The organism is Streptomyces sp. NRRL F-5650 (assembly GCF_000721365.1).
GTDB classification, from domain to species: Bacteria; Actinomycetota; Actinomycetes; order Streptomycetales; family Streptomycetaceae; genus Streptomyces; species Streptomyces ardesiacus.
Genome location: NZ_JOGV01000049.1, coordinates 1 through 55,267, shown reverse-complemented (window position 1 = coordinate 55,267; position 55,267 = coordinate 1). Strand labels below are relative to the sequence as shown.

41 protein-coding genes and 5 pseudogenes are annotated in these 55,267 nt (G+C 72.9%); 13 read left to right on the top strand and 33 right to left on the bottom strand.

The genetic code is table 11. The features are described from left to right. Positions 1-118: 118 nt before the first annotated feature. Complete coding sequence (gnd, locus tag IG88_RS0131935) at positions 119-1,000, top strand: phosphogluconate dehydrogenase (NAD(+)-dependent, decarboxylating) (RefSeq protein WP_031048860.1); 882 nt, start codon at positions 119-121, stop codon at positions 998-1,000. A gap of 206 nt (positions 1,001-1,206) precedes the next feature. Then, positions 1,207-2,439, top strand: coding sequence for a serine hydrolase domain-containing protein (locus IG88_RS0131930; protein ID WP_031048857.1), 1,233 nt, complete (start codon positions 1,207-1,209; stop codon positions 2,437-2,439). A 24-nt stretch (positions 2,440-2,463) separates the two neighbouring features. On the opposite strand, the gene ribA is transcribed toward IG88_RS0131930, so the two are convergent. Next, positions 2,464-3,126: a GTP cyclohydrolase II gene (gene ribA / locus IG88_RS0131925; RefSeq protein ID WP_031048855.1), complete on the bottom strand. Its 663-nt coding sequence runs from the start codon at positions 3,124-3,126 to the stop codon at positions 2,464-2,466. A gap of 102 nt (positions 3,127-3,228) precedes the next feature. Between ribA and IG88_RS41915 the strand changes: the two genes are divergently transcribed. Then, positions 3,229-3,981, top strand: coding sequence for a creatininase family protein (locus IG88_RS41915; protein WP_078861674.1), 753 nt, complete (start codon positions 3,229-3,231; stop codon positions 3,979-3,981). Positions 3,982-4,091: 110 nt separating this feature from the next. Here IG88_RS41915 and IG88_RS44610 read toward each other — a convergent pair. From IG88_RS44610 to IG88_RS0131890, 5 genes and pseudogenes are all read right to left on the bottom strand, one after another. Then, positions 4,092-4,940, bottom strand: a pseudogene (locus IG88_RS44610) (lysylphosphatidylglycerol synthase transmembrane domain-containing protein); the annotation flags it as partial. Next, positions 4,937-5,914, bottom strand: a complete 978-nt coding sequence (locus tag IG88_RS43575; RefSeq protein ID WP_420712111.1) for an SAM-dependent methyltransferase — start codon at positions 5,912-5,914, stop codon at positions 4,937-4,939. The pseudogene IG88_RS44610 and the gene IG88_RS43575, both read right to left, overlap by 4 nt. Positions 5,915-6,264: 350 nt before the next feature. Next, a pseudogene (locus tag IG88_RS39300) lies at positions 6,265-7,481 on the bottom strand (glycosyltransferase family 4 protein). Then, entirely contained in the window at positions 7,478-7,876 is a 399-nt protein-coding gene (locus IG88_RS0131895) for a 6-pyruvoyl trahydropterin synthase family protein (protein ID WP_031048846.1), read from the bottom strand. Before IG88_RS0131895 ends, IG88_RS39300 begins: the two are co-directional and overlap by 4 nt. Before the next feature lie 115 nt (positions 7,877-7,991). After that, on the bottom strand, positions 7,992-9,020 hold the full coding sequence (locus IG88_RS0131890; RefSeq protein ID WP_031048844.1) for a zinc-dependent alcohol dehydrogenase: 1,029 nt from the start codon (positions 9,018-9,020) through the stop codon (positions 7,992-7,994). A 109-nt stretch (positions 9,021-9,129) separates the two neighbouring features. Between IG88_RS0131890 and IG88_RS0131885 the strand changes: the two genes are divergently transcribed. Both IG88_RS0131885 and IG88_RS40430 read left to right on the top strand, forming a co-directional pair. Then, positions 9,130-9,879: a CDP-alcohol phosphatidyltransferase family protein gene (locus tag IG88_RS0131885; RefSeq protein WP_031048841.1), complete on the top strand. Its 750-nt coding sequence runs from the start codon at positions 9,130-9,132 to the stop codon at positions 9,877-9,879. A 123-nt stretch (positions 9,880-10,002) separates the two neighbouring features. After that, positions 10,003-11,175, top strand: coding sequence for a hypothetical protein (locus tag IG88_RS40430; protein WP_051852140.1), 1,173 nt, complete (start codon positions 10,003-10,005; stop codon positions 11,173-11,175). 45 nt (positions 11,176-11,220) lie between these two features. On the opposite strand, the gene IG88_RS0131875 is transcribed toward IG88_RS40430, so the two are convergent. The 4 genes from IG88_RS0131875 to IG88_RS0131860 all read right to left on the bottom strand — a co-directional run bounded on the left by IG88_RS0131875 (position 11,221) and on the right by IG88_RS0131860 (position 16,473). Next, a complete protein-coding gene (locus IG88_RS0131875; protein WP_031048837.1) occupies positions 11,221-12,471 on the bottom strand; it encodes an MDR family MFS transporter in 1,251 nt (416 codons plus the stop codon). Position 12,472: 1 nt separating this feature from the next. Then, positions 12,473-14,287: an ABC transporter permease subunit gene (locus IG88_RS0131870; RefSeq protein WP_031048835.1), complete on the bottom strand. Its 1,815-nt coding sequence runs from the start codon at positions 14,285-14,287 to the stop codon at positions 12,473-12,475. 2 nt (positions 14,288-14,289) lie between these two features. Beyond that, complete coding sequence (locus IG88_RS0131865) at positions 14,290-15,801, bottom strand: ABC transporter substrate-binding protein (protein WP_031048833.1); 1,512 nt, start codon at positions 15,799-15,801, stop codon at positions 14,290-14,292. 114 nt (positions 15,802-15,915) lie between these two features. Next, entirely contained in the window at positions 15,916-16,473 is a 558-nt protein-coding gene (locus IG88_RS0131860; protein WP_031048831.1) for a GNAT family N-acetyltransferase, read from the bottom strand. Between the two features lie 134 nt (positions 16,474-16,607). On the opposite strand from IG88_RS0131860, the gene IG88_RS0131855 reads away from it, so the two are divergent. Beyond that, positions 16,608-17,168 (top strand): pyridoxamine 5'-phosphate oxidase family protein, encoded by a 561-nt coding sequence (locus IG88_RS0131855; protein WP_031048830.1) that lies wholly within the window; start codon positions 16,608-16,610, stop codon positions 17,166-17,168. 44 nt (positions 17,169-17,212) lie between these two features. On the opposite strand, the gene IG88_RS0131850 is transcribed toward IG88_RS0131855, so the two are convergent. The 4 genes and pseudogenes from IG88_RS0131850 to sucC form a co-directional block, all read right to left on the bottom strand. Beyond that, on the bottom strand, positions 17,213-18,226 hold the full coding sequence (locus tag IG88_RS0131850; RefSeq protein WP_031048829.1) for an alpha/beta hydrolase: 1,014 nt from the start codon (positions 18,224-18,226) through the stop codon (positions 17,213-17,215). A gap of 200 nt (positions 18,227-18,426) precedes the next feature. Further along, positions 18,427-18,576 (bottom strand): SAM-dependent methyltransferase, encoded by a 150-nt coding sequence (locus tag IG88_RS41910; RefSeq protein WP_234332388.1) that lies wholly within the window; start codon positions 18,574-18,576, stop codon positions 18,427-18,429. 12 nt (positions 18,577-18,588) lie between these two features. Beyond that, a pseudogene (locus IG88_RS0131845) lies at positions 18,589-19,228 on the bottom strand (CoA-binding protein); the annotation flags it as partial. A gap of 14 nt (positions 19,229-19,242) precedes the next feature. Then, the gene (gene sucC / locus IG88_RS0131840) at positions 19,243-20,385 is read right to left on the bottom strand and encodes an ADP-forming succinate--CoA ligase subunit beta (protein WP_031048823.1); all 1,143 of its coding nucleotides are present in this window, start codon (positions 20,383-20,385) and stop codon (positions 19,243-19,245) included. A 142-nt stretch (positions 20,386-20,527) separates the two neighbouring features. On the opposite strand from sucC, the gene IG88_RS0131835 reads away from it, so the two are divergent. The 4 genes and pseudogenes from IG88_RS0131835 (at position 20,528) to IG88_RS39295 (ending at position 27,106) form a co-directional block, all read left to right on the top strand. Further along, complete coding sequence (locus IG88_RS0131835) at positions 20,528-22,210, top strand: thiamine pyrophosphate-binding protein (RefSeq protein ID WP_031048820.1); 1,683 nt, start codon at positions 20,528-20,530, stop codon at positions 22,208-22,210. A gap of 11 nt (positions 22,211-22,221) precedes the next feature. Then, positions 22,222-23,454 carry a formyl-CoA transferase gene (gene frc / locus IG88_RS0131830; protein WP_031048818.1) on the top strand — a complete coding sequence of 411 codons (1,233 nt, stop codon included), beginning with the start codon at positions 22,222-22,224 and terminating at the stop codon, positions 23,452-23,454. Between the two features lie 4 nt (positions 23,455-23,458). After that, the gene (locus IG88_RS0131825) at positions 23,459-25,603 is read left to right on the top strand and encodes an acetate--CoA ligase family protein (RefSeq protein ID WP_031048817.1); all 2,145 of its coding nucleotides are present in this window, start codon (positions 23,459-23,461) and stop codon (positions 25,601-25,603) included. Between the two features lie 122 nt (positions 25,604-25,725). Further along, a pseudogene (locus tag IG88_RS39295) lies at positions 25,726-27,106 on the top strand (OFA family MFS transporter). Between the two features lie 93 nt (positions 27,107-27,199). Here the strand turns inward: IG88_RS39295 and IG88_RS0131815 are convergent. From IG88_RS0131815 to IG88_RS0131725, 19 genes and pseudogenes are all read right to left on the bottom strand, one after another. Further along, positions 27,200-28,408 (bottom strand): sugar phosphate isomerase/epimerase family protein, encoded by a 1,209-nt coding sequence (locus tag IG88_RS0131815; RefSeq protein ID WP_031048814.1) that lies wholly within the window; start codon positions 28,406-28,408, stop codon positions 27,200-27,202. 113 nt (positions 28,409-28,521) lie between these two features. After that, positions 28,522-29,919: a nucleotide pyrophosphatase/phosphodiesterase family protein gene (locus tag IG88_RS0131810; protein ID WP_031048812.1), complete on the bottom strand. Its 1,398-nt coding sequence runs from the start codon at positions 29,917-29,919 to the stop codon at positions 28,522-28,524. Continuing rightward, entirely contained in the window at positions 29,916-31,091 is a 1,176-nt protein-coding gene (eboE, locus tag IG88_RS0131805; RefSeq protein WP_031048809.1) for a metabolite traffic protein EboE, read from the bottom strand. The genes IG88_RS0131810 and eboE overlap by 4 nt, the downstream gene beginning before the upstream one ends. Before the next feature lie 3 nt (positions 31,092-31,094). Next, a complete protein-coding gene (locus IG88_RS0131800) occupies positions 31,095-31,943 on the bottom strand; it encodes a TatD family hydrolase (RefSeq protein ID WP_031048808.1) in 849 nt (282 codons plus the stop codon). Next, a complete protein-coding gene (locus IG88_RS0131795; protein ID WP_031048798.1) occupies positions 31,943-32,686 on the bottom strand; it encodes an EboA domain-containing protein in 744 nt (247 codons plus the stop codon). The genes IG88_RS0131800 and IG88_RS0131795 overlap by 1 nt, the downstream gene beginning before the upstream one ends. Positions 32,687-32,699: 13 nt before the next feature. Further along, on the bottom strand, positions 32,700-33,833 hold the full coding sequence (locus IG88_RS0131790; RefSeq protein WP_031048796.1) for a sugar phosphate isomerase/epimerase family protein: 1,134 nt from the start codon (positions 33,831-33,833) through the stop codon (positions 32,700-32,702). Then, positions 33,830-34,957 carry an SCO3242 family prenyltransferase gene (locus IG88_RS0131785; protein ID WP_031048794.1) on the bottom strand — a complete coding sequence of 376 codons (1,128 nt, stop codon included), beginning with the start codon at positions 34,955-34,957 and terminating at the stop codon, positions 33,830-33,832. Before IG88_RS0131785 ends, IG88_RS0131790 begins: the two co-directional genes overlap by 4 nt. 235 nt (positions 34,958-35,192) lie before the next feature. After that, a pseudogene (locus IG88_RS0131780) lies at positions 35,193-36,351 on the bottom strand (inositol-3-phosphate synthase); the annotation flags it as partial. A 235-nt stretch (positions 36,352-36,586) separates the two neighbouring features. Next, entirely contained in the window at positions 36,587-40,303 is a 3,717-nt protein-coding gene (locus IG88_RS0131775) for a ThuA domain-containing protein (protein WP_031048790.1), read from the bottom strand. Positions 40,304-40,575: 272 nt separating this feature from the next. Continuing rightward, positions 40,576-41,574: a sugar phosphate isomerase/epimerase family protein gene (locus IG88_RS0131770; RefSeq protein ID WP_031048788.1), complete on the bottom strand. Its 999-nt coding sequence runs from the start codon at positions 41,572-41,574 to the stop codon at positions 40,576-40,578. A 16-nt stretch (positions 41,575-41,590) separates the two neighbouring features. Further along, positions 41,591-42,889: a Gfo/Idh/MocA family protein gene (locus IG88_RS0131765; RefSeq protein ID WP_031048779.1), complete on the bottom strand. Its 1,299-nt coding sequence runs from the start codon at positions 42,887-42,889 to the stop codon at positions 41,591-41,593. Between the two features lie 88 nt (positions 42,890-42,977). Further along, entirely contained in the window at positions 42,978-44,024 is a 1,047-nt protein-coding gene (locus tag IG88_RS0131760) for a substrate-binding domain-containing protein (RefSeq protein WP_031048777.1), read from the bottom strand. A 17-nt stretch (positions 44,025-44,041) separates the two neighbouring features. Beyond that, complete coding sequence (locus IG88_RS0131755; protein ID WP_031048776.1) at positions 44,042-45,061, bottom strand: ABC transporter permease; 1,020 nt, start codon at positions 45,059-45,061, stop codon at positions 44,042-44,044. Next, positions 45,058-46,575: a sugar ABC transporter ATP-binding protein gene (locus tag IG88_RS0131750; RefSeq protein WP_031048773.1), complete on the bottom strand. Its 1,518-nt coding sequence runs from the start codon at positions 46,573-46,575 to the stop codon at positions 45,058-45,060. Before IG88_RS0131750 ends, IG88_RS0131755 begins: the two co-directional genes overlap by 4 nt. Before the next feature lie 163 nt (positions 46,576-46,738). Continuing rightward, a complete protein-coding gene (locus tag IG88_RS0131745) occupies positions 46,739-47,920 on the bottom strand; it encodes an ROK family transcriptional regulator (protein ID WP_030401006.1) in 1,182 nt (393 codons plus the stop codon). A 252-nt stretch (positions 47,921-48,172) separates the two neighbouring features. Next, positions 48,173-48,850: a GntR family transcriptional regulator gene (locus IG88_RS0131740; protein WP_031048771.1), complete on the bottom strand. Its 678-nt coding sequence runs from the start codon at positions 48,848-48,850 to the stop codon at positions 48,173-48,175. Between the two features lie 176 nt (positions 48,851-49,026). Continuing rightward, positions 49,027-49,977 carry a beta-ketoacyl-ACP synthase III gene (locus IG88_RS0131735; RefSeq protein WP_031048768.1) on the bottom strand — a complete coding sequence of 317 codons (951 nt, stop codon included), beginning with the start codon at positions 49,975-49,977 and terminating at the stop codon, positions 49,027-49,029. Between the two features lie 160 nt (positions 49,978-50,137). Then, a complete protein-coding gene (locus tag IG88_RS43910; RefSeq protein WP_199807523.1) occupies positions 50,138-50,290 on the bottom strand; it encodes an MFS transporter small subunit in 153 nt (50 codons plus the stop codon). Beyond that, entirely contained in the window at positions 50,259-51,623 is a 1,365-nt protein-coding gene (locus tag IG88_RS0131725; protein WP_031048766.1) for an OFA family MFS transporter, read from the bottom strand. Before IG88_RS0131725 ends, IG88_RS43910 begins: the two co-directional genes overlap by 32 nt. 210 nt (positions 51,624-51,833) lie before the next feature. Here IG88_RS0131725 and IG88_RS0131720 point away from each other — a divergent pair, with 210 nt between their 5' ends. The 3 genes from IG88_RS0131720 to IG88_RS0131710 all read left to right on the top strand — a co-directional run. Then, positions 51,834-52,805, top strand: a complete 972-nt coding sequence (locus IG88_RS0131720; RefSeq protein ID WP_031048763.1) for a 2-dehydropantoate 2-reductase — start codon at positions 51,834-51,836, stop codon at positions 52,803-52,805. Then, positions 52,802-54,730, top strand: a complete 1,929-nt coding sequence (locus IG88_RS0131715) for a molybdopterin oxidoreductase family protein (RefSeq protein ID WP_031048761.1) — start codon at positions 52,802-52,804, stop codon at positions 54,728-54,730. Before IG88_RS0131720 ends, IG88_RS0131715 begins: the two co-directional genes overlap by 4 nt. After that, a partial coding sequence (locus IG88_RS0131710) for an NAD(P)H-dependent oxidoreductase subunit E (protein ID WP_031048758.1) occupies positions 54,711-55,267 on the top strand: 557 nt, incomplete at its 3' end. The genes IG88_RS0131715 and IG88_RS0131710, both read left to right, overlap by 20 nt.

The following is a 55,267-nucleotide window of genomic DNA, read 5'->3' as shown; positions in this document are numbered from 1 at the left end:
AAGGTACTCGCCAAGCGCGTCGAACCGGCCCTCACCGAGGGCACCGACGTACCCGGCCTCGACCCCTCCACGGCCGCGCTCGTGGCCGCCTACCGTGAACTGAAGGAAGTGCACTGACATGCAGATCGGTCTCGTTGGTCTCGGCAAGATGGGCGGCAACATGCGCGAGCGTCTGCGCAACGCCGGCCACACCGTCGTCGGATACGACACCAATCCCGAGCGGGCCGACGTCGACAGCCTGGTCGAGCTGGTCGACCGGCTGGAACGGCCCCGCGCGGTCTGGGTGATGGTCCCGGCCGGCGGCGCCACCCAGCACGTCATCGACCAGCTCGCGACGCTGCTCAAGCCCGGCGACACCGTCATCGACGGCGGCAACTCGCGTTGGACGGACGACGAGCGGCACGCCGAGGAGCTGGGCAAGCGCGGCATCAACTTCGTCGACGCGGGTGTCTCGGGCGGCGTGTGGGGGCTGAAGAACGGCTACGCGCTGATGGTCGGCGGCGAGAAGGAGCACGTCGACGACCTCAAGCCGATCTTCGACGCCCTCAAGCCCGACGGCCCCTACGGCTACGTCCACGCGGGCAAGGTCGGCGCCGGGCACTTCTCCAAGATGGTCCACAACGGCATCGAGTACGCCATGATGCAGGCCTACGCCGAGGGCTGGGAGCTGCTGGAGAAGGTCGACTCCGTGGACAACGTCCGCGAGGTCTTCCGCTCCTGGCAGGAGGGCACGGTGATCCGCTCCTGGCTCCTGGACCTCGCGGTCAACGCCCTGGACGAGGACCAGCACCTGGAAAAGCTGCGCGGTTACGCCGACGACTCCGGCGAGGGCCGCTGGACGGTGGAGGCGGCCATCGACAACGCGGTGCCGCTGCCCGCGATCACGGCCTCGCTCTTCGCGCGGTTCGCGTCCCGCCAGGACGACTCGCCGCAGATGAAGATGATCGCCGCGCTGCGCAACCAGTTCGGCGGCCACGCCGTGGAGTCGGTCAAGAAGTAGGCGGCGCCCGAAGCACGTTGACGTGACCGGCCGGCCTCGGGCCCCAGGCCCTCCCGCTGGGGCCCGGCGGCCTGACGCCGGCCGCTCCGTGTCGCCGCCCCGCGCTCCTGTCGCAGGTCCTGATCCCCACGCGCCCGTGGTTCCGGGGGCGCGTGGGCGGGGTATGCCAGAACCGCCCCGAAGAACGATCAAGGAGAGCGATGGCGATGCCACCCCTGCGGCAGGAGGTCGACGCGGGCGCGGCCGGGCTGGACCCCGAGGCGCTGAAGCGGCTCGACGGGCACTTCGCCCGGCAGGTGGAGGAGGGCCGGCTGCCCGGATTTCTCGTCGCGGTCGCGCGCGGCGGCCGGGTCGCCCATCTGACCGTGCACGGGCTGCGGGACGTCGCGGCCGGCCTCCCGGTGACGGCCGACACGCTGTGGCGGATCTACTCCATGACCAAGCCCGTCACCTCCGTGGCCGTGCTGATTCTGGTGGAGGAGGGCCGGCTGTCGCTGGACGACCCGGTGGACCGGTACCTTCCGGCCTTCGCGGAGCCCCGGGTCTACGCGGGGGGCACCGGGGAGGACGTCGTCACCCGCCCGGCCGCCGGTCCGGTCCGCGTCCGGCACCTGATGACCCACACGGCCGGGCTGACGTTCGGCTTCTACCACGCCCACCCCGTCGACGCGTTGTACCGGGCGGCCGGTGTCGCCTCGTCCGTGCTGCCGGGCGCCGACCTGGCCGAGACGGTCGACCTGTACGCGCGCCTGCCCCTGCAGTTCGAGCCGGGCACCCGGTGGAACTACTCGGTGGCCAGCAACGTGCTGGGGCGGCTCGTGGAGGTGGTCTCGGGGCAGCCGCTGGACGTGTTCTGCGCCCAACGGATCTTCGGTCCCCTCGGCATGACGGACACCGGGTTCCACGTCACCGACGCCCGGGCGGACCGGCTGGCCGAGCTGTACGGCGAGACGGAGGACGGCGGCATCGCACCGGTTGCCGGGCTGCCGCTGCGGGGCGGCCGCCCGCGGTTCCTGTCGGGCAGCGGCGGCCTGGTCTCCTCGGCCCACGACGTGCACCGCTTCGCGGAGTTGCTGCGGCGGCGCGGCGAACTCGACGGCGTCCGGCTGCTCGCCCCGCACACGGTGGACCTCATGACCCGCAACCACCTCCCCGGGGGCGCCGACCTGCGCGCCGTGGGCAGCCGTCCCGCGCACGACACGCCCGCCAACGACGGCGTGGGCTTCGGCCTCGGCGTCTCCGTGGTGACCGACCCGGCCCGCACCCAGTCGCCGTCGGGGCTCGGGACGTACGGCTGGAGCGGGGTGGCGACGACCACCTTCTGGGTCGACCCGGGCCGTGACCTGAGCGTTCAGTTCATGACCCAGGTGCGGCCCAGGTCCTCGCACGCCGTCTACCCGGACCTGAAGCGGCTCGTGCACCGGGCCCTCGCGGACTGATCCCGCCCGTGTCCGTCCCGGCGCTCACGACGGCACGTGCGCCATCGCGTCGAGGTGGGGCAGGTGGTGGTCGAGCCGCTCCCGCTTGGTGCGCAGGTAGGTGATGTTGGACTCGCACGGCGGTATCAGCAGCGGCACCTGCTCGGTGACCCGGATGCCGTGCCGCACCAACGCCTCCCGTTTGCGCGGGTTGTTGGACATCAGCCGTACGGAGCGCACCCCGAGGTCGTCGAGGATGCGGGCTGCGGCGCCGTAGTCGCGGGCGTCCACGGGCAGGCCGAGGGCGAGGTTCGCCTCCACCGTGTCCAGTCCCCCGGCCTGCAGCGCCATCGCGCGCAGCTTGGCGAGCAGCCCGATGCCGCGCCCCTCGTGGCCGCGCAGGTAGACCACGACGCCGCTGCCCGCGTCGGCCACCTGCCGCAGGGCGGAGGCGAGTTGGGCGCCGCACTCGCAGTGCCGGGAGCCGAAGGCGTCGCCGGTCAGGCACTCGGAGTGGAGCCGGGTGAGTACGCCCTCGGTGTCCAGGTCGCCGTGGACGAGGGCCACCTGCTCGTCGCCGCGCTCGTGGTCGAGGTAGCCGTACGCCCGGAACTTCCCGTAGACGGTGGGCAGCGGTGTCTCCACGATCCGCTCCACGTCCGTGCGCCGGGACGTCTTCTCGCCGAGTACACCGACTTCTTCTGTCATGATTCTCGCGTTTCCCAACTGATTGCTCACCGGACTGTTCGGCAGAACCGTGCAACAGGCGGTTCGGCCGACTGTTCAAACGACCTGAAAGGCCGTGCGTGAATGGATGTCTCACTGGTGCCGGCGGACACGAGCGACGACGTGCGGGTGCGGGGCCACAAGGTCGCGGTGCTGCCGGTGGGGAGCTACGAACAGCACGGTCCGCACCTGCCGTTGGCGACCGACACCCTCGTCGCGTGCGCCGTCGCACGGGAGTTGGCCGACGCGTATCCGGTGCACCTGCTGCCACCGGTGACGATCGGCTGCTCGCACGAACACGCCGACTGGCCGGGGACCGTGAGCATCTCCTCCGTGACCCTGCACGCGGTGGTGCGGGACATAGCGGACTCCCTGCGCCGCTCGGGGGTCGGGGCTCTGGTCGTGGTCAACGGGCACGGCGGGAACTACGTCCTGGGCAACGTCGTCCAGGAGTCCTCGGCACGCGGTGAGCGGCTGGCGCTGTTCCCGGCCGCCGAGGACTGGGAGACGGCGCGGCGACGGGCGGGGGTGGTCACCTCGCTGCTCACCGACATGCACGCCGGGGAAATCGAGACCTCCATTCTGCTGCACGCTCATCCCGAATGGGTGCGGCCCGGTTACGAGGCCGCCGATTTCGTCGCGGACGACCGGCGTCATCTGCTCTCCCTCGGTATGTCCGCCTACACCGCTTCGGGTGTCATCGGGCGCCCTTCGCTGGGGTCGGCGGAAAAGGGCAAGGAACTGCTGGCGAGCCTGGCGGATTCCTTCGCGGAATGCTTCGCGCTGCTGACCGGAGTGACGGTCACCGTGGCCGACGGGGCGGGCGGCGACGCGTAGCGGCCGGTGTGCCGGCGGGCGAGAAGGACGACGGCGCCGGGCAGGCTCGCCGCGAGGCCGAGCACGCCGTACACCACGGCGACGCCCAGTCCGGTGCCCGCGCCGAGCCCCGCCGCGCCGAACGCCCAGGCGGTGACGCCCTCCCGGGGTCCCCAGCCGCCGACGTTCAGCGGCAGCGCCATGGCGAGCAGGGCCAGCACGGCCAGCGGCACCAGCACGGCGACGGAGGCACCGCTGCCGGTCACACGGGCGGCGAGCACGAACATCGTGAGGTGTCCGGCGAGTACGACGACGGAGGCGACCGCGACGCCGGGCAGGTTCCGCCGGGACAGCAGCCCCTCCCGCGCCTCGCCGAGCACCGACCGCAGGGCCCGTCCCCGGCGCGGGGCCGTCCGGCGGGCGGAGAGCGTCCGGGGTACGGAGCGCTTCCGGCCTGCGGGCCTCCGGTTCACGCGCAGGGCGAGGAGAACGGCGAGCGCGCCGAGCAGGGACAGCGCCACGAGGGGCGCGAACTGCCGGACCGCCGCCCGCACCGGGGACGGCATCGTGAGCAGCACGACGGCCCCGGCACCGGTCAACGCGGCCTGACCGGCCACCCGTTCGAGGACGACGGCCCGCACACCGCGCCCCAGGTCGCCGGTGCTCCGCCCGTGCCGCACCGCGCGGTGCACGTCGCCGAGGACACCGCCGGGGAGGGCGGCGTTGAGGAAGAGGGCGCGGTAGTAGTCGGCCACGGCCGCTTCGAGCGGCAGCCGCATGCCCAGGCCACGGGCCACCAGGGCCCAGCGCCAGGCGCTGAACACCGTGGTGACCAGGCCGATCCCCAGCGCGGCCAGCACCGCGACCGCGTCGATCCGGCGCAGCCCGTCCAGGAAGGCGCCGGTGCCGAGCCGCCACAGGAGTACGGCGAGGAGCGCGGCGCCGGCGAGGGCGCCGAGGGGGGTGCGCGGCGCGCTCACGAGGCACCGCCCGTCGGCCGGCACAGCGCCAGCAGGTCGGTGTGGTGGACGACCACGCGCAACTGCCCGGCCGCACAGGCCGCGAGGCGCTCCTCCAGGTACCGTCCGGCCCGCTCGCGCAGCTCGGGACGCTGTTCGACGGCCGCTGCGACCCAGCCCCGCAGCCACTGGGCGGTGAGTGCGCCGTCGCCGGGGCCCAGCCGCCAGGGGCTGGAGTGCGCCCGCACGGTGGCGCCGCGTCCGGCGAAGACCTCGGCCGCGGTGGTGACCGCGTCGGGGCCGAGCAGGCCGGTACGCCGCTGGTGGTCGTTGAACGCCTCGGTGATCTCGGCGTCCAGGGGGTGCGCGGGGGTGAGGCCGACGCGCCCGGCGACGGAGAGGGTCAGCAGCGCCGGGCAGCCGGCGGCGGTGCAGGCGGCGGCGAGCTTGCCGACCTCCGCGGCGGTGAGGACGTCGAGCAGCGCGGAGGCGGTCACCAGAGCGGCGCCGGTCAGGGCGTCCGGGGTGAGCCGGGCGAGGTCACCGCGGCGGGTCTCGACGGTGACACGGCTGCCGTCGGCGGCGGTGTGCGGGGCGGCGACGGCGGCGAAGTGCAGGAGGTAGGGATCGCGGTCGTGCAGCACCCAGTGCTGGGGGCCGTCGAGCAGCGGGGCGAGCCAGCGTCCCATCGACCCGGTGCCGCAGCCCAGGTCGTGCACGACGAGCCCGTCCGCCCGCCCCGGCGAATCGGCGAGCCTGATCCGCAACGGGTCGAGCAGGTCGTGGGCCCGCGCGGCGGCGTCGGCGGACTCCCGCAGCCGCAGCCACTCGGGGGCGTAGCGCGGCGAGCCGACAGGGTGCCCGTGTACCGGTGCCTCGCGGAGGCGGACGGTGGGGCGTTCGGCGATGGGGCGATTGGCGGCGGGGCGTTCGGCGGCGGGCCGCCCGTGCGGCCGGGCGGACGGCTGTTCCGGCCCACCGGTGGCGGACGGCAGGCGACGCCCGACCGAGGCCGGCGGCCGTCCGCGTCCACCGGCAGGCGGCTCGCCGGGGGACGTCCAGGTCGGGTCCCCCCTCTGTTCGACGGCGTCGCCGGACCGCTGGGGTGCGGAACCGCCGGGTGCGCCGCCGGGTCCGGCCTGGAGCGGGCGGGCAAGCGGGCCCACCCGGTCTGCGCCCGGGCCGCGGCCGGGGCCGGGTGCAGGCGGTGCGACGGTGCGACCGGCGGCAACCGGACGGTCCGGGGGTGCGGCGGGGGCCGCGGCGTTCGTGGCGCCGGGTGCCTCCCGCGGGCCCGGCCGCGCCGGGACGGTGCCCGCTGCCGGTGCGGGGCGCTCGCTGGTGCTCATGCCGCCCTCCCCGGTCCGTCCGGCAGCCGGTGGAGTACTCCGGCCAGGCTCCGGGCGGTGCTCGCCCAGCCGTTCAGGGCGGCGCGGCGACGCGGGCGGCGCCCTTGAGGCGGCGTCGTACGTCCGCCTCGCCGAACCAGCAGCGCAGCTCCGCGGCGAGCGCGGCGGGGTCCTCCGGCGGGACGAGGATGCCGGGCACCCCTCCGTCGGGGGCGCGTCCGACCGCCTCCGGGAGGCCGCCGACGTCGGTGGCGAGCACCGGGACACCGCGGGCGAGGGCCTCGGTCACCGCCATGCCGTAGGTCTCGGCGCAGGAGGTGAGCACCATCAGGTCGGCGGTCGCGTAGGTGGCGTCCAGTTCGGCGCCGGTCCGCGGTCCGGCGAGCACCAGCCGCTCCGCGAGCCCGTGCCGCGCGATCTGCGACCGCAGCCGGGCGACGTACTCCGGGTCCTGGCCGAGCCCGCCGACGCACACGCAGCTCCACGGCAGTTCGGCCACGGCCGCCAGCGCCTCCACCAGCCGGTGCTGTCCCTTGCGGGGCGTGACCGCGGCGACGCACACCAGCCGGGAGACGCCGTCGGTGCCGGGGGCGAGCGGCGCGATGTCGGCGCCGGGGGCGGCGACGTGCACCCGGGCGGGGTCGAGGCCGTGGTGGGAGACGAGGCGGCGCACCGCCCAGTCGCTGGTGGCGACGACGGCGGGGACGGCGCGCAGTACCGCGCGTTCACGGGCGTCGAGACCGGCGGCGACGGCGGGGTCGAGGCCGGTCTCGTCGCCGAGCGGGAGGTGGACGAGGACGGCCATGCGCAGCCGCCCGGCCGCCGGAACCACGATCTCCGGCACCCCGCAGGCGACCAGGCCGTCGAGGAGGACGACCGCGCCGTCCGGCAACCGCCCGAGGGCGCGGGCGAGTTCCGCGCGGGCGGCGGCGTCCGGCCGGGGCCAGTCGCCGGGCACGGGCAGGCTCCGCACCCGCCAGCCGAAGCCGGGCAGGTCGAGCCGTACCCGCCGGTCGTAGGCGTTGCCGCCGCTCGGGGCGGCCGGGTCGTCGACGCCGCCGGGCACGACGAAGTGCACGGAGCGCAGGGCCATGGGGACGATCCCCCCGTTCTCCGGGGCCGGGTCGGCGTCCGGCCCGGTGGTCCGCGCGGGAACGTGGCCGGGCCGGGTGCGCCCGCGGACTGCCGCCGTCGCTCCTGAGGCGGCGGTCACAGCGCACGCTCGTAACTCGCCCAGGCGACGTGTGACTCGTGCAGGGTGACGGTGAGGCCCGCCAGGCCCCTGGCCCCCTCGCCGAGCGCGCCCTGGTGCACGCGCTCGGCGAGCCGGTCGGCGACGATCTTCGCCAGGAACTCCGTGGAGGTGTTGACACCGGCGAAGTCGGGTTCGTTGTCGAGGTTGCGGTAGTTCAGCTCGGCGACGACCGCACCCAGCTCCCGGGTGGCCAGGCTGATGTCGACGACGATGTTGTCCTCGTCCAGCTCCTCGCGCCGGAACGTGGCGTCCACCAGGAACGTCGCTCCGTGCAGGCGCTGGGCGGGCCCGAAGACGTCGCCGCGGAAGCTGTGGGCGACCATGATGTGATCGCGGACGGTGATGCTGAACAACGGACGACCCTCCAGGTGTGGCACGTCTGGTCCCCCGCCGATCGCTGCGCGGGTGCCGTCTATTACGGCCGGACGCCTCCCCCTGTTCAGTGGGCCCGTACGTCATTCCGCGGGGTCAGGCGCCGCTGCGGCCGTCCGCTTCGCTGTCCTCGTCCTCGCTGTCGTTCTCGTCCTCGTACCGGATCCGGTGGCACAGCGCGGGTACGGCGCCGGAGGACAAGCGGGGCATCAGGTCCGGGAGTCCGGCGAACGCGGACTCGCCGGTGACGAGTGCGTCGAGGGCGGGATCGGCGAGCAGTTCGAGCGCGAGGGCCATCCGGTCGCCGTGGCCGCGGGTGGCGGCCCGGGCCGGGGAGACGGTGCCGACCTGGCTGCCGCGCAGGGTCAGGCGCCGGGAGTGGAACGCCTCACCGAGCGGCAGGGCGACGGGCCGGTCGCCGTACCAGCTCAGTTCCACGACCGTGCCCTCGGGCCGCAGCAGCTCCAGCGACCGCGCGAGTCCGGCCTCGGTCGCGCTGGCGTGCACGACGAGGTCGCGGTCGCCGAGCGCGCCGCCCGGGGACGCGAACCCGACGCCGAGCGCCCGGGCGGCCTCCGCCCGGCCCGGGTCCGCGTCGACCAACTGGACCCGCACCCCGGGGAACCGGGCCAGCAGCGCGGCCACGGAGCAGCCGACCATGCCGCCACCGACGACGGTGACCCGGTCGCCGATCAGCGGCGCCGCGTCCCACAGCGCGTTGACGGCGGTCTCGACGGTGCCGGCGAGCACGGCCCGCCCGGCCGGCACGGAGGGCGGCACCGGGGTGACGGCGGCGGCCGGGACGACGTACCGCGTCTGGTGCGGGTAGAGGCAGAAGACGGTGCGCCCGGCGAGCGGCTCGGGGCCCTCCTCCACCACGCCGACGTTGAGGTACCCGTACTTGACCGGCCCCGGGAAGTCGCCCTCCTGGAACGGCGCGCGCATGGCCGCGTACTGGGTCGTGGGCACCCGGCCGCCGAAGACGAGGGTCTCGGTGCCCCGGCTCACGCCGCTGAAGAGCGTCCGCACGAGCACGTCGCGCGGGCCCGGTACCGGCAGCTCCACCTCGCGGATCGCGCCCGCGCCCGGCGCCTCCAGCCAGAACGCCCGTGCCCTGCGTGTCATCGGAACTCCTCCTGAACGATCGGGAGGCCACCCGCGTACCCAGGGACGCGCAAGCCGCGTACGACGCGGCGGCGTTGACCGACTCTGTCACACGGCCGGAGGGTGTTCGGTGGCCCTGAACAACACGTACGACGCCTATGACGTCCGTACCGCGAGGTCCGTTCAGCAGGAGACCGCGGTGGGAGCGGGCGCGATGCTCTTGCTGCTGGCTCTGCTGGGCACCGCCATCGGCCTGGGTACGGCGGGCTGGCTGGCCGGTGCGGTGTTCGCGTTCGCGACCTGGGCGGTGCTCTCCCGCGCCCTGCACCAATCCCGGCCGCCGTCGTTCGGCCCGGCCAACCGGGTCACCCTGGGCCGCACCGCCCTGGTCGGCGGCGTCACCGCCCTGGTCGCGGACTCCTTCCGCGACGCGCCGCCCGTCCCCCTCCTCGTCGGTCTGACGGCCGTGGCCCTGGTCCTGGACGGCGTGGACGGCAGGGTCGCGCGCCGCACCGGCACGTGCACACCGCTGGGCGCGCGCTTCGACATGGAGGTGGACGCCTTCCTCATCCTGGTGCTCAGCGTCTACGTCGCCGCGGACCTGGGCCCGTGGGTGCTGCTGATCGGAGCCATGCGGTACGTGTTCGTGGCCGCGGCCCGGGTGTGGCCCTGGCTGACCGCACCGCTGCCGCCGAGCACGGCCCGCAAGACGGTGGCCGCGCTGCAGGGCGTACTGCTGCTCCTGGCCGGTACCGGCCTGCTGCCGCGCGGGGTGAGCGCCGGGGTGGTGACGGTGGCGCTGGGCCTGCTGGTGTGGTCGTTCGGGCGGGACGTGCGGTGGTTGCGGCGGCGGTCGCCGGCGGGCTGGCGCATCAGGTGAACTCCCCAGGGATTACTGGGCACTTGGTGGTGGGTATGACCCCGTTCCGGACGGGGCTCCGGCGAGTGACCGAACGTGGCGCGGAGCCCGTGACGGCAGAGGTGCGCGGGGAGGGAGGGGCACGTGGACACCCCGGACTTGGTGTCGGAAGTCCTGCACGTCCTGACCCAGGGTATCGACGGTGGGGCGTCCGCGGCGGGCGGAATGGCGGCGCAGGCGCTGCTCGGGGCGCTCCGGGAACGGCTGAGGGGCACCGAGGACGACCGTGCCGCGCTGGACGCGTTCGTGGGGAACCCGGGCAATGCGGCGGGCAGGGCCGCGGTGCGGGCGATCCTGGAGCGGGAGGTGGCCGCCGACCCGGCCTTCGGCCGCCGTCTCGGAGTCCTTGCCGACGCGGCCACCGAACGGCCGCCGCAGTCGATCACGGGGAGCGTGGTGGTCGGCGGCGGGGCCCGGGTCCACCGCAACCAGATCTCGCTGGGCCCCCTGACCGTCAACAACAACCGGCAGGGCCGGTGGCTCCTCGCCGTGCTCGCCGTCGCCCTCATGATCCTGGTCGCCCTCGCCGGGTACGGCGGCGCCCGCGTGTTCACCGACGGCGACGAGGACGCGGGACCGGGCACCTCGGACCACGGGACGTCGGACGGCGGGTCCTCGGACCACGGGGCCTCGAAGCCGCCCGTCGTCGATCCGCTGCCGGCCACCCGGGAGACGGCCGACGCGATCCTGCCCGACCGCGCGGCCCTGGCCGGAACCTCCTTCGAGAGTCTGCCGGGCGACGCCTTCCCCGACGGCGAGCGGGGCGGCTACGAGGGCACGGTCTGCGGCGAGCACCCCGAGCCCTGCGGCAAGCGCGTGCGCGCCGGTGCCGCGGCGGGCTACGCCCCTCACGGGAACTCGGAGGAGACGGGGTGGCACGCCGAGCTCCAGGTGCTGGTCCACGCGTCCGAGGGCGACGCCGAGAAGACCTTCGACGCACTGGCGGACGCCTTCCGGAACGACGCCTCGGCCGGCTTCCGGCCCGACCCCTCGGCGTACACCCCACCGGACGGGACGCCGCTCGGCGACCGGTTCGCCGGCTACCGGGCCGTCTGGGAGGGCCAGGACGTCGGCCTCATGTGCATGCTGCGCCGGGGGCCGTACGTCGCGCTGATCGCGCAGGACGAGGACGGCCCGGGAGCGGTCGTGGACAACGAGACGCAGACCGGGCTCAACACCCTGATGCTGCGCCGCATGAACGAGGCCCTGTCGGGTGCCGCGCCGCACGCGGCACTGCGCGACGTCCAGCGCACCTGACCGGGCCGAGGCCGGAACGGGGCCCCTGTGCGGCCCGGCGCCGCCTCAGTGCCCCCGCCGGGGCAGCACCCCCACCGCCACCAGCGGCACCGCGGCCAGCGCCAGCCACGGCACGGCGACCGGCAAGCCGGTGTCCAGCAGCAGGCCGGTCGCGGAACTGCCGGCGAGCACGACGAGCCCGGAGACCGAGGACAGCGCCCCCGTGTACAGCCCGAGCCGCCCCTCCTCGGCGAGGTCCGGGACCCAGGCACGGGCGACGGGGGCCACCAGCATCTGCCCGAGCGTGAGCAGGACGACGAACCCGGCGGCGGGTACCAGCCCGTCCGTCCCCGTCCACCCGGCGGGCCGCGCCAGCCCGACGACCGCGAACCCGACGGCGATCAGCACGAGGCCGGCCGCCATCGACCGGCGCGGCGCCAGCCGCTCCCCCGCCCACCGGGTCACCGAAAGCTGCGCGGTCACCACCAGCAGCGACGACAGCGCGAACAGCCAGGCCAGCGGCGCCTGCGAACCGGCGGCCCGCTCCACCTCGGCGGGCAGCGCGAGGTAGAGCTGGTTGTAGGCGAGCAGATAGGCGCCGTAGGCGCAGCACAGGGCGAGGAAGCGCCGGTTGCGCAGGACGAGCCGTGCCCCGCCCCCGACCCGGACCTGGACCCGCCCGGGGATGCGCTGCGGCAGCAGCCGGGCGTGCCCGGCGAGGACCAGCACGAAGACACCGGCGCCGGTGAGGCAGGCCGTGCGGAAGTCGACGGCGAGCAGCAGCGCGCCCAGCAGCGGCCCGACGAAGGCCCCGGCCTGCCCGGCGACGGTGAACAGCGCGAGCACCCGGGTCCGGTCGCCGCCTCCCGACTCCTCCCACACCACCGCCTGCCGGGCGACCTCGGACTCGACGGCCGGTGAGAAGAGCGCGGCGGCGAATCCGATCAGCAGGACGGCGCCGACGACGGCCCAGGTCCGCTCGGCGAACCCGAGCCAGGCGAACCCGGCGATCCGCAGCACGCACCCGGTGAGCACGACGGGCCGGATGCCGTACCGGTCGGCGAGGGCACCGCCGACCACGAACAGCCCCTGCTGGCTGAAGGTCCGCAGCCCGAGCACGAAGCCGACCAGCCAGCCCGCCATGCCGACGGACTGCCCCAGGTGCTCGGCGAGGAAGGGCAGCACGGCGAAGAAGCCGATGTTGAAGGCGAGCTGGGTGAGGACGAGCAGCCGGAGCAGCGGGGAGAGCGTGGTGAGCCGGGCGGTGCGCCGACCGGACGACGCCGGTGCGGACTTGCGGATGGAGGCGGACGTCATCTCATCGGGCCCCGGCCGGTTCCTTCTCCGCCGCCGGGACGCTCCGCCGACCCGGGCCGCCCGCCGGCTTCGCGGTGCCGGGCCGTGAGCGCCGCCACGGGGACGGGCGGCGCAGTCCGCCGGCCGCGCCGACGGCCAGCGCGCCGAGCAGGGCGAGCGCGGCGGCGGGGGCGAGGACGGCCCAGGGGGCGCGCTCGGCGTACGGCTGGTTCTCGGCGAGCAGCAGGCCCCACTCGGGGGACGGCGGCTGGGCGCCGAGGCCGAGGAAGCCGAGTGAGGCGAGCGCGAGGGCGACACCGGGCAGCCGCAGCAGCGCGTGCCGCAGGACCGGCGGCACTACGGCGGGCAGCAGCTCGTACCGCAGCAGGTGGACGCGGCCCGCGCCCAGCCCCTTGGTGGCGGTGATGTGCAGGGTGGCCCGCTCCTGCCGCAGCAGGGAGGAGGTGTGCGCGGCGAGCGGTGCCCAGGCGACGGCGCCCACGGCGAGCGCGGGCGTGGTGGTTCCGCTGCCCGCGACGGCGGTGACGAGGAGCGCGACGAGCACGGGCGGCACGGCGTTGACGGTGTCGACCAGCGGCGCGGAGAAGCGGGGCACGAGCCCGAGCAGTACGCCGGCGAGCAGGGCGGCGGCGCTGATGGCGGCGGCCAGCAGCAGCGTGTCCAGCGCCCCGTGGCCGACGCGGGCGAGCAGGTCGCGCCCGAGGGCGTCGGTGCCGAACGGGTGGGTGAGGGAGGGTGCCCGCAGCCGTTCCCCCGTGTCGAGGGCGAGCGGGTCCCGGGCCAGCCCGAACCCGACGACGGCGAGCAGGACGACGCCGTAGAGGAGCGGCAGCAGTCCTCCGGCGGGCGGGGCGGGCCGGTGCAGCGAGGACAGGGCGCCGTCGCGCAGCGCGGGCCCGGTCAGCAGCCGGGCGGCGAGGCGGGTGGCGCCGGTCGCGAGCGCGGCGAGCAGGACGAGGGCGAGGGTGCCGGCCTGGAGGACGGGAAGGTCCTGGGCGAGGGCCGCCTGGAGGGTGGTGCGCCCGAGACCCGGGATGTCGAAGACCTGCTCGACGGCGACGGCCCCGCCGGTCAGCCCGACGACGAACAGCCCGAGGTTGGGCAGCAGCGCGGGCACGCACCGCCGCAGCGCCTGGCGGGCGACGGACCTCCCGGTCAGTCCGCGCGCCGCGGCGGCCAGCGCCCAGGGCTCCCCGAAGGCACCGGGCAGCAGGTCGTCGAGCAGCCGTCCCAGCACGGCGCCCGCGGGCAGCCCCAGGGCGAGCGCGGGCAGCACGGTCCACTGGGGCCCGTACCAGCCCAGCGCGGGCAGCCATCCCAGCTGCACCCCGACGACGGTGGCGAGTACGGAGGCGACGAGGAACTCGGGCAGCGAGGCGAGCACGGCGGACCCGCTCCCGCCGCCGCGCCGCCCGCCGAGCCGCCGCCGCGCCCCGAGCCGCAGGGTGCGCAGGCAGATCAGCCCGGCGGTGACCACGGCGACGAGCAGCGCGGCGCCCATGAGTACCAGCGAGGCCCCGAGCGCTTGGAGCACGGCGGGCAGCACATCGCTCCCGGAGATCCACGACTGCCCGGCGTCCCCGCGCACGAGCCCGCCCAGCCATCCGCCGAGCACGTGCAGGGGCCCGCCGTCGATCCCGAGCTGGCGCCGGATGTCGGCGAGCACCTCGGGCGTGGGTTCACGCTCGGCGGACCGCGCCTTGAGGACGGTGTACGCGGGATCGGTGCGGGTGAGCCAGGGCAACAGCCCGACGCCGGCCACGAGCCCGCCCGCGAGCACGAACCGCCACACCAGGGTGGCCACCCGCTGCCGCACGGTCAGCGCCGGGTGCCGGTGCCGACGAGGGTGCGCTCGTACGGGTCGAGGATCACGCCCTGTACGGAGTCGGCGACGCCGGTGATGACGCGCTGGTGCACGAGCGGCACGACGGCGTCACTGCCGAGGACGCGGGCCTCGGCTGCCATGGCGGCGTCCTGCCGCTTCGCGGTGTCGGCGATCTTCTCGGCGGCGGCGACTGCGCGGTCGACGCCCTTGTCGCAGAGCTGGGCGATGTTGAAGCCGCCGTCGCAGGTGTAGTCGCCGGCCAGGACGGCGACGGGGTCGCCGGTGTCGAGGAGGGTGTTGCGGGCGAGCACGAAGGCGTCGAACTTCCCGTCGAGGGCGTCTGCTTCGAGCCGCGAGTACTCCCGCACGGTGAGCTTGACGGTGAACCCGGCCTTCTCCAACTGCTGCTTGACGACCTGGGCGACCTCGGGCAGCTCGGGCCGGTTGTCGTAGGTGGCGAGGGTGATGGTGTCGCCGCTCCCGGGCCTCTTGGCCGCCGCCCGTCCGACGGGCGCGGTCCGCTTGCCCTCGGCCCAGGTGACGGCGGGCCCGTAGATGCCGGCGCCGGGATCGGCGTACCCCTCGTAGACGTCCTTGGCGAACACGGAGGTGTCCAGGGCGGCACGGGCGGCGGCCCGCAGCCCGGGGTCCTTGAAGGTCCCCGACGAGGCGTTGAGCAGCAGGCTGGTGGTCCGGGTGGTGGCGGTGTCGCGCCGGGTCTTCTCGTCGAGCGAGGCGGCCTGGGCGACCGGAACGGCCTCGGCGATGTCCAGCTCCCCGGTCCGCAGGGCGTTGGCGCGTGCGGTGCCGTCGGCGATGAAGCGGGCGTCGATGCCGGAGGCCTGGGCGCGGCCGCCCCAGTAGTCGTCGAACCGGTCGAGGGAGGCGGAGGTGGCGCCGTTGACCTTGGTCAGCTCGAAGGGCCCGGTGGCGTGGCCGACGGGGTCGACGCGGCCGTCCTTGCCGTAGGCGTCCTCGGACAGGATCGCGAGGCTGGGGCTGGTCAGCCGCAGGGGCAGCACGGGGTCGGGCTCGGTGGTGGTGATCCGGACGACCCGGTCGCCGCCCGCCTCGGCGCTGAGGGTGACGCCGGAGAGGGCGGCGGGCGCGGGCTTGGCGCCGGTGGCCCGGGTGAGGGACGCGGCGACGGCGGCCGGGGTCACGTCGCCGCCGTCCTGGAAGGCGGCGTCGCGGAGCGTGAACTCCCAGGTCTTCTCCCCGTCCCGCCGCCAGGACTCGGCGAGCGCGGGCGCGGCGGAGCCGTTGGCGTCCAGTGCGGTGAGGCCCTCGGTGACCCCGAGACGGCTGAGCAGGGTGGCGTCGGCGCCGTACGGGGACAGGTTCTCGGCGGGCGGGAAGGCTAGCGCGACGCGCAGGCGGGCCCCGTCGCCCCCACCGCCGTCCCCGGACGCGGAGTCGTCGCCGCCTCCGGAGGCGAAGCAGCCGGCCATCAGCGGGACGAGCAGGAAGGGGGCGAGCAGCCGGGGGCGGCGGAGGGAGCGCATGGTCCTCGGATCGATCGGTTCGGGGGTACGGGCGGGTCGGCCGGGCGGACGGGGCGGACGTGGGCGCGGGTGCGGCAGAGCACCCGGAAGCCTACATGAAAACGATTTTCACGCCTAGCCGACCCGGGCCGGGACGGGCAGCGGCACATCGAAGTGCACGATCCCCTGTCCGCCCCCCGCGTCCTCCCGCTCGTCGTGCACGACCTTGGCCAGCGAACGCCAGAACGGCTCGGCCCCGGTGACGGCGGGATCGGTGTGCAGGTACACGGCCCGGTATCCCCCGTCGGCGGCGGCGAACGCCAGCAACTCCTCGACGAGCCGACGCGCGAGCCCGCGCCGCCGGTGCTCGGGCCGCACGTACACCCTCCGCAGTTGCGCGGTCACCCCGGAGGGGAACCGCTCGGCGACGTGCGCGGGGTTCGGGGGGTGCGCGGGGCCTCGGGAGTCGAGAGCACCGGTGGCGACGACCTCGCCGTCCCGCCCGTCCACGGCGACGAGGAGCGTGTGCCGCTCGGGGGTCAGGTAGGCCCCGGCCGGGTCGATGATGTCGCCGTGCCAGCGGGGGACGTATCCGGTACCGAAGTCGCGGTAGACGGTGTCGAGCATGACGGCTCGGGCGGCGTCGAGATCGACGGGGCTTGCTGTCCGGATGCTGTAGTCACTGTGGCGCACTTGCACATGGTACGCATTAAGCGGAAGCCCTGGTCCAGGGCCCCCTGCGGCGGAACCGCCCCCACCACCCCGGCTTACCGATGATTTCCGCGACGGCCGGCAGTCGTTGAGGGTGAGAGAGCAAGGAGGCTGCCATGTCCGTGCAACGGCCGACCGCCACGCACCCCACGACCGAGCTCGACGCCCGCTACAGTTCGGCGCTCAATCCCCGCCCGGGCGCCGACGACGTGAGCGCCACTCCCTGGGCCGAGGCCCGGCGGCGGCTGGCGGCCGCCGAGATCTTCTGGGTCGTCACGACGCGTCCCGGCGGCGGGCCGCACGTCACGCCCGTGATCGCGGCGTGGCACGACGGTGTGCTGTATTTCTCCACCGGGCCGGGCGAGCAGAAGGCCCGCAACCTGGCACAGGACGCGCACTGCGCCTTGGTCACGGGCGGGAACGCGCTGACCGAGGGGTTCGATCTCGTCGTCGAGGGCGAGGCGGAACGGGTCAGTGATCCCGCACTGCTGGAGGAGGTCATCGGGGCGCACGAGGCGAAGTACGGGGCGCACATCACCTCGTCGGAAGGCACCTTCCACGGCATGGGGGACTCCCTGCGGAACGGAGACGCGGTGCTGTTCGCGGTCACCCCGGTCACGGCGTACGGGTTCGGGCGGGACGACGGGGTCTACAGCCATACCCGGTGGACGTTCTGAGCCACCGGCACCGCGACGGGCTCCGTTCCCGGCGTCGATGCGGATCACCCGCCGTCGACACCCAACGCGCCCAGCAGCATCGGCAGCGACGCGTGCAGTTCGCGTTCCCAGTAGGCCCAGCCATGGGTTCCCGGGCCGTAGAAGTTGGTCGTGACGTGGCGCGCGCCCACGCGCTTCAGCTCGGCCGCGAGCGCCTGGTTCTGGCGGTTGAAGTCGGCCTCCAGGGCGCTCGTGGCGCCGGGCGGGTCGAGGGGGCCGGTGGTGCCGTCGCCGCAGGAGAGGTAGACCGGGAGGGACCTCAGGCGTTTCGCGAGGTGGAAGGGGTCGTGGGCCTGCCAGATCCGGCGTTGGGCGACCGGGTCGCCCCAGACGCGGAGCGGGTCGTTGTCCTGGCCGGCGAAGAATCCCAGGATGCGGTCGGTCGACTCGTCGTTCAGGAGGGGGTGGGCGGAACCCGAGTACGCCGCCGTCGCCTTGAACATCCCGGGGTGCCGGGCGGCGTAGAGCAGGGCGCCCTGGCCGCCCATGGAGAGGCCGGCGACCACCCGGTCGGGCCCGGCGCCCCAGTCGCGTTCCAGCATCCGGCGCAGTTCCTTCGTGTGGAAGGTCTCCCATGCCGGGTCGCCGCCCCGGCCGTGGTTCCACCAGTCGCTGTACCAGCCGTTCCAGCCGGCCTCGGGCATCACGACCAGGACGTCGCGCAGGCTGTCGGTCTCCGCCACGTCCGTCATGTTGGTCCACGACGTGTAGTCGCCGCAGCAGCCGTGCAGGAGCCAGAGGGTGGGCCAGTGCTGCCGGTCGTGGGGGTTCCAGCCGTCGGGAGTGAGCAGGCGCACCTCGACCGTCCGGCCGCCCAGGGCCGCCGACCGTACCGACAGGTCGACCTGCCGGTCCGCGACCCGGGTGACGTCGACCACCTCCGCACCGGGACGGGTGGTCTGGTGCGGCGCGCCCGCCAGTGCCGGGGCGGTCGGAGTGAGGACGGCCAGCAGGACGGCCAGGACCAGGAGGACTCTGGCGCGCCGGGTGCGCGGCACTGTGGGCACGTTCGCGAACACGGCGGCTCCCTGGGTGGGTTGCTGGTGACGGTGTTGCGAAGGCGTGGTGCGGTGTGCCGGTCGGGGGCGGGCCGGTGCCCCCGTGGAGGGACCAGCCGTGTGTCGCCCAGGCCCGTGCTGCGCACAAGTATCGGCCGGTTCCGGCGCGCGTCAAGGTCGCCCGGCGGGCGCGGACCGGCCCGCCGGGCGACTCACGCTGCTCAGGGGACCCGCGCCACGCCCACGTAGAAGCCGCTGCGCTCCTGCACCGGCGCCGGTTCCTCCCGGTACCACTCCGTCGCGAACACCAGGCCGGGCGCGACGAGTTCGAGTCCCGCGAAGAAGGGCGCGACCTCGCTGCGGGTACGCATCCGCAGCGGGATCGCTCCCTTCGCCGATGAGGACGATCAGTTCGGTGTCGGGGTCCTCCTGGAAGGCGGCGAGGCAGTCGACGTGGCTGGTGCCGACGACCGGGTCGCCGCCGATGCCGACGCAGGTCGAGAAGCCGGTGTCGCGCAGTTCGTGCATGAGCTGGTAGGTGAGCGTGCCCGACTTGGAGACCAGGCCGATGCGGCCGGGCTTGGTGATGTCGGGCGGGATGATGCCCGCGTTGGACTGGCCGGGGGTGATCAGGCCGGGGCAGTTGGGGCCGATGACGCGGGTGCCCCTGGCCTTGGCGTGGGCGGTGAGGGCGACGGCGTCGTGGACGGGGATGCCCTCGGTGATGACGACGGCGAGGCCGATGCCCGCGTCGGCGGCCTCGACGGCCGCGGCCCTGGCGAAGGCGGGCGGCACGAAGACCACGGTGACGTCGGCGCCGGTGTGCTCGATGCCCTCGCGGACCGAGCCGAAGACGGGAACGGCACGGTCGTCGAAGTCCACGGTGCGGCCGGCCTTTCGGGGGTTGACGCCGCCGACGACGTCGGTGCCGGCGGCCAGCATGCGACGGGTGTGCTTCATGCCCTCGGCGCCGGTCATGCCCTGGACGAGGACCTTGCTCTCCTTGGTGAGGTAGATCGCCATGTCGTCCTGGCTCCTTATCCGGCGGTGGCTGCCGCGGTGGCGAGCCGGGCGGCCCGGCGGGCGGCGTCGTCCATGGTGGTGGCCTGTTCGACCAGGGGGTGCGCGCGTGCGTCGAGCAGGGCCCGGCCCCGGGCGGCGTTGTTGCCGTCGAGGCGTACGACGATCGGCTTGGTCGGCCGTACCTCGTCGAGGGCGCGGACGATGCCGTCGGCGACGGCGTCGCAGGCGGTGATGCCGCCGAAGACGTTGACGAGGACGGACTTCACGCCGGGGTCGGAGAGGACGACGGACAGCCCGTCGGCCATGACGCGGGCGGAGGCGCCGCCGCCGATGTCGAGGAAGTCGGCGGGGCGGGCGCCGCAGCCGGCGACGACGTCGAGGGTCGACATGACCAGCCCGGCGCCGTTGCCGATGACGCCGACCTCTCCGTCGAGCTTGACGTAGTTGAGGCCCTTGGCGGCGGCCCGTTCCTCCAGCGCGTCGCAGGGCACCGGCTTCTCCTCGCCCCAACGGGACTGGCGGAAGCGGGCGTTGTCGTCCAGCGTGACCTTGCCGTCGAGGGCCACGATGCGGCCCTCGGCCGTCCTGACCAGCGGGTTGACCTCGACCAGGAGGGCATCCTCGCGGACCAGGACCTGCCACAGCCGCACCAGGGTGTCGACGGTCTGCGGGGGCAGTCCGGCGGCGTCGGCGATGCGCACCGCGGTGGCCGTGTGCACACCCGTGGCGGGGTCGACGGGGGTGCGCGCCACGGCCTCGGGCCGCGTGGCGGCGACCTCTTCGATGTCCATGCCCCCTTCCGCGCAGGCGATCGCGACGAAGCCGCCGGACGCGCGGTCGAGGACGTAGGAGACGTAGAACTCCCGCTCGACGGCGCAGGGTTCGGCGAGCATGACGGCGTCGACCGGGTGTCCCTTGATGTCCATGCCGAGGATGTGCCGGGCCGTCTCCTCGGCCTCTGCCGGGTCGGCGGCGAGGCGCACTCCGCCGGCCTTGCCGCGCCCGCCCGTCCTCACCTGCGCCTTGACGACGGCGCGTCCGCCGAGTGCGCGGGCGATTTCCCGGGCCCGTTGGGGCGAGTCGGTGACCTCGGCCCTCGGCACCACGATGCCGTGTTCCTCGAAGAGTTCCCTTGCCTGGTGTTCGTACAGGTCCATTTCGGCTCCTGACTGAAAGTGCCGCACGCCCCCTGGACACCACCCACCGGATGCGGGATAACAAGCTTCATACAGTATTCGTCGACTGTATGCAATGTACGCGAGAGCGCCCCAACCCCTCGTGAAGGGACAGGACTTCGCCATGCCCGACGACACCCAGGACGTCATCTCCGGCGGCCACCTCGTTGCCAAGGCACTCAAGTCAGAGGGGGTCGACCGCATCTACACGCTGTGCGGCGGCCACATCATCGACATCTACGACGGCTGCGTCGACGAGGGAATCGAGGTCGTCGACGTACGCCACGAGCAGGTCGCCGCGCACGCCGCCGACGGATACGCCCGTATCACCGGCAAGCCCGGCTGCGCCGTGGTCACCGCGGGGCCGGGCACCACCGACGCCGTCACCGGGGTCGCCAACGCCTTCCGCGCCGAGTCGCCCATGCTGCTGATCGGTGGTCAGGGCGCCCACACCCAGCACAAGATGGGCTCGCTCCAGGACCTGCCGCACGTCGACATGATGACGCCGATCACCAAGTTCGCGGCGACCGTGCCGGACACCGCGCGCGCCGCGGACATGGTGTCGATGGCGTTCCGCGAGTGCTACCACGGCGCTCCGGGGCCGTCCTTCCTGGAGATACCCCGCGACGTGCTGGACGCCAAGGTGCCGGCGGAGAAGGCGCGGGTGCCGAAGGCCGGGGCCTACCGTGCGTCCACCCGCTCGGCCGGTGACCCGGAGGCCGTCGAGCAGCTCGCCGACCTGCTGGTGCACGCCGAGAAACCGGCCATCCTGCTCGGCAGCCAGGTGTGGACGACCCGGGCCACCGGAGCCGCCGTCGAACTGGTCCGCACGCTCAACGTCCCCGCGTACATGAACGGCGCGGGCCGCGGGACCCTGCCGCCCGGCGACCCGCAACACTTCCAGCTCTCGCGCCGCTACGCCTTCTCCCACGCCGACGTGATCGTGATCGTCGGCACGCCCTTCGACTTCCGCATGGGCTACGGCAAGCGGCTCTCCCCGGACGCGACCGTCGTCCAGATCGACCTCGACTACCGCACCGTCGGCAAGAACCGCGACATCGACCTCGGCATCGTGGGCGACGCGGGACTGGTCCTGAAGTCGGTGACCGAGGCCGCGTCCGGACGGATCAACGGGGGCGCGGCGAAGCGCAAGGAGTGGCTGGACGAGCTGCGCGCGGCCGAGCGGACGGCGCTGGACAAGCGGCTGCCGCAGCTCAGGTCGGACGCCTCCCCCATCCACCCGTACCGGCTGGTCAGCGAGATCAACGACTTCCTCACCGAGGACTCGGTCTACATCGGCGACGGCGGCGACATCGTCACCTTCTCCGGGCAGGTCGTGCAGCCCAAGTCACCGGGCCACTGGATGGACCCGGGGCCGCTGGGCACGCTCGGGGTCGGCGTCCCCTTCGTGCTGGCCGCCAAGCAGGCGCGGCCCGACAAGGAGGTCGTCGCCCTCTTCGGCGACGGCGCCTTCTCGCTCACCGGCTGGGACTTCGAGACCCTGGTCCGCTACGACCTCCCCTTCGTCGGCATCGTCGGCAACAACTCCTCGATGAACCAGATCCGCTACGGCCAGGCCGCCAAGTACGGCAAGGAACGCGAGCGGGTCGGCAACACCCTCGGCGACGTGCCCTACGACGAGTTCGCCCGGATGCTGGGCGGCCACGGCGAGGAGGTCCGCGACCCCGCCGACATCGGCCCCGCGCTGCGCCGGGCCCGTGAGTCCGGCAAGCCGTCCCTGATCAACGTCTGGGTGGACCCGGACGCGTACGCCCCCGGAACCATGAACCAGACGATGTACAAGTGAGGTGAACGCCCATGACAGCGAAGGCTCTTGAGGGCATCCGCGTCCTGGACATGACGCATGTGCAGTCCGGGCCCTCGGCGACCCAGTTGCTCGCCTGGCTCGGTGCGGACGTCGTGAAGCTGGAGGCGCCGAGCGGCGACATCACGCGGAGGCAGCTCCGCGACCTGCCGGACGTCGACTCCCTCTACTTCACGATGCTCAACTGCAACAAGCGGAGCATCACCCTCAACACCAAGACCGAGCGCGGCAAGGAGATCCTCACCGAGCTGATCCGCCGCTCGGACGTCATGGTCGAGAACTTCGGACCGGGCGCGGTGGACCGGATGGGCTTCACCTGGGACCGCGTCAAGGAGATCAATCCACGGATCGTCTACGCCTCCGTCAAGGGGTTCGGCGAGGGCCCGTACACGGACTTCAAGGCGTACGAGGTCGTCGCGCAGGCCATGGGCGGATCGATGTCCACCACCGGCTTCGAGGACGGGCCGCCGCTGGCGACGGGGGCCCAGATCGGGGACTCGGGCACGGGCGTCCACGTCGTGGCGGGCATCCTCGCCGCCCTCTACCAGCGGGAGCACACCGGACGCGGTCAGCGGGTGAACGTGGCCATGCAGCACGCGGTGCTCAACCTCTGCCGGGTGAAGCTGCGCGACCAGCAGCGCCTGGCCCGTGGTCCACTCGCCGAATATCCCAACGAGGACTTCGGCGACGAGGTTCCCCGGTCCGGCAACGCGTCCGGCGGCGGGCAGCCGGGATGGGCGGTCAAGTGCGCGCCGGGCGGCCCCAACGACTACGTGTACGTGATCGTCCAGCCGGTCGGCTGGCGGCCGCTGAGCGGGCTGATCGGCCGGCCCGAGCTGGCGGACGACCCCGAGTGGGCGACCCCGCAGGCCAGGCTGCCGAAGCTGAACAAGATGTTCCAGCTCATCGAGGAGTGGTCGTCCACCCTGCCCAAGTGGGAGGTGCTGGAGCGGCTCAACGCCCACAACATCCCGTGCGGTCCGATCCTGTCCACGAAGGAGATCATCGAGGACGACTCCCTGGTCGCCAACGAGATGGTCGTCACCGTCCCCCACCCCGAGCGCGGCGAGTTCGTGACCGTGGGCAGCCCGCTCAAGCTCTCCGACTCCCCCGTACAGGTGACCAGTTCGCCACTGCTCGGCGAGCACAACGAGGAGGTCTACGTCGGCGAGCTGGGCCTCGGCGACGAGGAACTGCGGCTGCTCAAGTCGAACGGGGTGATCTGAGGTGATGGCCGAGGACCGGCGCGCGCGGGTGCGCGCGCTCCTGGACGCCGTACACGCCGAGGGGCGCACGGCGCTCACCGCGCCCGAGGGCAAGGTGCTCGCCGACGCCTACGGCATCGCCGTACCCGGCGAGGAGCTGGCGCGGGACGTCGAGGAGGCGGTGGCGGGCGCGGCGCGGTTCGGCGGGCCGGTGGTGATGAAGATCGTCTCGCCGGACATCCTGCACAAGACCGACGCCGGCGGTGTGGTCGTCGGGGTCGAGGGCGCGAGCGACGTACGGGAGGCGTTCCGCCGGATCGTCGACAACGCGCGCGCGTACGACGCCACCGCGCGGATCGAGGGGGTGCAGGTCCAGGAACTGCTGCCCGAGGGACAGGAGGTCATCGTCGGGGCGGTCACCGACCCGACGTTCGGGAAGGTGGTGGCGTTCGGGCTCGGCGGCGTGCTCGTCGAGGTCCTCAAGGACGTCACCTTCCGGCTGGCTCCCGTGGACGCCGACGAAGCGCTGTCCATGCTGGACTCGGTCCGGGCGGCCGAGGTGCTGCGCGGGGTGCGCGGGCAGGCGGGGGTGGACCGGTGGGCGGTCGCGGAGCAGATCCGCCGGGTCTCCGAACTGGTCGCCGACTTCCCGGAGATCGCCGAGGTGGACCTGAACCCCGTGATGGCCACGCCCGAAGGTGCGGTCGCCGCCGACATCAGGGTGATCCTGGCGACCGACACGCCGAAGGAACGGCGCCGGTACACGCGCGAGGAGATCCTCACCTCGATGCGCCGCCTGATGCAGCCGTCCTCGGTCGCGGTGATCGGCGCGTCGGGCGAGCCGGGGAAGATCGGCAACTCGGTGATGCGCAACCTCGTCGACGGCGGCTTCGCGGGCGAGATCCACCCGGTGAACCCGAAGGCCGACGACATCTTGGGCCGCAAGGCGTACAAGAGCGTCACCGACGTTCCCGGCGAGGTGGATGTGGCGGTCTTCGCGATCCCCGCGCGGTTCGTGGCGGCGGCCCTGGAGGAGGTGGGACGCAAGCGGATCCCCAACGCCGTCCTCATCCCCTCCGGCTTCGCCGAGACCGGTGAGCAGGCGCTCCAGGACGAGATCGTGGCGGTCGCCGAGCGGCACGGCATCCGGCTGCTGGGCCCGAACATCTACGGCTACTACTCGACCTGGCAGGACCTGTGCGCCACGTTCTGCACGCCGTACGACGTCAAGGGCGGCGTCGCGCTGACCTCGCAGTCGGGCGGCATCGGTATGGCCGTCCTGGGCTTCGCGCGGTCGACGAGAACCGGTGTGTCGGCGATCGTGGGCCTCGGCAACAAGTCGGACCTGGACGAGGACGACCTCCTGACCTGGTTCGGCGAGGACCCGCACACCGAGTGCATCGCCATGCACCTGGAGGACCTCAAGGACGGCCGCGCCTTCGTCGAGGCCGCGCGGGCGACCGTGCCGAGGAAGCCGGTCGTGGTGCTCAAGGCGGGCCGTACGGCGGCGGGCGCCAAGGCCGCCGGGTCCCACACCGGGGCGCTCGCCGGGGACGACGCCGTGTACGACGACATCCTGCGGCAGGCCGGCGTCATCCGGGCGCCGGGGCTGAACGAGATGCTGGAGTACGCGCGCGCGTTGCCGGTGCTGCCCACCCCGAAGGGCGACAACGTGGTGATCATCACCGGGGCGGGCGGCAGCGGGGTGCTGCTCTCCGACGCGGTGACGGACAACGGGCTGTCGCTGATGGAGATACCGCCGGACCTGGACCGGGCCTTCCGCGCGTTCATCCCGCCGTTCGGCGCGGCGGGCAACCCGGTGGACATCACCGGAGGCGAGCCGCCGTCGACGTACGAGGCGACGATCCGGCTCGGTCTGGAGGACCCGCGCATCCACGCGCTGGTCCTCGGCTACTGGCACACCATCGTCACGCCTCCCATGGTGTTCGCCGAACTCACCGCGCGCGTGGTGGCCGAGTTCCGCGAACGCGGCGTCGAGAAGCCGGTCGTGGCCTCCCTCGCCGGTGACGTGGAGGTGGAGGAGGCGTGCCAGTACCTCTTCGAGCGCGGGGTCGTGGCGTACCCGTACACGACCGAGAAGCCGGTGGCCGTCCTCGGGGCCAAGTACCGCTGGGCGCGCGCCGCGGGGCTGTTGGGGGGCGGTTCATGACGTGAGACGGCGAGGGGCCGGGCGACGGGTGCGCGTCGGCCGGCCCCGGGGACCCGCGCGCGCACGAAAGGCATTGGACAGGGGGCGCTGGCCAGAACTTTCGACGCTAGGGGTGCAATGACATGACAACCACCGATGTCACACGGGTCGCCGGCTACCGGGAGGTGACCGACAGGAACGGGCGCGTCTACCGCGTGGGCGAGTCCGACATCGACATCATGGGGCGCAAGCGCAAGTGGATGGTGATCCTGCCCTGGATCGGCATGATGGGCATCTCCTCCGCCGAGTACGCGTTCGCGTCCGCCGAGGACACGCTGCACGAGGCCCACCACTGGTCCAGCGGCAGCATCTACTGGATGATGACCGCCTGGGTGTTCTGCCAGGCGGCCGTGGCGTTTCCGGCCGGACGACTGCGTGAGAGCGGCAGGCTGCCCGCGCGGTGGGCCATGATGCTGGGCTCGGGCGGTACGCTCCTCGGCTATCTGTCGCTGGCGTTCGCGCCGCACGTCGCGCTCGCCTTCATCGGGTTCGGCGTGTTCAGCGGCATGGGTGCCGGCATGGTGTACGCGACCTGCGTCAACATGGTCGGCAAGTGGTATCCGGAACGCAGGGGCGGCAAGACCGGCTTCGTCAACGGCGGTTTCGCCTACGGTTCGGTCCCGTTCGTCTTCATCTTCCACGGCTACATGGACGGCTCCAACTTCCGCTGGGTGCTGGTCTCGGCGGGCGTCCTGCTCGCCGCGATGGTGGCGGTCGCGGGCTTCTACTTCCGGGACCCGCCGAAGAACTGGTGGCCGGCCGCGATCGACCCGCTGAACCCGCCGGAGGACCCGCGGGCCCGGCGTTCGCTCGCGAAGAACCCCCCGGCCGTCAAGCAGTACTCCCCGCTGGAGGCCTGGCGGACCCGGCCGGGTGGCGCTGATGTGGTTCTGCCTCGCCTGCACCTCCGGCGTGAACATCTTCGGTATCGCCTTCCAGGTCGACATCGGTGAGGAGGCGGGCTTCGCCGCCGGTGTGGTGGCCACCGCGATGTCGCTGAAGGCGATCGTCAACGGCACCGGCCGCGGTGTCATCGGCTGGCTCTCCGACCTGTACGGCCGCAAGCAGTGCCTGCTCTACGTGTGCGCGATCCTGGGTCTCGCCCAGTTCGGCATCATTCTGGCGGCCGAGATCAAGAACCTGCCGCTGTTCCTGCTGTTCTCCGGCATCTCCGGTTTCGGCGGCGGGGCCATCTTCCCGATGTTCGCGGCGCTGACGGCGGACTACTTCGGTGAGAACAACAACGCCGCCAACTACGGGATGGTCTACAGCTCCAAGCTGGTCTCCGGCCTCGGCGCCGGCATGGGTTCCGTGGTCGTCGGTGCCTGGGGCTACAACGGCGCCTACACCCTCGCGGGGTCCATCTCGATCTTCGCCGGGATCGTGGCACTCTCCCTGCGCCCGCCGGGGCGGCCGAAGAACAAGCACGTCACGCCCAACCCGCGGCCGCTCGGCGAGGGATGAGGCAGGGCACGGCACGGCCTCCCTCGCACGGACCGGGCGGCCCCTCCCCCGTACGAGGAGGGGCCGCCCGGTCCGTGTCGTGGTGCCGGAGGCTCAGTGGCGCCGCTTGCGCAGGGCCGCCAGGCCGTCGTAGCTGATCTTGGCCTCCCGCAGCGACTGGGAGGGATCGGTGGCGCTCGGGGAGTTGTCGTCCTCGACCATCGGGTTGTGGTAGTTCCGCTGGCCGACCCTGGAGAAGAACGTCGTGTAGTCGATGACGCCCGTCCCGAAGGGCACCATGTCGTAGCCCATGCCGTTGGTGGTGCTCACGACGCCGTCCTTGGCGTGGAACAGCGGGTAGCGCCGGTTGTGGCGGACGACGAGGCCCGCCGGGTCGAAGACGTTCTTCCTGGTGGAGCCGTCGTGGGCGGTGTACTCGTGGAACTTGTACTGGGCGACGTGCGCCCAGAAGATGTCCATTTCCAGCCAGACGACCTTGGGGTCGGTGACCTTGAGGAAGTACTCCAGCTTCCGGATGCCCGAACTGCGGGTGGGCCTTCCCTGGTCGTCCAGCGGCCCACCGTCGAGCAGGAAGCCGTAGGCGCTGTCGTGGTTGTGGGTGTAGAGCTTGATGCCCTCGCGGTGGGCGATGGCGCCGAGGGCGTTCCACTTGTCGGCGGCCACGTCCCAGTCGGCGCGGTAGGAGCTGCCGGTGGGGTCGCCGCCGGTGCCCATGTGGTCCATGCCGAGGATGTTGGCGATCTCGAGGTGCTTCTTGAAGGTGTCCTTGTCCGCCGCGGTCAGCGGCCAGGAGGACGGGATGAAGCCGTGGTTGCCCTGGGCGCGCAGACCGTATTCGTCGAGCCAGGAGCGCAGCAGCCGGGCGCCCTCGACGGACTCCAGGCTGGCGCCGCCCGGCGCGTTGGCGTGCTGGTTGTAACCGGCGAACTCCACCTGGCGGTAGCCGTGCCGGGACAGTTGCTTGAAGACCTCGCGGAAGCCGGAGGGCAGGTCGGAGGCGAGGGGGTCGCGTGCGGTGGCGTCACGGACGGTGTAGAGGATGATGCCGCGCTTGTCCGCCGGAACGAGGACCTGGCCCTGGCCCTGGCCGTGCCCGTGGTCGTGGTCTCTGTCCCGGCCGTGGGCGAGGGCCGGGGAGGCTCCGAAGACGGGGGCCGCGACGGCACCGGCCGCCACGGCGGTGCAGGTGCTGAGGAAACGGCGCCGGTTGACGCCGAGGGAGCGGCGCAGGCTCTCGCCCGGACCGTCGGCGGAGGGGTCGGTGCCGGCGTCGGAGCGGGAGGGGTCGGTGAACGGGGTCACGGGTGCCTGCCTTCTGGGTCGTGGCCTGCGCCGATGCGGCTCGGGCGGGCCGTTGTCAGTGCCGTGTGTTTCACTCTCAGTAGTCGGATCCGGCGGGCGTTCCGAGTGGTGCGTCAGCCGAGTCCGGCGAGCCGGAGCAGGAGTTGTTTCACGTCGGTGGCCGCGACGCGGTCTCCGACAGCGCGGGGGGTGGAGCAGATGAGGAGCGGACCGTCGTCGTCGCTCGCGGGGAGGCGGCCGTGGCTGCCTCGAATAGGTGAGGCGTCCAGGGGCACGACCGCCATGCGGTAGCGCATGCCGAGCTTCTTGCGGGCCAGGGCGCCGGCCGCCTTGACCTTGACGTAGGGGTCGAGCGGGTCCATGAACAGCTCGACCGGGTCGTAGCCGGGTTTGCGGTGGATCTCGACGAGTTGCGCGAAGTCGGGCGCGCGGTCGTCGTCGAGCCAGTAGTAGTACGTGAACCAGGCGTCCGGCTCGGCGACGGCGACGAGTTCGCCGGCGCGCGGGTGGTCGAGATGCTGGGCCTTCTTGCCCTCGTCGTCGAGGAGTTCGGCGATTCCCGGCAGCCCGTCGAGGGCGGCGCGGGTCGCGTCGAGGTCCTCGGGGCGGCGGACGTACACGTGGGCGATCTGGTGGTCGGCGACCGCGAAGGCGCGGGAGGCCATCGGGTCGAGGTACTCCATGCCGTCCTGGGTGTGCACTTCGAGGAGTCCGGCGCGGCGCAGGGCCCGGTTGATGTGCACGGGCCGGCTGACGGGGGTGATGCCGTACTCGGAGAGCGCGACGACGGTCCGGCCCTCGGCGCGGGCGTCGTCGAGCAGCGGGGCGAGGGCCGTGTCCAGGTCGGCGGCGGCCTTCAGGGAGCGCGGGTCGTCGGGGCCGAAGCGCTGCAGGTCGTAGTCGAGGTGAGGGAGGTAGCAGAGCGTCAGGTCGGGGTGCCGGGTGGCCATGATGTGCCGGGTGGCGTCGATGATCCACTGGCTGGAGACCAGGTCCGCGCCGGGCCCCCAGAAGTGGAAGAGAGGGAAGGTGCCCAGTTTGTCGGTGAGTTCGTCGTGCAGGGCCGGGGGCCTGGTGTAGCAGTCGGGTTCCTTGCGGCCGTCGGCGTAGTAGACGGGACGGGGGGTGACGGTGATGTCGGTGTCGGCGCCCATGGCGTACCACCAGCAGATGTTGGCCACGGTGTAGCCGGGGTGGGCGCGGCGGGCGGCGTCCCAGAGCTTGTCGCCGGAGACGAGTCCGTTGTGCTGGCGCCACAGGAGGACGTCGCCGAGTTCGCGGAAGTACCAGCCGTTGCCGACGATGCCGTGCTCGGAGGGCATGGTGCCGGTGAGGAAGGTGGACTGGGCGGCGCATGTGACGGCGGGCAGGACGGTGCCGAGCGGGGCGCGGGACCCGGACTGGCCGAGCTGCTTGAGGTGGGGCATGTGGTCGAGGAGACGGGGGGTCAGGCCGACGACGTCCAGGACGAGGAGGGGGGTGGGTCCGTCGGAGGGGGTGGTCGCAGTCATGGCAGTTCCTTCAGGCCGAGGTCCGTCAACAGGTCGCGGGCGAGGGTCAGCTCGGCGGCGATGCCGTCGGTGAGCTGGGCGCGGGCACGGGGCCGCAGCTCCGGCGGGAGGGCCTGCCAGGTGTAGGTCTCGACCTCCAGGTGACGGGTGACGGGGTGCGGGCCGCCGACGAGCCGGGTCAGGGCGGCCTTGAGTACGGGGAGGGTGGAGGTGAGGGGCGCGGCGGGGGCCGCGTGCAGCGGGACGTGGAAGTGGGCGCGCCAGGGCGCGGTGGCGGGCAGCGGGCCGCCGTCCGCGAGGGCCTCGTCGAGGTCGTCGGTGCCCTGCCGGCCGCCGGAGGGGGTGGTGGTGCGGGTCTGGTGCAGGAAGCGCGGCTCGGCGAAGGCGCCGAGGGCTTCGCGGACCGCGGGGTCGGCGGGGTGTTCGGCGTGCAGTGCGGCGGAGAGCTGCGACTTGACGACGGGTACGCGGGCGGCCGTGAGGGCGTCCAGGGCGGTGTTCGGATCTTCGAAGGAGGTGGCGAGGTGGCAGGTGTCGACGCAGACGCCGATGCGTTCGTGGGCGATCGCGGTCAGCGGGGCGATGGCGTCGTGGGTGGTCTCGACGACGCAGCCGGGTTCCGGTTCCAGGCCGATGCGGATGGAGCGGCCGGTCAGTTCGTGGAGGGCGTCGAGGCGTTCGGCCAGGGTGACCAGGGCGGCGCGGGCCTTGTCGGCACGCATCTCGTCGTAGGCGGTGCGCCAGGCGAGCGGCAGGGTGGAGATGGTGCCGTCGGTGACGTCGTCGGGCAGCAGTCCGGCGAGCAGCCGGGCCAGCGAGGTGGTGTGCTCCAGGCGTTCGGGGTCGGCCCAGTCCGGCTTGTAGACGCGGTACTTCACCTCCTCCGCGCCGAATCCCTCGTAGGGGAAGCCGTTGAGGGTGACGACCTCCAGGCCGCGCCGGTCGAGTTCGGTGCGCAGACCGCGCAGCGCCGCCGGGTCGGTGACCAGGGCGTGGGCCGCGTCGCGGGCGAGCCACAGCCCGATGCCGAGCCGGTCGCGGCCGAGGCGGCGGCGGACCGGCTCGCAGTGGTCGCGGAGCTGGGCGAGGACGCCGTCGAGGGTCTCGGCGGGGTGGACGTTGGTGCAGTAGGCGAGGTGGACGGTGGAGCCGTCGGGGTGCCGGAAGCGCATGGGTCACTCCCCGCCGCGCAGGATGGAGTTGCCCTCGTGGGTGGCGTCGCCCGGGGCCACGTCCAGTTCCAGCCGTCCGCTGAGCCCGTAGAAGGCGACGGGGTTGCGCCACAGCACCCGGTCCACGTCGTCCTCGGTGAAGCCCTCGGCGAGCATCAGGTCGCCGACCTTGCGGGTCTTGAGCGGGTCGCTCCTGCCCCAGTCCGCCGCCGAGTTGACCAGGACCCGGTCAGGGCCGTACTCACGCAGCAGGGCGACCATGCGGACCTCGTCCATCTTGGTGTCCGGATAGACGGAGAAACCGAGCCAGGCGCCGCTGTCCTTGGCCTCCTTGACGGTGGTCTCGTTGAGGTGGTCGACCAGTACCCGGTCGGTGGGCAGGGCGGATTCGCGGACCACGTCGAGGGTGCGGCGCAGGCCGGCCAGCTTGTCGCGGTGCGGGGTGTGCACGAGGGCGGGCAGCCCGTGGTCGGCGGCGAGCTGGAGCTGGGTGGCCAGCGCTTCGTCCTCGGCGGGCGTCATCGAGTCGTAGCCGATCTCACCGACCGCCACCACCCTGTCCTTGACGAGATAGCGGGGCAGCTCGTCGAGGACGGGCAGACAGCGCGGGTCGTTCGCCTCCTTGGGGTTGAGGGCGATCGTGCAGTGGTGGGCGATGCCGTACTGGGCGGCGCGGAAGGGTTCCCAGCCCAGCAGGGCGTCGAAGTAGTCGCGGAAGGAGGCCGGAGAGGTGCGGGGCTGGCCCAGCCAGAAGGAGGGTTCGACGACGGCGCGCACGCCGGCGGCGTACATGGCCTCGTAGTCGTCCGTGGTCCGGGAGGTCATGTGGATGTGGGGGTCGAAGATGCGCATCAGGACTCCTTGCCGTGGGGGTCGGCCGTGCCGGGCGCGGGGCGCCCGGGCTCGGTCAGGGCCAGGACGCGGTGCAGGTCTTCGGGGACGGTGCGGTCCGCGGCGGTGCGTTCGGCGGCGTAGTCGGCGAGCATCCGGGCGAGTTCGCCGTCGCCCCGGGCCCGGCGGGCGAGGTCCGCCACGCTGTCGACGGGGACACCGGTGAACAGGCACTTCAGTACGGCGTGCCGCCACTGGTGCGGGTCGAGGTGCCGGGCGGCGTAGGGGCCGAGTGCGGCGGCGACGAGGCGGGTGTCGTTGGTGCGCAGGGCGTCCTCGACGAGCGGCAGCGCGTCCGGTCCCTGCACGAGGTGCGGCAGGGCGTGCAGGACGGCGCGGCGTTCGTCGGCGGTGCCCTGGGTGTAGACCCGGGTCAGGGCGTCCGTGTCGGCGCGGGCGGCGTACAGGACGAGGACGCGGGCGGCGTCGGCGTGGGCGGGCCCGCAGCGGCGGCCGGCCTCGGCGAGGCGCAGCTCCCACACCGAGATGGGGCCGTGGGTTCCGGGGTGGGCGGCGGCTTCGTCCAGGGCCTGGTCCAGCCAGGCACGGGCGGTGCCGTCGAGCCGGGTGGTCAGGATCGCGTGCAGCTCGGCGGGCGGGACGTGGGCGGGGGTGGTGCCCTGCTCCTGCCCGGCGGGTCCGACGGGGGTGCCGTCCGCGTCCTGGGTGTCGGGGGTGACGTGGGCGGCGTGCGGCTGCGTCATGGGGTGGCTCCCTTCAGTGGGTGGCGGAGGGCTCGCCCGAGCGGCTGGTGCTGGGGGGCGGCGCCGGTGCGGCGCGCCGCAGGAACGGGAGGGAGCGTTCGGCGTGGTGGGGGCCCGCGTGGGAGTGGCGGGGCAGTTCGACGACGGTCAGGCCCCGGTAGCCGGTGGCGGCGAGGGCCTCGAGGACGGGCGGGAAGTCGATCTCGCCGTCACCGAAGGGGAGGTGTTCGTGGACGCCGCGGCGCATGTCCTCGATCTGCACGTGGCGCAGCCAGGGGGCGGCGGCGCGCACGCAGTCGGCGGGAGGGAGCGGTTCGAGGCACTGGCAGTGACCGATGTCCAGGGTGAGACCGAGGGGTTCGGGGTCGCCGAGGGTGCGGCGCAGGGTGTGGAAGTCGGCGAGGGTGGACAGGAGGTGCCCCGGTTCGGGCTCCACGGCGAGAGGGACGCCCGCGGTGGCGGCGGCGTCCAGGACCGGGGTGAGGGACTCGGCCAGCCGCTTCCACGCGGTGTCCTCGTCCGTGCCCGCCGGTGTGACGCCGCTGAAGCAGTGCACGGCGTGGGCACCGAGGTCGGCGGCGACACCGACGGCGCGGACGAGGAGGCCGGTGCGGCGGGCGCGGTCCTCCGGGTCCGGGTCGAGAAGGGAGGGGCCGTGCTTGCGACGCGGGTCGAGCACGTAGCGGGCGCCCGTCTCCACGGTGACGCCCAGACCGAGGGCGTCCAACCGCGCGGCGACCCGGCGGGTGCGGGCGGCGAGGTCGTCGGCGAGCGGGTCGAGGTGCATGTGGTCGAGCGTCAGGCCCACGCCGTCGTAGCCCAGGTCGGCGAGGAGGGCGAGGGCGTCGTCGAGACGGAGGTCGGCGAGTCCGTTGGTGCCGTACCCGAAGCGGAGCGGGGTCGCTGCGCTGCCGTGCGCGGGCCGGCCCGGGCCGGGGACCTGCCCCTGTTCCGGTCCGTGGTACGACCCCTGGGCCGGTCCGGGGTACGACGCCTGGGCCGGTCCGTGGTTCGGCTGCCCGGCCCGACCGCGCTCGGGCCCCCAGGCCGGTCCGAACTGCGGCTCCTGGCTCTGGCCCCGGTCCGGCCCCCGGACCGGTCCCTGGTTCGATTCCTGGTTCGGTCCCTGGTTCGGCTCGCGGCTCATGTGATGCTCACCTTCCTCATCGCGGCCCTCTTCGCGAACCACCGGCCGGCCGGGGCGAGGGCCGCGATCGTGAGGGACGTGGCTCCCGCGCCCGAGCGGGCGGCGAGCGCGGCCTGGAGGGGGACCGTGGCCCGGATGCCACCGCCGACGGCACGTTGGGTCAGCGGGGGTGAGGGGTTGAGCACGGCGTGGAAGTAGGGGCGTGCGGCCGTCGCGGCGTAGGCGGCGCCCAGGGCGGACGTGAGGGCGCGGGTGACCGGGGACGCCGGGGTGGAGCCCGGCAGGCCGGGGGCGGCTGCTGCCCGCCGGCCTGCCGGGAGTCGGGTGCGGCGGGAAGTGACCAGACCGGTCAGCGCCCCCGCCGTCGCGAGCGCGGCCAGTGGGGCCAGGACCGAGCCGCCGGTGGTCTCCCGCCGGGAGACGGCCGTGACCGCGAGGGTGTGGCCGCCGAGCAGCGCGGCCGAGGGCAGCGCGGCCCGCCTGCCCCCGCCGGTGGCGGCCGCGCCCAGGAGGAGGTCGAGTCCGCGCGCCGTCGCCATGGCCGCCGGTCCGGCCGGCGTGTGCTTCAGGGCCAGGTCGTAGGCCCAGACGGTGGCTGCCAGGGGCACGGCGACCCCGAGGGCGGGCCGCCCCGCGCCGGCCGCGAGCGCCAGCCCGGCACCGGTGAGGGCACCGGCGGCCACGAGGGCGGCGGCGGGGCGGATGCGGCCGGACGGGAGGGGGCGGTGCGGGCGCTCCACGGCGTCCTCCGCACGGTCGGCCCAGTCGTTGAGGGCCATGCCGGCCTCGTACAGGCACAGGGAGGAGCCGATGGCGAGCAGGGTACGGGGTCCCGGCCGACTTCCTGCCGCGGCCGTACCGGCCAGGGCGTCGCCGGGGACGGTGAACAGGGCGGGCAGGCGGAGGAGTTCGGCCCAGGCGGCGAGGCGGGCGCCCCTGGTGGAACCTTCGGCACCCGGAGCCGGCTGCCCAGGGGCCCCGGAGGCTGTTCCTGGCGCCCCTGGCGCCCCTGGCGCATTCGGTGCACCCGGCGCAACGGCGGGCACCCCCGACGGCTCCGCCGGCACTCCGGGCTCTCGTGACGGCCCGGCCGTGAACCGGGCCGCGTCGACTGCGCGGCTCATCGCCCGGCCTCGCCTTCGGGAGCGCCGCCGTCGGGACCGCCGACCACGGAGGCCCCGGCGGACTCGGCAGGCCCCGCAGACCCAACGAACGCCGCGGTCCCAGAAACCTCGACAGAACCAGCGGACCCGACAGAACCAGCGGACCCGGCAGACCCGTCGGAACCGACGGACCCGGCGGACCCGGCGGACCCAACAGCCTCGCCACCCCCGGCAGACTCGCCGCCCCCGGCGGCTCGGTCCCCCTCCTCCACAGCACCGGTGTCCCCGGCGCCCCGCAGGCGTGCGGCGAACCGTTTCAGCTCGGCGTACTGCTCGGCCAGCGAGGAGGGCCCCTCCCCCACCGGGTCCTTGAAGAAGAAGCCCAGTTCGCCCAAGGGGCCGGACAGGCCCCGCTCGTGGGCCCGGGCGGCCAGGCGGGCCAGGTCGAGGACGAGCGGGGCGGCGAGGGACGAGTCGCAGCCCTGCCAGGTGGTCTGGAGGAACATCCGCGCGCCGAGGAAGCCGTCGAAGGCGATGTGGTCCCAGGCGGTCTTCCAGTCGCCGAGCGCGGGAACGTCGTCGATGTGGACCTCGCCCTCGACGGGGGACCCGAGGGTGTCGGCGAGGACGCGTTCCTTGCCGGCGTTCTTCGCCGCGGCCGCCGCCGGGTCGGCCAGCGCCGCGCCGTCGCCGCCGCCGAGCAGGTTCGTGCCCGACCAGGCGCGCACCGCCAGCGCCCGCTGCGCGAACATCGGGCCCAGCACCGAGCGCAGCAGGGTCTGCCCGGTCTTGCCGTCCCGGCCCGCGTAGGGCAGGCCGCTCGCCTCGGCCGGCGCGGCCAGCGCGGGGTGGTGCAGTCCGGTGGACGGGGTGAAGTTGACGTACGGGCATCCGGCGCGCAGGGCGGCGGCGGCGTAGAGGGAGCTGGCGGGCAGGGCTCCCCCTGTGGGCGCGGGCTCGGTGGAGGCGACGTTCACGACGACCGTCCGCTCCGCTCCCGTGCGCCGGGTGAAGTCGGTGATGTCCGCGGCGAACGCGGCGATCAGTTCCCGCTCGTCACGGGTGTCGCCCGGCAGCGGGCCGCCGGGGCGGATCTCGCGGTCGGCCGCGGCCAGTTCGGCACCGACGGCCGAGGGCAGACCGTGCGGCAGCACGCCCCCGTCGGCCAGCGCCTCCGCCCGCTTGGGCAAGGGACAGTCCACGGTGTCGTGGCCGCCGAAGACGAGGGACGGGAGGGCGGGGAGACCGGTGCCGGCGAAGTCGGGGGTCTCGGTGACCATGCCGGTCGGGGGGTGCAGCCCCGCGGTCACGGCGGCGCAGCCCGCCACCACCGTGGTGGCGACGGAGCCGCGGGCTCCGATCAGCCAGACACCGGTGCGGGGGCCGTGGGAGGAAGCAGAGGGGGACGCGGACATGGGCAGCCTCCTTGTCGAGCGCGTCGGGCACACACGAGCGGTGGTACGGCCGGGGGTGGTGCGTCGGGACGGTGCGTCGGGGCGGTCCGACGGAGCGGAGCGTCGGCGTGGTCCGACAGCGGTGCGTCGGGGTGACGGCGGGCGGAGGTCCGGCGTCCTCCGCCCGCCGCCGTTCCGGGTTGCCCCCGAGGGGCGGGCGCCCCTGGCAGAGGTCACCCCTCGGGGGCGGGTCGCCCTAGGAGGGCAGTTCCTTGAGCTGGATGTTGCGGAAGGAGACATGGTCGTCGGCGCCGTGGTTCTGCAGGCCGATGTAGCCGTCGGTCAGGCTCCGCTCCGGGTCCTTGTTGGTGAAGTCGTTGATCTTGACTCCGTTGAGGAACACCTGGAGGCGTTCGCCCTGGACCTTGATCTCGTAGGAGTTCCACTGCCCGGGCGGCCGCAGCACCTGGTCACGGGCCTTGATGTTCGCCGCCTTGAAGGTGTAGATCGCACCCGTGGTGCGGTCCACGGCGTCCGTGGCGTCGATCTGGACCTCGTAGCCCTTGTTCACGGCGGACCAGGGGTCCTCGGAGGCCGGGAAGCCCACGAAGACTCCGGAGTTGTCGTCGCCCCGCATCTTCCAGTCGAGCTTGAGGGAGTACGACTTCAGCTCCTTGGCCTGGTACCAGAGCAGGCCCATGCCGCCCTCGGACTCCAGGACGCCGTCCTTGATGTTGAACTTGCCGGGTCCGGCCTGCTTCCAGCCGTCCAGGGTCTGGCCGTTGAAGATGTCCCGGTAGCCCTTGGCGGGCTTGCAGTCGGCCTTGGCCTGGCCGGTGGCGTACTGCATGCCGCCGAGCAGGTGCTTGCGGAAGGCCTCGTCCGCGTAGGACTCCTTGGTGTGGCCCATCCCGGTGTAGAAGGAGCGGCCGCCGCCGTAGTTCTGGCACCAGGCGATCGGGTGGTCGCCCTTCATGTTCCCGCCCTGGTAGGTGGTCTCGTCCAGGGTGGCGAGGACCTTGGCCTGCTCACGCGGGTTGGTGCGGTAGTTGTACCACTCGTCGGTGCGCTCCCAGGCGTCGTCCAGGTGCGCGGTGGCGGGGTGGTCGTGGTCCTCGACGCGGACGGTGGCCTTCTGGATGGCCGGGTGCGAGTCGAAGTAGGCGCCGACGAGGCCGCCGTAGAACTCCCAGTCGTACTCGGTGTCGGCGGCGGCGTGGATGCCCATGTATCCGCCGCCGTTCTTGACGTAGTTCTCGAACGCCTTCTGCTGGTCGGCGTTGAGGACGTCACCGGTGGTGGACAGGAAGGCGACCGCGTCGTACTTGGCGAGGTTGGCCGTGGTGAACTGCCCGGCCTCCTCGGTCGCGGTGACCGAGATGCCCGCCGGGGTGCCCAGCTCCTTCAGGGCGGCGATGCCCTCGGGGATGGAGTCGTGGCGGAAGCCGGCGGTCTTGGAGAAGACCAGGACCTTCTTGCCGTCCTTGAAGGGCTCCTTGGAGAACTCGAAGTCGTCGATGTCGAACAGCGCGCCCTCGCCGCCCTTGAAGACCAGGTAGATGTCCGTGGTCTTCTTCGGCAGGGACCGCAGCGGCACGTCGACGTCCTGGAAGGTCTCCCAGCCGCCGGTCGGCGGGATGTAGGCGGAGCCGTGCAGCTTGCCGGTGGGCGAGCCGGTGCGCACCTCGATGAAGCCGCCGGCGCCGCCGGAGGAGGCCCGCACGGTCAGCTTCTGCTGCCCGTCGAACTTGTAGGGGCTGAAGGAGATCCAGTCGCCGTCGTTGATGTCGCCGACGGTCTTGCCGCCGTTGGCGCCGGTCTTGTCGACCGTCGACACGCCCTGCTGGGCGGCGAAGTGCTCGGCCTGGCGGTGCGGGGGCTGGATCACGGTGCGGGCGGTGCCGGTCAGGGCCTCCTGGCCGTTGGCCCCGCCGTCGGTGTAGCTGGCGCCGACGACGCCGTAGATGTTGGCGTTGGGGTCGTGCCCGCCGTCACCGGGAGGCGGGTTGAGGGTGCCCTCGCAGCCCATCTCGCTGGTCAGCTCGTGGGCGTGGGAGTCGTGACCGAGGCTGTAGGCGACCTTGACCTTGGAGCAGTCGATGCTCTCCTCGGGGTCGGTGACCTTCACCTTGAAGGGGATGGGCTCCCCCATGGGCAGCAGGGTGCCGTTGCCCGGGGTCTCGATGGTCACCGTGGGCTCGGTGTTGCCGACCACGATCCGGACGCTGGCGTTGCCGGTGTTGCCCTCGGGGTCCTTGGCGGTGAAGGTCGCGGTGTAGGTGCCGACCTTCTTGTACTTGTGGGTGGGCGTGAGGCCCTCGCCCGTGGTGCCGTCGCCGAAGTCCCAGGCGTAGGTGAGGTCCGGGGAGTCGGCGTCCTTGGCGGTGGCGGTGAAGGCCACCTTCAGACCGGCCGCGCCGGAGGTCTTGTCGGCGCTCACCTCGGCGATCGGGGAGAAGCCGTCCGCGGCGTTCTCGATGCGGTACAGGGCGGAGTCCTTGTCGCCCTGGAACCAGGACAAGCCGTAGTCGAGGACGTAGAGCGCGCCGTCGGGGCCGAACTCCATGTCCATGATCTGGGTGCCGGTCCACGGGAAGTCGTTGATCTTCGCGACCGAGCCGTCCTCGTTCTGCTCGATCCGCTTGATCCACCGCCGGCCGAACTCACCGGCGAAGAAGTCCCCGTCGTACTCCTCGGGGAACTTGACGCTGGAGTCGAGCTCGGGGTCGTAGCGGTAGACCGGACCGCCCATCGGGGACTCGGAGCCGCTGCCGAACTCGGGCACGGAGCCGTCGTCGTACGGGATCCACGCGGCCTGCGCGGGCGGCAGGTCGGTGAGGCCGGTGTTGTGCGGCGAGGTGTTCTTCGGGGCGGCGCAGTCGAAGGTCTCGCCGGAGGTGCCGGTGGCGAAGTCGTAGTCGACGTAGGGGTCGTTGTCGCCGGTGCAGAAGGGCCAGCCGAAGTTGCCCGCCTCGGTGACCTTGGCGAACTCGACCTGCCCGGCCGGGCCGCGCTTCGGGTCGGCGGCGCCCGCGTCGGGGCCGTAGTCGCCGACGTAGACCGTGCCGGTCTTCTTGTCGACGCTGATCCGGAACGGGTTGCGGAAGCCCATCGCGTAGATCTCGGGGCGGGTCTTCTCGGTGCCCGGTTCGAAGAGGTTGCCCTCCGGGATGGTGTACGAGCCGTCCTCGGCGACCTTGATGCGCAGGATCTTGCCCCGCAGGTCGTTGGTGTTGCCGGCGCTGCGGCGGGCGTCGAAGGCCGGGTTGCGGTCCGGGCGCTCGTCGATCGGGGTGTAGCCGTCCGAGGCGAACGGGTTGGTGTCGTCGCCCGTGGACAGGTAGAGGTTGCCGTCGGCGTCGAAGGCGATGTCGCCGCCGACGTGGCAGCAGGTGCCGCGCGAGGCCGCGACGTCCAGGACCTTCTTCTCGCTGGCCATGTCCAGCGTGCCGTTGGCGTTCAGGACGAAGCGGGAGAGGCGGTTGACGCCGTCGAACTTCTTGAAGTCCTCGGCGGTGCCGTTCTCCGGGGCGTCGCCCGCGGGGGTGTCGAGCGGCGGGGCGTAGTAGAGGTAGATCGCCCGGTTGTTCTCGAAGTCCGGGTCGATGCCGACGCCCTGCAGGCCCTCCTCGTCGTGGTTGTAGACGGGGATCTTGCCGGCGACCTTGGTGACGCCGCCCTGGTCGGTCAGGCGCAGTGTGCCGTCGCGGGCGGTGTGCAGGACGCTGCGGTCGGGGAGTACGGCGAGCGACATCGGCTCGCCCATCTCGGGCTCGCCCTTGGCGAGCGGCACCTGCTGGAACTGCCCCTCGGCGACGGCTGCCGTGTCGTCGTGCTCGGGGTGGCCGGGGTGGGCGCCGGCGACCGTCGCGGGAGTGCCGACGGCCAGCAGCAGGCCGGTGAACAGGGCGAGGCCGGTGCGGAGTCCGGGGCGCCTTGTGGTCCTGGTGCCTTTGAGTCTGGTTCTGTGCACGAAGTCCCTCCGGGAACGGGTGGGCCGTACTGGGATGGGTGCGAGGACGTGCGATGCGGGCGCCGGGGTGCGCCGTCACCCCGGAGAGGTGAGTGTCCTGAACACTTCAGGGACCTTCAGGGACCGTAACCGCGTTCTTCCGGGGCGAACACCCCTTGGACCGTGGCTGGTTCAACTTTTTCCCAGTTCAGGACAAAGCAGGATTCGGGCAGCCCTGACCGGGCACCGGCGGATGTGCCGGTCCCCGGTCCTGACCTGCGGTCGGGGTGCGGTCAGCTGTTGAAGGCCGCGTCGAAGGACGCGCTGGGCGGCTCGAAGTCGAATGATTTCAGCCGGGTGAGCGCCTCCGGGGCGCCCTGCAGCCGGTCCATGCCGGCGTCCTCCCACTCCACGGAGACGGGCCCCTGGTAGCCGATGGAGCGCAGCATGCGGAACACGTCCTCCCACGGGACGTCTCCGTGCCCGGCGGACACGAAGTCCCAGCCGCGCCGCGGGTCGCCCCACGGCAGGTGGGAGCCGAGCCGCCCGTTGCGTCCGTCGAGGCGCTTGCGGGCCTCCTTGCAGTCGACGTGGTAGATGCGGTCGCGGAAGTCCCACAGGAAGCCGACGGGGTCGAGGTCCTGCCACACGAAGTGCGAGGGGTCGAAGTTGAGGCCGAAGGCCTCCCGGTGTCCGACCGCCTCCAGGGCGCGCTGGGTGGTCCAGTAGTCGTAGGCGATCTCGCTGGGGTGCACCTCGTGTGCGAACCGCACGCCTTCGGCGTCGAAGACGTCCAGGATCGGGTTCCAGCGGTCCGCGAAGTCCTGGTAGCCGCGCTCGATCATGGACTCGGGGACGGGCGGGAACATGGCGACCAGGTGCCAGATCGCCGAGCCGGTGAAGCCGATGACCGTGTCGACGCCGAGCCGGGCGGCGGCCCGTGCGGTGTCCTTGATCTCGGCCGCGGCGCGCTGTCGTACCCCTTCCGCGTCGCCGTCGCCCCAGATGCGGGCCGGCAGGATGGCCTCGTGGCGCTCGTCGATGATGGCGTCGCACACGGCCTGTCCGACCAGGTGGTTGGAGATCGCCCAGCACTTCAGGCCGTACTTGTCGAGGAGCTGGTGGCGGGATTCCACGTAGGAGGGATCGGCGAGGGCCTTGTCGACCTCGAAGTGGTCGCCCCAGCAGGCGAGTTCCAGCCCGTCGTAGCCGAAGTCGCGGGCGAGGCGGCAGACCTCCTCCAGCGGCAGGTCCGCCCACTGTCCGGTGAAGAGCGTGAAGTTGCGTGGCATGTCGCTGCCGGCCTCCTCAGAGTGCGATGGGGGCGATCGGGGTGTAGACGCTGTTCTTCTCGGCGCTCTCCTCCACGGCCGCGAGCACGCGCTGCACCTGCAGCCCGTCGGCGAAGGAGGGTTCGGGCCCGTGGCCCTCGGCGACCGCGTGGACGAGGTCGCGCGCCTGGTGCACGAAGGTGTGCTCGTAGCCGAGTCCGTGGCCCGGCGGCCACCAGGCGTCCAGGTAGGGGTGCTCGGGTTCGGTGACGAGGATGCGGCGGAAGCCCGCGTGCTCCCCCGGCTCGGTTCCGTCGTGGTACTCCAGCTCGTTGAGCCGTTCCAGGTCGAAGGCGAGCGAGCCGCGCTCCCCGTTGAGTTCGATGCGCAGGGCGTTCTTGCGGCCGGTGGCGTACCGGGTGGCCTCGAAGGAGACCAGCGCACCGGAGGTGAGGCGCCCGGTGAACACCGCGGCGTCGTCCACCGTCACCTCCCCGGTCACGCCGTCCTTCGAGCCGGCGGACAGGCCCCGGGGGGCGCCGTCGGGCAGCGGGCGTTCCCGTACGAAGGTCTCGGTGAGCGCGGAGACGCCCGCGATCGCCTCCCCCGACAGGTACTGGGCGAGGTCGACGATGTGGGCGCCGAGGTCGCCGAGCGCGCCCGACCCGGCCAGGTCCTTGCGCAGCCGCCAGGTGAGCGGGGCCTTGGGGTCCACCAGCCAGTCCTGGAGGTAGGTCACCCGCAGGTGCCGCAGCCGGCCGACCCGGCCCTCGGCGACCATCCGCCGGGCCAGCGCGGTGGCCGGGACCCGTCGGTAGTTGAACCCGACCATCGCGAGCTGTCCGCGTGCCCCGGCCTGCTCGGCGGCGCGGGTCATCGCCTGCGCCTCCTCTACGGTGTTGGCCAGCGGCTTCTCGCACAGGACGTGCTTGCCGGCGGCGAGCGCGGCCAGCGCGATCTCGGCGTGGCTGTCGCCGGGGGTGCAGATGTCGACGAGGTCGATGTCGTCGCGTTCGACCAGGGTCCGCCAGTCGGTCTCGGTGCTCTGCCAGCCGTGCCGGTCGGCCGCGAGGCGGACGGCGTCGGCGTCCCGCCCGCAGATCGCGGCCAGTACGGGGTTCAGCGGCAGGTCGAAGACGCGGCCCGCGGTGCGCCAGCCCTGGGAGTGGGCGGCACCCATGAAGGCGTATCCGACCATCCCGACGCGCAGGGGTGGTCTGGTCGCGGACGCCCCCGTCGCGGCCCCGGCCCCGGCGGTCCCGTTGTCGGTCCCGCTGTCGGTCCCGGCGGCTGCCTCCTCGGCGCCGGCCCCCTCGGGCTGCTGCGGCTGTCCCATGCGGATGTCCTCCTCGTCGTGGTGGCACGGTGGGGGGTGGGCCCCGCCCCGGCGGCGGCTGGTCGGGCCGTCGCCGGGGCGGCGCCCCTCACTTGAAGCCCGTGGACATGTACTGGTCGACGTTGTCCTTGTCGACGACCGCCGAGTAGCAGGTGACGGTCGAGGGGATCTCGAACTCGGCGAGGCCGCCGATGCCCTTGCCCTGACCGAGGGCGCGGGCCAGGTCGATCGCCGAGGCGGCCATGGTCGGCGGGTAGAGCACCGTCGCCTTCAGGACGCCGCGGTCGGCCTTGATCGCCTCGAACGCGGAGAGCGCGCCCGCGCCGCCGACCATCAGGAAGTCGTCGCGTCCGGCCTGCTCGATGGCGCGCAGGGCGCCGACGCCCTGGTCGTCGTCGTGGTTCCACATCGCGTCGAAGTCCGACTGGGCCTGGAGCAGTTGGGACATCTTGGCCTGGCCGGACTCGACGGTGAACTCGGCGGCCTGGCGGGCCACCTTCTTGATGTTGGGGTAGTTCTTCAGGCCGTCGTCGAAGCCCTGGGTGCGCTGCTGGGTCAGTTCCAGGTTGTCGATGCCGGCCAGCTCGATGACCTTGGCGTTCGGCTTGTCCTTGAGCTTCTCGCCGATGTAGTGGGCGGCGTTGAGTCCCATGCCGTAGTTGTCGCCGCCGACCCAGCAGCGGTACGCCTGGGGGCTGTTGAAGATCCGGTCGAGGTTGATGACGGGGATGCCCGCCCGCATCGCCTTCAGACCGACCTGGGTGAGGGCCTTGCCGTCGGCCGGCAGGATGACCAGGACGTCGACCTTCTTGTTGATGAGGGTCTCGATCTGGCCGATCTGCTGGGCGGTGTCGTTGGAGCCCTCGGTGACCTCCATGGTGATCTCGGAGTACTTCTCGGCGCGCTTCTTGGCCTGTTCGTTGACGGCGTTGAGCCAGCCGTGGTCGGCCTGCGGGCCGGCGTAGCCGATGGTGACCGGCTTGCCGGGCTTGTCGTCGGCGGCCGGCTGCGTGTCCGCGGCGGGCTTGCTGTCGCCGCCGTCGGGGTCGTTGCTGGTGCACCCCGTGAGGACGGCACCGGCGGACACGGCGGCGGCTCCGAAGAGCAGCCCTCTGCGACTCGTGAGCTTCGTCATGACGGTGAACCCTTTCCTCAATGCGTGCTTGCGGTACGGCGCTGGACCAGCACGGCGGCGACGATGATCGCGCCCTTGGCGATCTGCTGGACGTCGCTCTGCAGGTTGTTCAGGGCGAAGATGTTGGTGATCGTGGTGAAGATCAGGACGCCGAGCACGGAGCCGAGGATGTGTCCCCGCCCACCGGTCAGCAGCGTTCCGCCGATGATCGCGGCGGCGATGGCGTCGAGTTCGTAGAGGTTGCCGTTGGTGTTCTGGCCGGAGCCGGCGAGCGCCACCAGCAGGAAGGCGGCGATGCCGCAGCACAGCCCGGACAGCAGGTAGAGGTAGAGGCGCTGGCGGCGGACGTCGATGCCGGCCAGCCGGGCGGCCTCGGCGTTGCCGCCGACGGCGACGGTGCGGCGGCCGAAGGTGGTCCGGTTGAGCACCAGCCAGCCGATGACGGTGACGGCCGCGAAGACCAGGACCAGCGGCGGTATGCCGAGCACGTACGAGTCGCGCTCGGCGAGGTCGAGGACGCTCGGGACCGTGACGACCTGGGTGCGGCCGTCGGTGATCTGGAGGGCGAGACCGCGCGCCGAGGCCAGCATGGCGAGGGTGGCGATGAACGGGACCATCTGCCCGAAGGCGATCAGCACCCCGTTGACCAGTCCGCAGCCGACTCCCACCACGATCGCGGTGAAGAGGATGCCGGCGAACCCGTACTCCTGGGTGGCGACCGTGGTCGCCCACACGGAGGCGAGGGCGACGATGGCGCCGACGGACAGGTCGATGCCGCCGGAGATGATGACGAAGGTCACGCCGACGGTGACGACGCCGATCACGGACGCCTGGGTGAGCACCAGTTGGAGGTTGCGGGTGTCGAGGAACGCGTCGGGCTGGGTGATGCCGCCGATGAGGACCAGTGCGGCGAGCACGCCGAGCAGGGTGAGGGTGCGGACGTCGGCGCGGCCCAGCCGGACCCGCCAGGCGGGCGGCCCTTCCACCGCTGCCGCTTTGTCGGTGCCGCCCCGTGGCGGGGACACGTGCTGCGTCATGACGCCGGGCTTCCTTCCATCACGAGGTCGAGTACGCGGTGTTCGTCGAGGTCGCGGGCGGGGGCCTCGTGCACGACCCGGCCCTCCCGCAGCACCAGTACGCGGTCGGCGAGGCCCAGCACCTCGGGCACCTCACTGGAGACCAGCAGTACGGCCAGGCCCTCGTCGGCGAGGCGCCGGATGACGGCGTACAGCTCGGCGCGGGCGCCCACGTCGACGCCGCGGGTGGGTTCGTCGAGCAGCAGGACCTTGCAGCCGCGCAGCAGCCAGCGGGCGAGCACCGCCTTCTGCTGGTTGCCGCCGGAGAGGGTGCGCACGGGCACGGCGGGGTTGTCGGGCCGCAGCGACAGCTCACGGGTGGCCTCACGCGCCGCGCCGAGTTCGGCGCCGCGGTCGATCCAGCCGCCGCGCGAGAAGCGGGACATGGCGGAGACGGACACGTTGCGGGTGACGGACTCCAGCATCAGCAGGGCCTGGGCCTTGCGCTCCTCGGGGGCGAGTCCGAGTCCGGCGCGGACGGCCGCGCGCACGCTGCCGGACCTGAGCGGCTGTCCGCCCACGAGGACGCGGCCGGTGTGCGCCTTGCGGGCGCCGTAGACCGTCTCCAGTATCTCCGAGCGGCCGGAGCCGACGAGTCCCGCGAGGCCGACGATCTCGCCGGGCCGCACCTGGAGGTCGAGCGGCGCGAACTCGCCCTGGCGGGAGAGCCCTTCGACCTTCAGCACGGGTTCGGCCGCGGGCGGCCCGGCCGGCCGCTCGGGGAAGACGTACTCGACGTTGCGGCCCGTCATCAGCGCCACCACCTCGCGGGTCGGCGTCGACTCGGCGGGGAGCCCGCCCGCGACGGCCCGGCCGTCCTTGAGGACGGTGACCCGGTCGCCGATGCGGCGGATCTCCTCCAGGCGGTGCGAGATGTAGACGACGGCGACACCGTCGGCGGTGAGGTCGGCGACGATGCGGAAGAGGTTGTCGACCTCGTCCGGGTCGAGCGCGGCGGACGGCTCGTCCATCACGATCAGCCGTACGTCGTGCGACAGCGCCCGCGCCATGGACACGATCTGCTGCTGTGCCGCCGACAGGTCCCCGACCAGCCGTCCGGGGTCGACCTCGGGATGCCCGAGCCGCTCGAGCAGCGCGGCCGTCGACGCCTTGGCCGCCCGTCCCCGTACGACGAAGCCGGCGGCGGTCGGTTCGTGGCCGAGGTGGACGTTCTCGGCGACCGACAGGTGCTCGACCAGGTCGAGTTCCTGGTAGATGGTGGCGATGCCCAGGCGCATGGCGGCGATGGGCGAGCGCAGGGTGACGTCCTCGCCGCGCCAGCGGATGGTGCCGGTGTCGGGCTGGTGGGCGCCGGCCAGCACCTTGATGAGGGTGGACTTCCCGGCGCCGTTCTGGCCGAGGAGGCAGTGCACCTCACCGGCCTGGACGTCGAGGTCGACGCCGTCGAGGGCCCGGACTCCGGGGAACGACTTGGTGATGCCGGACATGCTGAGCAGCGGTGGTTCTGGTGCCATGTGAGGTCCCCTCGGCGGGCGTGCGGGCCGGTGTCAGGGCAGAGCAGAGCAGGGCGTTGGCGGAGCGGGTGACGGTGATGCGGAACAGGGCATGACGGGGTGGAGCGCCGTGCTGGTGTATCTGCGGAACCGAACGGGTGCAGCGCGAACGGGCGAACGAGTGCTACGCGGGTGAGAACAGGTGGTCGCTGATCAGCCGGGCCGCGCCGATGACTCCGGCGGTGGGTCCCAGCTCCCCCAGGACGATGGGCAGGTTGCCGGTCGCCAGGGGCAGCGACTGGCGGTAGACCTGGGTACGGATCGCGGCGAGCAGGTTGTGGCCGAGGCCGGTCACCCCGCCGCCGATCACCACCAGGCCCGGGTTGAAGAAGCTGACCAGGCCGGCGATGACCTGGCCGGTGCTGCGGCCGCCCTCCCGGATCAGGTCGAGCGCCGTGGTGTCGCCCGCGGCGGCCGCGGCGGCGACGTCGGCGGCACTGAGGCCCCCGCTCGCCGCCAGCCGGTTCGCGAGCTCGGCGGACCGGCCCTGCTGGGCGGCCTCCGTGGCGTCGCGGGCCAGCGCCGCGCCGGAGAAGTGGGCCTCCAGGCAGCCCCGGTTGCCGCAGGCGCACTGGCGTCCGTCGGGCACGGCCTGGATGTGCCCGATGTCGCCCGCGCTGCCGGTGGTCCCCCGGTAGACCTCCCCGCCGACCACGATGCCGCAGCCGATGCCGGTACCGATCTTGACGACGAGGAAGTCGTGCTGGGTGCGGGCCACACCCGCGTGCTGCTCCCCCAGCGCCATCAGGTTCACGTCGTTGTCGACCATGACGGGGCAGCCGAGCTCCTGGCTGAGTGCCTCCCGCACGGGGAAGCCGTCCCAGCCCGGCATGATCGGCGGGGCCACCGGCACGCCCTCGGGGAAGCGGACCGGTCCCGGGACTCCGATGCCGGCGCCGTCGAAGCCCTCCGCGAGCCCGGAGGCCCGCAGCTTGGCGGCCATCGACAGCACCTGCTCGAAGACCGCGACCGGCCCCTCGCGGACGTCCAGCGGCTGGTTGATGTGCCCGAGGATCTCCAGCTCGGCGTTGGTGACGGCGACGTCGACCGAGGTCGCGCCGATGTCGACGCCGAGGAAACGCAGTTCCGGGTTGAGGCGGACGTTGTGGCTGCGGCGCCCGCCGCGGGAGGCGGCGAGTCCGTCGGCCACGACGAGACCGGTCTCCAGCAGCCGGTCCACCTCGACGGCCAGTTTCGACCGGGAGAGGTCGACCTGGTCACCGAGCTGGGCACGGGAGTTGGGCCCGCCGTCGCGCAGGAGCTGGAGCAGTCGCGCTTGGTGGGCGTTCGCGGGTCGTGCGGTCATGCGTCTCACGAGCCCCTCCCCGCCTCAATCGGCTGTGAATGGGCCGGACTTCCGGCCTCGTCCAGTGGCTTGCTTTCGGAGGGAACGTAGCAGTGGGCGCCGGGTGTGGGAAGAAGTCACGCACGAATTGCTGCGAACTTTCTCCACTGAGTGGACAAAGAAGGGTCCGGTCCAGGACCGCCCCGGACACGACGAGGCCGCCCGGTCGATCCGCCGGGCGGCCTGGGGACGTACTCGGGAGGGGCTGTGACCTCACGCTTTCTCGCGCGCGTGGTACGAGCGCCGGGTGTGTTCGGTGTGTTCGCGCATCAGCCGGGTCGCCGACTGCTCGTCCCGCTCCGTGATCGCGGCGATCAGCCTGCGGTGCTCGATCCAGGACTGCCGGCCGCGCTGCCGGGCGATGGGCGTGTAGTACCAGCGGACCCGGCGGTCGACCTGCGCGGCGAGTTCGGCGAGGACGGCGTTGCCCGCCAGCTCCATGACCTTGCGGTGGAAGCGGGCGTTGAAGGCGACGGCGGCGTCCACGTCCTCGGCGGCCACGGCCCGCTCCCCCTGCGCGCACAGTTCCTCCAGCGCGGCGACGCCCGCGCTGGAGGCGTTGGCCGCGGCGAGCCGAGCGGCCTCGGCCTCCAGGAGCGTGCGCACCGTCAGGAGCTGGTCGGCCTCCTCCTCGGTCGGCTCGTGCACGAAGGCGCCCTGGGCGGGCCGCAGGTCGACCCAGCCCTCGGTGTTGAGCCGTTGCAGCGCCTCGCGCACCGGCTGCCTCGACACCCCGAGGTGACCGGCGAGTTCGCTCTCGACGAGGTGCTGGTCCGGCTGGAGGGCCCGCGTGGTGATGAGTTCGAGCAGAGCCTCGTAGACCCGGTCCCGCAACGGGCCGGGCCGTTCCAGCTTGGGCACCGCGCCCTGCGGCAGTCCTGCGGACAACATCGGTCCCCCCTCGACGGCCGGTACACAACCGGTGGGCGCAACGCTGGTGGGCACCACACGGGTGCGCGCAACACCGGTACGCGCAGTATCGATTGTCTTTCGTCTACAGTCTACGGCGCACCGGCGACCCGCTGCCGGGCGTGTAGGCCACGTCACACCGGAGGGCGGCGCGGCGTTCAGGGGCAGCGGACGACCTGACCCGCGTAGGAGAGGTTGCCGCCGAAGCCGAAGAGCAGCACCGGGTCGCCGCTGGTGATCTCGCCCCGCTCCGCCAGCTTGGACAGGGCGAGCGGGATGCTCGCCGCCGAGGTGTTGCCGGACTCGACGACGTCGCGGGCGACCACGGCGTTGACGGCGCCGATCCTCGCGGCGAGCGGTTCGATGATGCGCAGGTTGGCCTGGTGCAGGACGACCGCGGCGAGGTCGGCCGGCGCGAGCCCGGACCGCTCGCAGGCCCGGCGCGCGATGGCGGGCAGCCGCGTGGTCGCCCAGCGGTAGACGCTCTGCCCCTCCTGCGCGAACCGCGGCGGCGTCCCCTCGATGCGGACCGCGTTGCCCATCTCGGGCACCGAACCCCACAGCACGGGCCCGATCCCCGCCTCCTCGCCCGGCGCACAGGCCTCGACGACGGCGGCCCCCGCCCCGTCGCCGACCAGGACACAGGTGGTGCGGTCGGTCCAGTCGACGACCTCGGACATCTTGTCGGCGCCGACGACCAGCGCCCGGCTCGCGGACCCGGCGCGCACGGCGTGGTCGGCGGTGGCCAGCGCGTGGGTGAAGCCCGCGCACACGACGTTGACGTCCAGGGCGGCGGGGCCGGGGACGCCGAGGCGGGCCGCGACGCGGGCGGCGGTGTTCGGGGAGCGGTCGATCGCGGTGGAGGTGGCGACCACGATCAGGTCCACGTCGGCGGGGGTCAGCCCGGCCGACGCGAGCGCCTTCGCGGCGGCGTGGGCGGCCAGCTCGTCGACCGGTTCGTCGGGTCCGGCGATCCGGCGCGCACGAATGCCCACCCGGCTCCTGATCCACTCGTCGCTGGTGTCGACCATGCCCGCCAGGTCCTCGTTGGTGAGAACCCGGGCGGGCTGGTAGTGGCCGACGGCGGTGATGCGGGAGCCGTGATGCATGGGTGGAGTCCTCGCTGCCTCGTGGGTACGGGATCCACCAGTGTGATGAGTGACCGACGGGTACGACGGCAGGTGATACGACAGGAAACGGGTGCCCGGCTTGTCGGCTTCGGTCAGCATCCTCCCCCGCCCGGGCGTCACCGTCCCCTGCCCCGCGGCCTCACCCGGTGAAGAGCTGGGTCGCCTTCCGCACGAGTTCGTACAGCCCGTAGGCGAGCGGCGCGCCCACCCAGAGCCAGGTGAAGGCGATCAGCGGCCGCCGGCCGGGCGGGCCGGCCGGGTCAGGCGGACTCTGGCTGCTGTCGGCTGACATCGTTGCCCTCCTTCTGCGCGGGCCGCGCGGACCGCTCGGGGACGGTGGCGGCGGGTTCGTGGTGCCGGGCGTGCACGGGCCGGATCAGTTCGTTGGCGACGAAGCCGACGACCAGCAGCCCGATCATGATGAGGAAGGACGTCCCGTACAGCGCCGAGCCGTGCCGGCCGGCCTCCTCCTGGTGGTCGGCGATCCAGTTCACGATGAGCGGCCCGAGGACGCCGGCCAGCGACCAGGCGGTGAGCAGCCGGCCGTGGATCGCGCCGACCTGGTAGGTGCCGAAGAGGTCCTTGAGATAGGCGGGGGCGGTGGAGAAGCCGCCGCCGTAGAAGGACAGGACGACCAGGGCGCACAGGACGAACAGCGGCTTGGAGGAGTCGCCGAACAGCGCGATCAGGGCGTACATGAGGGCGCCGACGCCGAGGTACACCCGGTAGATGTTCTTGCGTCCGATCAGGTCGGAGGCGGAGGACCAGCCGAGGCGCCCCGCCATGTTGGCCGCCGACAGCAGCGCCACGAAGCCGGCCGCGGCGGTGGCCGACACCGGTGTGGAGGTGTCGGCGAAGAAGTCCCGGATCATCGGCGCGGCCTTCTCCAGGATGCCGATGCCGGCCGTGACGTTCATGCAGAGCACGATCCACAGCAGCCAGAACTGCGGGGTGCGCAGGGCCGAGCGCGCCGAGACCTGGACGCCTTCGAGCGGCGCGGGCCGCCCGTCCGCCCGTTCCCGGGGCCGCGGCACCCGCACCAGCAGCACGCCGAGCAGCATGAAGACGGCGTACGTCAGTCCGTGGACGAGGAAGGCGAGGGCGATCCCGGAGTTGTCGGTGCCGAAGGACTTGAGCATCTGCGCCGACCAGGGGGAGGCGATGAGCGCACCGCCGCCGAAGCCCATGATGGCGATGCCGGTCGCCATGCCGGGCCGGTCCGGGAACCACTTGATCAGCGTCGAGACCGGCGAGATGTAGCCGATGCCGAGGCCGATCCCGCCGACGAAGCCGTAGCCCAGGACGATCAGCCAGTACTGCTCCACGGCCGCGCCGAGCGCGGAGAGCAGAAAGCCGGAGGAGAAGCAGACGAGGGCGACGGTCATCGCCCAGCGCGGGCCGTGCCGTTCCACGAGCGTGCCGCCGAACGCGGCCGAGAGACCGAGCATGACGATGCCGAGCTGGAAGGGCAGCGCACTCTGCGTCCCGCTGAGGCCGAGCGTGGATTCCAGGGGCGGTTTGAACACGGACCAGGCGTAGGCCTGCCCGATGGAGAGGTGGACCGAGAGAGCGGCCGGGGGAACGAGCCAGCGGCTCCAGCCCGGCGGTGCGACGGGGGGACTCATGGGTCCCCAACCGTAGGCATCGGGAAAGCGCTTGAGAAGACTGTTGAGCACACAACTACAGACCACCACTACTGCCGCCACCACTGCTGCACAAAGCCTTGCCGCCCCAACCTCCATACTGTAGACAATATTTCGTCGACATCATCGGCACTTCCTCGATCCTCTCCCCCAGTTCCTCGGTATCCCTCGACCGGACGGAGCTTGCCCGCCATGAAAGTCGCAGTCCTCGGCGCCGGGGCGATCGGCGCCTACGTCGGCGCCGCGCTCCACCGTGCGGGCGCCGACGTGCACCTCATCGCCCGTGGACCGCATCTGGCGGCCATGCGGCAGTACGGAGTACGGGTGCGCAGCCCGCGCGGCGACTTCACCGCGCACCCGCACGCCACCGGCGACCCGGCCGAAGTCGGCCCGGTCGACTACGTGTTCCTGGGCCTGAAGGCCCACTCGTACGCGGCGTGCGGGCCGCTGATCGAACCGCTGCTGCACGACTCGACGGCGGTGGTGGCCGCCCAGAACGGCATCCCCTGGTGGTACTTCCACCGGCACGGCGGCCCCTACGACGGGCGCCGCCTGGAGAGCGTCGACCCGGCCGGCGCGGTCAGTGCGGTGCTCGCGCCCGAACGGGCCGTCGGCTGCGTGGTGTACGCGGCCACCGAACTGGAACAGCCGGGCGTCGTACGGCACGTGGAAGGCACCCGGTTCTCGATCGGCGAGCCCGGCCGGGAGGTGTCGGCACGCTGTCTGGCGTTCAGCGAGGCGATGCGCTCGGGCGGCCTGAAGTGCCCGGTCGAGCCCGACCTGCGCGGCGACATCTGGCTGAAGCTGCTGGGCAACATCTCCTTCAACCCCATCAGCGCCCTGGCCCGCGCCACCATGCGGCAGATGTGCCTGCACGGCGGCACCCGGGAGGTCATCGAGACGATGATGACCGAGACGCTGACGGTCGCCGCCGCCCTCGGCTGCGAGGTCGGCGTCTCCGTCGAACGCCGGCTCGCGGGCGCCGAGAGGGTCGGCGACCACCGCACCTCCACGCTCCAGGACCTGGAACGCGGCAAGCCGCTCGAACTCGACGTGCTGCTCGCGGCCGTCGTCGAACTGGCGGAGATCACCGGCGTCCCGGTGCCCACCCTGCGCACCGTGCACGCCCTGTCGGACCTGCTCGCGCTGAGGAGCGCCGCATGAGGAAACGCGACCGAACCCCCAAGACCTACACCCGTCTCACCCACCCCCTGGTCCGGGACTCGCGCGAGGCGCCCTTCCGCCGGGCGACCTGGGAGGAGGCCCTGGACCGCACGGCCCGGGGGCTGGCAGCGGCGCGCGGCGCGTTCGGGATGTTCTCCTGCGCGCGGGCGACCAACGAGATGAACTACGTGGCGCAGAAGTTCGCCCGGGTGGTCATGGGCACCCACAACGTCGACTCCTGCAACCGCACCTGTCACGCGCCCAGCGTGGCGGGCCTGTCGGCCGCCTTCGGGTCGGGCGGCGGCACCTCCTCCTACGAGGAGATCGAGCACACCGACGTCATCGTGATGTGGGGCTCCAACGCCCGCTTCGCGCACCCGATCTTCTTCCAGCACGTACTGAAGGGCATACGGGGCGGCGCCCGCATGTACGTGGTGGACCCGCGCCGCACCTCCACCGCCGAGTGGGCGGAGAGCTGGCTCGGCCCGAACGTCGGCACGGACATCGCGCTGGCGCACGCGGTGGGCCGCGAGATCATCCACGCGGGCCTGGTCAACGAGGCGTTCGTCGCCCGTGCGACGACGGGCTACGAGGACTACAGGGCCCTGGTCGAACCCTGGACCCTCTCCCTCGCCGAGAAGGTGACGGGCGTACCGGCCGCCGCCGTCCGCGACCTGGCCCACGCCTACGCCCGCGCCGAGCGCGCCCAGCTCTGCTGGACCCTCGGCATCACCGAGCACCACAACGGCACGGACAACGTCCGCGCCCTGATCAACCTCTCCCTGCTCACCGGCCACGTCGGCCGCTACGGCTCCGGACTGCAGCCCCTGCGCGGCCAGAACAACGTGCAGGGCGGCGGTGACATGGGCGCCATCCCCAACCGGCTCCCCGGCTTCCAGGACGCCCTCGACCCGGAGGTCCGCCGGAAGTTCGAGACGGCCTGGGACACGGTGATCGAGCCGCGCCACGGCCTCACCCTGACGGAGATGTTCGAGGCGATGGATGACGGCACCCTGCGCGCCGTCTACTGCATCGGCGAGAACCCGGCCCAGTCCGAGGCCGACGCCGAGCAGGCGGTACACCGCCTGAGCGCCCTGGACTTCCTCGTCGTCCAGGACATCTTCCTCACGAGGACCGCCGAACTGGCCGACGTGGTCCTCCCGGCGACCGCCGGCTGGGCGGAGACCGAGGGCACCACCACCAACAGCGAACGGCGTGTACAACGCGTCCGCAGGGCGGTCACCCCGCCGGGTGAGGCCCGCGAGGACATCGACATCCTCTGCGACCTGGCAGCCCGCCTGGGTCACGACTGGAAGTACGCCGGCGCGGAGGCGGTCTGGAACGAACTGCGCGCCCTGTCCCCCGACCACCACGGCATGACGTACGCCCGTCTGGAGGAGCACCAGGGCATCCAGTGGCCGTGCCCGAGCACGGACGGGCTGGAACCGCCGTACCTGCACGGCAGGCTGTGGTCCCCGGACCCGGCCGAACGCGGTCGCCGGGCGCCCTTCGGCATCGTCCGGCACGACCCGCCCGTGGACCTCACCGACGAGCGGTACCCGATCCGCCTGACCACGGGACGCCGCCTCGACTCCTACAACACGGGCGTGCAGAGCGGCGGGTACGCCTCCCCGCTGCGCCGCGGCGAGTCCGTGGAACTCTGCCCGGAGGACGCCGAACGCTACGGCGTGCGGGCGGGCGAGGAGGTCCGGGTCGTCTCGCGGCGCGGCGCGTTGCTCGCCCCCGTCCGGGTCGACACGGCCCTGCGCCCCGGCCTGGCCTTCATGAGCTTCCACTTCCCGGACGAGGTGGACACCAACCAGCTGACCATCGAGGCCAACTGCCCGATCGCCGGGACGGCGGAGTTCAAGGCCTCGGCGATCCGGATCGAGAAGGTGAGCACCGGTGGACCTGCGCTTCGGTGACGGCAAACCCACGGACGAGGAACGCGCGGCCGTCGACGCCCTGCTGGGCCCGCCCGAGTCCTCCTGGGAGGGCGCGGACCGCTCCGACGCCGACCTCAGATGGGCACGGGGCGGCCGGGAGGCCCGGGACCGCCGCGACCAGCTCCTGCCGGCCCTGCACGCGCTCAACGACCGTGTCGGCTGGATCAGCGAGGGCGCCCTGGACTACGTGTGCCGCCGCCTGACCGTCCCTCCGGCCGAGGCGTACGGGGTGGCCACCTTCTACGCCATGTTCTCGGTCCGGCCCCGCCCGGCCACGGTCCTGCACGTCTGCACGGACCTGGCGTGCGCGGCGGCGGGGGCGAGCGAGCTGTGCGCGGCCGTGGAGTCACGCCTGGGCCCGGAGAGCGGGGTGAAGGTCGAACGGTCCCCGTGCCTGGGCCTGTGCGAACGGGCCCCGGCAACCTTGACGATCCGGGCGGGCGAATCAGCCCGTCCGGCGTTTGAGGACGAGGCCGTCCAGGCCGACAGCGGGGGTCCGGGGGCGGCAGCCCCCGG

Excerpts from the sequence above, each read along its gene's own strand:
- IG88_RS0131825 (WP_031048817.1), top strand. The coding sequence starts at position 23,459 with ATGGCCGAGGACCGGCGCGCGCGGGTGCGCGCGCTCCTGGACGCCGTA.
- IG88_RS0131800 (WP_031048808.1), bottom strand. The coding sequence starts at position 31,943 with ATGCGCATCTTCGACCCCCACATCCACATGACCTCCCGGACCACGGAC.
- IG88_RS0131745 (WP_030401006.1), bottom strand. The coding sequence starts at position 47,920 with ATGACCGCACGACCCGCGAACGCCCACCAAGCGCGACTGCTCCAGCTC.
- IG88_RS0131725 (WP_031048766.1), bottom strand. The coding sequence starts at position 51,623 with ATGAGTCCCCCCGTCGCACCGCCGGGCTGGAGCCGCTGGCTCGTTCCC.
- IG88_RS0131720 (WP_031048763.1), top strand. The coding sequence starts at position 51,834 with ATGAAAGTCGCAGTCCTCGGCGCCGGGGCGATCGGCGCCTACGTCGGC.
- IG88_RS0131785 (WP_031048794.1), bottom strand. The coding sequence starts at position 34,957 with ATGAGCCGCGCAGTCGACGCGGCCCGGTTCACGGCCGGGCCGTCACGA.
- IG88_RS0131750 (WP_031048773.1), bottom strand. The coding sequence starts at position 46,575 with ATGGCACCAGAACCACCGCTGCTCAGCATGTCCGGCATCACCAAGTCG.
- IG88_RS0131790 (WP_031048796.1), bottom strand. The coding sequence starts at position 33,833 with ATGAGCCGCGAGCCGAACCAGGGACCGAACCAGGAATCGAACCAGGGA.
- IG88_RS0131770 (WP_031048788.1), bottom strand. The coding sequence starts at position 41,574 with ATGCCACGCAACTTCACGCTCTTCACCGGACAGTGGGCGGACCTGCCG.
- gnd (WP_031048860.1), top strand. The coding sequence starts at position 119 with ATGCAGATCGGTCTCGTTGGTCTCGGCAAGATGGGCGGCAACATGCGC.
- sucC (WP_031048823.1), bottom strand. The coding sequence starts at position 20,385 with ATGGACCTGTACGAACACCAGGCAAGGGAACTCTTCGAGGAACACGGC.
- IG88_RS0131740 (WP_031048771.1), bottom strand. The coding sequence starts at position 48,850 with ATGTTGTCCGCAGGACTGCCGCAGGGCGCGGTGCCCAAGCTGGAACGG.
- IG88_RS0131865 (WP_031048833.1), bottom strand. The coding sequence starts at position 15,801 with ATGCGCTCCCTCCGCCGCCCCCGGCTGCTCGCCCCCTTCCTGCTCGTC.
- IG88_RS0131735 (WP_031048768.1), bottom strand. The coding sequence starts at position 49,977 with ATGCATCACGGCTCCCGCATCACCGCCGTCGGCCACTACCAGCCCGCC.
- IG88_RS0131755 (WP_031048776.1), bottom strand. The coding sequence starts at position 45,061 with ATGACGCAGCACGTGTCCCCGCCACGGGGCGGCACCGACAAAGCGGCA.
- IG88_RS0131765 (WP_031048779.1), bottom strand. The coding sequence starts at position 42,889 with ATGGGACAGCCGCAGCAGCCCGAGGGGGCCGGCGCCGAGGAGGCAGCC.
- IG88_RS0131835 (WP_031048820.1), top strand. The coding sequence starts at position 20,528 with ATGCCCGACGACACCCAGGACGTCATCTCCGGCGGCCACCTCGTTGCC.
- IG88_RS0131795 (WP_031048798.1), bottom strand. The coding sequence starts at position 32,686 with ATGACGCAGCCGCACGCCGCCCACGTCACCCCCGACACCCAGGACGCG.
- IG88_RS41915 (WP_078861674.1), top strand. The coding sequence starts at position 3,229 with ATGGATGTCTCACTGGTGCCGGCGGACACGAGCGACGACGTGCGGGTG.
- eboE (WP_031048809.1), bottom strand. The coding sequence starts at position 31,091 with ATGCGCTTCCGGCACCCCGACGGCTCCACCGTCCACCTCGCCTACTGC.
- IG88_RS43910 (WP_199807523.1), bottom strand. The coding sequence starts at position 50,290 with ATGTCAGCCGACAGCAGCCAGAGTCCGCCTGACCCGGCCGGCCCGCCC.
- IG88_RS41910 (WP_234332388.1), bottom strand. The coding sequence starts at position 18,576 with ATGCGTACCCGCAGCGAGGTCGCGCCCTTCTTCGCGGGACTCGAACTC.
- IG88_RS0131855 (WP_031048830.1), top strand. The coding sequence starts at position 16,608 with ATGTCCGTGCAACGGCCGACCGCCACGCACCCCACGACCGAGCTCGAC.
- IG88_RS0131810 (WP_031048812.1), bottom strand. The coding sequence starts at position 29,919 with ATGACTGCGACCACCCCCTCCGACGGACCCACCCCCCTCCTCGTCCTG.
- IG88_RS0131715 (WP_031048761.1), top strand. The coding sequence starts at position 52,802 with ATGAGGAAACGCGACCGAACCCCCAAGACCTACACCCGTCTCACCCAC.
- IG88_RS0131760 (WP_031048777.1), bottom strand. The coding sequence starts at position 44,024 with ATGACGAAGCTCACGAGTCGCAGAGGGCTGCTCTTCGGAGCCGCCGCC.
- IG88_RS0131890 (WP_031048844.1), bottom strand. The coding sequence starts at position 9,020 with ATGACACGCAGGGCACGGGCGTTCTGGCTGGAGGCGCCGGGCGCGGGC.
- IG88_RS0131875 (WP_031048837.1), bottom strand. The coding sequence starts at position 12,471 with ATGACGTCCGCCTCCATCCGCAAGTCCGCACCGGCGTCGTCCGGTCGG.
- IG88_RS0131930 (WP_031048857.1), top strand. The coding sequence starts at position 1,207 with ATGCCACCCCTGCGGCAGGAGGTCGACGCGGGCGCGGCCGGGCTGGAC.
- ribA (WP_031048855.1), bottom strand. The coding sequence starts at position 3,126 with ATGACAGAAGAAGTCGGTGTACTCGGCGAGAAGACGTCCCGGCGCACG.
- frc (WP_031048818.1), top strand. The coding sequence starts at position 22,222 with ATGACAGCGAAGGCTCTTGAGGGCATCCGCGTCCTGGACATGACGCAT.